The sequence below is a fragment of the Lactobacillus sp. W8093 genome (genome assembly GCF_016100925.1).
GTDB lineage: Bacteria > Bacillota > Bacilli > Lactobacillales > Lactobacillaceae > Lactobacillus > Lactobacillus helsingborgensis.
Genome location: NZ_JACFRL010000003.1, coordinates 115,344 through 173,014 on the forward strand (window position 1 = coordinate 115,344; position 57,671 = coordinate 173,014).

General features: G+C 36.7%; 57 protein-coding genes and 1 pseudogene (2 of these 58 cut by a window edge). 51 read left to right on the forward strand and 7 right to left on the reverse strand.

The window, feature by feature from the left end; all coding sequences use genetic code 11:
- The 19 genes and pseudogenes from ftsA to H3T47_RS02950 form a co-directional block, all read left to right on the forward strand.
- Positions 1–527, forward strand: the final stretch of a protein-coding gene (gene ftsA, locus H3T47_RS02860; protein WP_038522337.1) for a cell division protein FtsA. The gene continues 832 nt to the left of window position 1, outside the view; 527 of the gene's 1,359 nt are visible here — the last part of the coding sequence; the start codon falls outside the window, past its left edge; its stop codon occupies positions 525–527.
- Between the two features lie 14 nt (positions 528–541).
- On the forward strand, positions 542–1,879 hold the full coding sequence (gene ftsZ, locus H3T47_RS02865) for a cell division protein FtsZ (protein WP_109918308.1): 1,338 nt from the start codon (positions 542–544) through the stop codon (positions 1,877–1,879).
- A gap of 15 nt (positions 1,880–1,894) precedes the next feature.
- Positions 1,895–2,335 carry a cell division protein SepF gene (locus tag H3T47_RS02870; RefSeq protein WP_038522343.1) on the forward strand — a complete coding sequence of 147 codons (441 nt, stop codon included), beginning with the start codon at positions 1,895–1,897 and terminating at the stop codon, positions 2,333–2,335.
- Entirely contained in the window at positions 2,335–2,640 is a 306-nt protein-coding gene (locus H3T47_RS02875; protein WP_046327050.1) for a YggT family protein, read from the forward strand. Before H3T47_RS02870 ends, H3T47_RS02875 begins: the two co-directional genes overlap by 1 nt.
- 171 nt (positions 2,641–2,811) lie before the next feature.
- On the forward strand, positions 2,812–3,642 hold the full coding sequence (locus H3T47_RS02880) for an RNA-binding protein (RefSeq protein WP_370567562.1): 831 nt from the start codon (positions 2,812–2,814) through the stop codon (positions 3,640–3,642).
- A gap of 5 nt (positions 3,643–3,647) precedes the next feature.
- Positions 3,648–4,403: a DivIVA domain-containing protein gene (locus H3T47_RS02885; RefSeq protein ID WP_199282556.1), complete on the forward strand. Its 756-nt coding sequence runs from the start codon at positions 3,648–3,650 to the stop codon at positions 4,401–4,403.
- Positions 4,404–4,623: 220 nt separating this feature from the next.
- Positions 4,624–7,413, forward strand: coding sequence for an isoleucine--tRNA ligase (ileS, locus tag H3T47_RS02890; RefSeq protein ID WP_199282479.1), 2,790 nt, complete (start codon positions 4,624–4,626; stop codon positions 7,411–7,413).
- Complete coding sequence (locus H3T47_RS02895) at positions 7,413–7,619, forward strand: cold-shock protein (RefSeq protein WP_038522352.1); 207 nt, start codon at positions 7,413–7,415, stop codon at positions 7,617–7,619. The genes ileS and H3T47_RS02895 overlap by 1 nt, the downstream gene beginning before the upstream one ends.
- Positions 7,620–7,633: 14 nt before the next feature.
- Positions 7,634–8,206: an NUDIX hydrolase gene (locus H3T47_RS02900; protein WP_199282480.1), complete on the forward strand. Its 573-nt coding sequence runs from the start codon at positions 7,634–7,636 to the stop codon at positions 8,204–8,206.
- A complete protein-coding gene (locus H3T47_RS02905) occupies positions 8,199–8,531 on the forward strand; it encodes a hypothetical protein (protein ID WP_199282481.1) in 333 nt (110 codons plus the stop codon). Before H3T47_RS02900 ends, H3T47_RS02905 begins: the two co-directional genes overlap by 8 nt.
- Before the next feature lie 18 nt (positions 8,532–8,549).
- Positions 8,550–9,245, forward strand: coding sequence for a 5'-methylthioadenosine/adenosylhomocysteine nucleosidase (locus tag H3T47_RS02910; RefSeq protein ID WP_199282482.1), 696 nt, complete (start codon positions 8,550–8,552; stop codon positions 9,243–9,245).
- 4 nt (positions 9,246–9,249) lie between these two features.
- A complete protein-coding gene (locus tag H3T47_RS02915) occupies positions 9,250–10,407 on the forward strand; it encodes a cysteine desulfurase family protein (protein WP_199282483.1) in 1,158 nt (385 codons plus the stop codon).
- Between the two features lie 48 nt (positions 10,408–10,455).
- A complete protein-coding gene (locus tag H3T47_RS02920) occupies positions 10,456–10,797 on the forward strand; it encodes a DUF1831 domain-containing protein (protein ID WP_038522367.1) in 342 nt (113 codons plus the stop codon).
- Positions 10,798–10,802: 5 nt separating this feature from the next.
- Positions 10,803–11,927 carry a tRNA 2-thiouridine(34) synthase MnmA gene (mnmA, locus tag H3T47_RS02925; protein WP_199282484.1) on the forward strand — a complete coding sequence of 375 codons (1,125 nt, stop codon included), beginning with the start codon at positions 10,803–10,805 and terminating at the stop codon, positions 11,925–11,927.
- Positions 11,928–12,048: 121 nt separating this feature from the next.
- Entirely contained in the window at positions 12,049–12,705 is a 657-nt protein-coding gene (locus H3T47_RS02930) for a histidine phosphatase family protein (protein WP_199282485.1), read from the forward strand.
- The gene (locus H3T47_RS02935) at positions 12,702–13,349 is read left to right on the forward strand and encodes a tetratricopeptide repeat protein (RefSeq protein WP_199282486.1); all 648 of its coding nucleotides are present in this window, start codon (positions 12,702–12,704) and stop codon (positions 13,347–13,349) included. Before H3T47_RS02930 ends, H3T47_RS02935 begins: the two co-directional genes overlap by 4 nt.
- Positions 13,342–15,720 carry an ATP-dependent RecD-like DNA helicase gene (locus tag H3T47_RS02940; RefSeq protein WP_199282558.1) on the forward strand — a complete coding sequence of 793 codons (2,379 nt, stop codon included), beginning with the start codon at positions 13,342–13,344 and terminating at the stop codon, positions 15,718–15,720. Before H3T47_RS02935 ends, H3T47_RS02940 begins: the two co-directional genes overlap by 8 nt.
- A gap of 11 nt (positions 15,721–15,731) precedes the next feature.
- Positions 15,732–16,091, forward strand: coding sequence for a DUF1828 domain-containing protein (locus H3T47_RS02945; protein WP_199282487.1), 360 nt, complete (start codon positions 15,732–15,734; stop codon positions 16,089–16,091).
- 254 nt (positions 16,092–16,345) lie between these two features.
- Positions 16,346–16,553: pseudogene (locus H3T47_RS02950) on the forward strand (IS3 family transposase); the annotation flags it as partial.
- On the opposite strand, the gene H3T47_RS02955 reads toward H3T47_RS02950, so the two are convergent.
- The 4 genes from H3T47_RS02955 to def form a co-directional block, all read right to left on the reverse strand.
- On the reverse strand, positions 16,550–17,500 hold the full coding sequence (locus H3T47_RS02955; RefSeq protein ID WP_199282488.1) for a diacylglycerol kinase family protein: 951 nt from the start codon (positions 17,498–17,500) through the stop codon (positions 16,550–16,552). The pseudogene H3T47_RS02950 and the gene H3T47_RS02955 overlap by 4 nt on opposite strands.
- A gap of 47 nt (positions 17,501–17,547) precedes the next feature.
- Positions 17,548–19,227 (reverse strand): ribonuclease J1, encoded by a 1,680-nt coding sequence (gene rnjA, locus H3T47_RS02960; RefSeq protein ID WP_046327058.1) that lies wholly within the window; start codon positions 19,225–19,227, stop codon positions 17,548–17,550.
- A 5-nt stretch (positions 19,228–19,232) separates the two neighbouring features.
- Positions 19,233–19,457: a DNA-dependent RNA polymerase subunit epsilon gene (locus H3T47_RS02965; protein WP_038522392.1), complete on the reverse strand. Its 225-nt coding sequence runs from the start codon at positions 19,455–19,457 to the stop codon at positions 19,233–19,235.
- 174 nt (positions 19,458–19,631) lie between these two features.
- Positions 19,632–20,186, reverse strand: a complete 555-nt coding sequence (gene def / locus H3T47_RS02970; RefSeq protein ID WP_038522395.1) for a peptide deformylase — start codon at positions 20,184–20,186, stop codon at positions 19,632–19,634.
- Positions 20,187–20,441: 255 nt separating this feature from the next.
- Between def and typA the strand changes: the two genes are divergently transcribed.
- The 9 genes from typA to holA all read left to right on the forward strand — a co-directional run bounded on the left by typA (position 20,442) and on the right by holA (position 30,005).
- Positions 20,442–22,286: a translational GTPase TypA gene (gene typA / locus H3T47_RS02975; protein ID WP_199282489.1), complete on the forward strand. Its 1,845-nt coding sequence runs from the start codon at positions 20,442–20,444 to the stop codon at positions 22,284–22,286.
- Between the two features lie 97 nt (positions 22,287–22,383).
- On the forward strand, positions 22,384–23,565 hold the full coding sequence (locus tag H3T47_RS02980; protein ID WP_046327060.1) for an FtsW/RodA/SpoVE family cell cycle protein: 1,182 nt from the start codon (positions 22,384–22,386) through the stop codon (positions 23,563–23,565).
- Positions 23,562–23,903, forward strand: a complete 342-nt coding sequence (locus H3T47_RS02985; RefSeq protein WP_038522403.1) for a YlbG family protein — start codon at positions 23,562–23,564, stop codon at positions 23,901–23,903. Before H3T47_RS02980 ends, H3T47_RS02985 begins: the two co-directional genes overlap by 4 nt.
- On the forward strand, positions 23,900–24,451 hold the full coding sequence (gene rsmD / locus H3T47_RS02990) for a 16S rRNA (guanine(966)-N(2))-methyltransferase RsmD (protein WP_199282490.1): 552 nt from the start codon (positions 23,900–23,902) through the stop codon (positions 24,449–24,451). The genes H3T47_RS02985 and rsmD overlap by 4 nt, the downstream gene beginning before the upstream one ends.
- Positions 24,451–24,945, forward strand: coding sequence for a pantetheine-phosphate adenylyltransferase (gene coaD / locus H3T47_RS02995; RefSeq protein WP_109918324.1), 495 nt, complete (start codon positions 24,451–24,453; stop codon positions 24,943–24,945). Before rsmD ends, coaD begins: the two co-directional genes overlap by 1 nt.
- Entirely contained in the window at positions 24,938–25,987 is a 1,050-nt protein-coding gene (locus tag H3T47_RS03000) for a SepM family pheromone-processing serine protease (RefSeq protein ID WP_199282491.1), read from the forward strand. The genes coaD and H3T47_RS03000 overlap by 8 nt, the downstream gene beginning before the upstream one ends.
- A gap of 61 nt (positions 25,988–26,048) precedes the next feature.
- A complete protein-coding gene (locus H3T47_RS03005) occupies positions 26,049–26,765 on the forward strand; it encodes a helix-hairpin-helix domain-containing protein (RefSeq protein ID WP_199282492.1) in 717 nt (238 codons plus the stop codon).
- Positions 26,734–29,022, forward strand: coding sequence for a DNA internalization-related competence protein ComEC/Rec2 (locus tag H3T47_RS03010; RefSeq protein WP_199282493.1), 2,289 nt, complete (start codon positions 26,734–26,736; stop codon positions 29,020–29,022). Before H3T47_RS03005 ends, H3T47_RS03010 begins: the two co-directional genes overlap by 32 nt.
- The gene (holA, locus tag H3T47_RS03015) at positions 29,019–30,005 is read left to right on the forward strand and encodes a DNA polymerase III subunit delta (protein ID WP_199282494.1); all 987 of its coding nucleotides are present in this window, start codon (positions 29,019–29,021) and stop codon (positions 30,003–30,005) included. The genes H3T47_RS03010 and holA overlap by 4 nt, the downstream gene beginning before the upstream one ends.
- Before the next feature lie 69 nt (positions 30,006–30,074).
- Here the strand turns inward: holA and rpsT are convergent, their stop codons facing one another.
- Entirely contained in the window at positions 30,075–30,326 is a 252-nt protein-coding gene (gene rpsT, locus H3T47_RS03020) for a 30S ribosomal protein S20 (RefSeq protein WP_038522422.1), read from the reverse strand.
- A gap of 200 nt (positions 30,327–30,526) precedes the next feature.
- Between rpsT and rpsO the strand changes: the two genes are divergently transcribed.
- From rpsO to yihA, 7 genes are all read left to right on the forward strand, one after another.
- Complete coding sequence (gene rpsO / locus H3T47_RS03025; RefSeq protein WP_038522425.1) at positions 30,527–30,796, forward strand: 30S ribosomal protein S15; 270 nt, start codon at positions 30,527–30,529, stop codon at positions 30,794–30,796.
- Between the two features lie 162 nt (positions 30,797–30,958).
- Positions 30,959–32,743 carry a ribonuclease J gene (locus tag H3T47_RS03030; protein ID WP_046327068.1) on the forward strand — a complete coding sequence of 595 codons (1,785 nt, stop codon included), beginning with the start codon at positions 30,959–30,961 and terminating at the stop codon, positions 32,741–32,743.
- Positions 32,743–33,576, forward strand: coding sequence for a tetratricopeptide repeat protein (locus tag H3T47_RS03035; RefSeq protein WP_199282495.1), 834 nt, complete (start codon positions 32,743–32,745; stop codon positions 33,574–33,576). Before H3T47_RS03030 ends, H3T47_RS03035 begins: the two co-directional genes overlap by 1 nt.
- 184 nt (positions 33,577–33,760) lie before the next feature.
- A complete protein-coding gene (gene tuf, locus H3T47_RS03040) occupies positions 33,761–34,951 on the forward strand; it encodes an elongation factor Tu (RefSeq protein ID WP_038522433.1) in 1,191 nt (396 codons plus the stop codon).
- Between the two features lie 144 nt (positions 34,952–35,095).
- Complete coding sequence (gene tig, locus H3T47_RS03045) at positions 35,096–36,421, forward strand: trigger factor (protein WP_038522436.1); 1,326 nt, start codon at positions 35,096–35,098, stop codon at positions 36,419–36,421.
- Positions 36,422–36,544: 123 nt separating this feature from the next.
- The gene (clpX, locus tag H3T47_RS03050) at positions 36,545–37,825 is read left to right on the forward strand and encodes an ATP-dependent Clp protease ATP-binding subunit ClpX (RefSeq protein WP_199282496.1); all 1,281 of its coding nucleotides are present in this window, start codon (positions 36,545–36,547) and stop codon (positions 37,823–37,825) included.
- Positions 37,815–38,399: a ribosome biogenesis GTP-binding protein YihA/YsxC gene (yihA, locus tag H3T47_RS03055; protein ID WP_199282497.1), complete on the forward strand. Its 585-nt coding sequence runs from the start codon at positions 37,815–37,817 to the stop codon at positions 38,397–38,399. The genes clpX and yihA overlap by 11 nt, the downstream gene beginning before the upstream one ends.
- Positions 38,400–38,437: 38 nt before the next feature.
- Here yihA and H3T47_RS09335 read toward each other — a convergent pair whose 3' ends face one another.
- Entirely contained in the window at positions 38,438–38,566 is a 129-nt protein-coding gene (locus H3T47_RS09335) for an SPJ_0845 family protein (RefSeq protein WP_255409528.1), read from the reverse strand.
- 216 nt (positions 38,567–38,782) lie between these two features.
- Between H3T47_RS09335 and uvrC the strand changes: the two genes are divergently transcribed.
- The 8 genes from uvrC to H3T47_RS03095 all read left to right on the forward strand — a co-directional run bounded on the left by uvrC (position 38,783) and on the right by H3T47_RS03095 (position 47,789).
- Positions 38,783–40,585: an excinuclease ABC subunit UvrC gene (gene uvrC, locus H3T47_RS03060; RefSeq protein ID WP_199282498.1), complete on the forward strand. Its 1,803-nt coding sequence runs from the start codon at positions 38,783–38,785 to the stop codon at positions 40,583–40,585.
- 77 nt (positions 40,586–40,662) lie between these two features.
- Entirely contained in the window at positions 40,663–41,967 is a 1,305-nt protein-coding gene (gene obgE / locus H3T47_RS03065; RefSeq protein ID WP_199282499.1) for a GTPase ObgE, read from the forward strand.
- A 24-nt stretch (positions 41,968–41,991) separates the two neighbouring features.
- Positions 41,992–43,911: an acyltransferase family protein gene (locus H3T47_RS03070; RefSeq protein ID WP_199282500.1), complete on the forward strand. Its 1,920-nt coding sequence runs from the start codon at positions 41,992–41,994 to the stop codon at positions 43,909–43,911.
- Between the two features lie 12 nt (positions 43,912–43,923).
- Positions 43,924–44,865, forward strand: coding sequence for a ribonuclease Z (rnz, locus tag H3T47_RS03075; protein WP_199282501.1), 942 nt, complete (start codon positions 43,924–43,926; stop codon positions 44,863–44,865).
- On the forward strand, positions 44,858–45,652 hold the full coding sequence (locus H3T47_RS03080; RefSeq protein WP_109918336.1) for an SDR family oxidoreductase: 795 nt from the start codon (positions 44,858–44,860) through the stop codon (positions 45,650–45,652). The genes rnz and H3T47_RS03080 overlap by 8 nt, the downstream gene beginning before the upstream one ends.
- A gap of 8 nt (positions 45,653–45,660) precedes the next feature.
- Positions 45,661–45,882, forward strand: coding sequence for a lipopolysaccharide assembly protein LapA domain-containing protein (locus tag H3T47_RS03085; protein WP_187159033.1), 222 nt, complete (start codon positions 45,661–45,663; stop codon positions 45,880–45,882).
- 110 nt (positions 45,883–45,992) lie between these two features.
- On the forward strand, positions 45,993–46,184 hold the full coding sequence (gene rpmF / locus H3T47_RS03090; RefSeq protein ID WP_038522462.1) for a 50S ribosomal protein L32: 192 nt from the start codon (positions 45,993–45,995) through the stop codon (positions 46,182–46,184).
- 57 nt (positions 46,185–46,241) lie between these two features.
- On the forward strand, positions 46,242–47,789 hold the full coding sequence (locus H3T47_RS03095; RefSeq protein WP_199282502.1) for a bifunctional UDP-sugar hydrolase/5'-nucleotidase: 1,548 nt from the start codon (positions 46,242–46,244) through the stop codon (positions 47,787–47,789).
- Positions 47,790–47,824: 35 nt separating this feature from the next.
- On the opposite strand, the gene H3T47_RS03100 is transcribed toward H3T47_RS03095, so the two are convergent.
- Positions 47,825–48,031, reverse strand: a complete 207-nt coding sequence (locus H3T47_RS03100; RefSeq protein WP_046327078.1) for a YjzD family protein — start codon at positions 48,029–48,031, stop codon at positions 47,825–47,827.
- Positions 48,032–48,138: 107 nt separating this feature from the next.
- Here H3T47_RS03100 and H3T47_RS03105 point away from each other — a divergent pair, with 107 nt between their 5' ends.
- The 8 genes from H3T47_RS03105 to scpB form a co-directional block, all read left to right on the forward strand.
- The gene (locus H3T47_RS03105) at positions 48,139–51,267 is read left to right on the forward strand and encodes a DNA polymerase III subunit alpha (RefSeq protein WP_046327079.1); all 3,129 of its coding nucleotides are present in this window, start codon (positions 48,139–48,141) and stop codon (positions 51,265–51,267) included.
- Between the two features lie 160 nt (positions 51,268–51,427).
- Positions 51,428–52,387, forward strand: a complete 960-nt coding sequence (gene pfkA, locus H3T47_RS03110) for a 6-phosphofructokinase (RefSeq protein ID WP_046327080.1) — start codon at positions 51,428–51,430, stop codon at positions 52,385–52,387.
- Positions 52,388–52,415: 28 nt separating this feature from the next.
- The gene (gene pyk, locus H3T47_RS03115; RefSeq protein WP_109918341.1) at positions 52,416–54,185 is read left to right on the forward strand and encodes a pyruvate kinase; all 1,770 of its coding nucleotides are present in this window, start codon (positions 52,416–52,418) and stop codon (positions 54,183–54,185) included.
- Between the two features lie 178 nt (positions 54,186–54,363).
- Positions 54,364–55,248, forward strand: a complete 885-nt coding sequence (locus tag H3T47_RS03120; protein WP_199282503.1) for a S1 RNA-binding domain-containing protein — start codon at positions 54,364–54,366, stop codon at positions 55,246–55,248.
- Positions 55,245–56,144 (forward strand): site-specific tyrosine recombinase XerD, encoded by a 900-nt coding sequence (gene xerD, locus H3T47_RS03125; protein WP_046327083.1) that lies wholly within the window; start codon positions 55,245–55,247, stop codon positions 56,142–56,144. The genes H3T47_RS03120 and xerD overlap by 4 nt, the downstream gene beginning before the upstream one ends.
- 8 nt (positions 56,145–56,152) lie before the next feature.
- Positions 56,153–56,509, forward strand: a complete 357-nt coding sequence (locus tag H3T47_RS03130; protein WP_199282504.1) for a reductase — start codon at positions 56,153–56,155, stop codon at positions 56,507–56,509.
- Complete coding sequence (locus tag H3T47_RS03135) at positions 56,506–57,246, forward strand: segregation/condensation protein A (RefSeq protein ID WP_143435074.1); 741 nt, start codon at positions 56,506–56,508, stop codon at positions 57,244–57,246. The genes H3T47_RS03130 and H3T47_RS03135 overlap by 4 nt, the downstream gene beginning before the upstream one ends.
- A protein-coding gene (gene scpB, locus H3T47_RS03140; RefSeq protein ID WP_199282505.1) for an SMC-Scp complex subunit ScpB crosses the window boundary here: on the forward strand, positions 57,236–57,671 show its 5' portion. Its footprint extends 173 nt past the window's final position; 436 of the gene's 609 nt are visible here — the first part of the coding sequence; the start codon lies at positions 57,236–57,238; its stop codon lies off the right edge, out of view. The genes H3T47_RS03135 and scpB overlap by 11 nt, the downstream gene beginning before the upstream one ends.

Here is a 57,671-nt window from a genome sequence, read left to right on the forward strand (position 1 = left end):
GCCAACAAATGATTGATGAGGAATATTTAAGTGAAATAATCAACGCTCGGGTTATGCAAACCATTGATAGAATTGAAAAAGGTTTAATTAAGCATGATGCCTTGAAATTACCGGGCGGCATTGTGATTACAGGTGGAAGCAGCCTTCTACAAGGTTTTGATAGCATAATTGCCAACACTTTAAACGTCAAAGCCAGAATTTATCAACCAGATCAGATTGGAATGCGCAACCCAATTTACTCAGCTGCTTTCGGTGTTGTGAACTATGCATATAAAATGTCGGATATTGATTTTTTAGTAATTAATGCTATATACGGTAGTAACTCGTTAGGACAAGAAGAAAATTCAGCTCCAAAAAGTACAAAAACTTCTAAAAGAGCGGCTGCTGTTAATGAAACAAAAAGAAAAGAAGAATATAATAGACATGAGTTACTAAAGCGAGAAAAAAGTTCGCAAAGTAAACCGAAAAATAATACGCAAAATAAAGATAAAAGCTTTAAGAGCTTTTTTAAAAAGTTCTTTGATTAAAGGTGGTTAATTAGATGGATTTCACGTTCGATTCAGACGACAATAAAAATGCTGTCATCAAAGTTATTGGTGTCGGTGGTGCTGGTGGTAATGCTGTTAATCGGATGATCGATGATGGTGTGCAAGGAGTATCTTTCGTTGCTGCTAACACTGATGTGCAAGCATTAAATAGTAATAAGGCTGAAAATAAAATTCAACTTGGGCCTAAATTGACAAGAGGATTAGGTGCGGGTTCTCACCCAGAAGTTGGTCAAAAAGCTGCAGAAGAAAGTGAGCAGACTATTGAGGATGCATTAAAGGGTGCGGACATGATCTTCATTACTGCCGGTATGGGTGGCGGCACTGGTACTGGTGCTGCACCTATTGTAGCTAAAATTGCGCGGGAGACAGGCGCCTTGACTGTCGGTGTTGTCACTCGTCCTTTTACTTTTGAGGGTCCTAAGCGTTCAAAAAATGCTGCTGAGGGAATTGCGCAACTGAAACAATATGTTGATACACTAGTTATTATTGCCAATAACCGTTTGCTGGAAATGGTTGATAAGAAAACTCCAATGATGGATGCCTTTAAAGAAGCCGATAATGTTTTAAAGCAAGGTGTACAAGGTATTTCTGATTTGATTACTTCCACTGATTACGTAAACCTTGATTTTGCGGATGTTAAAACAGTGATGGCTAACCAAGGAGCGGCTTTAATGGGAATTGGTCGTGCAAGTGGTGAAAACAGAACGGTAGAAGCTACTAAGTTGGCTATTTCGTCTCCTTTACTTGAAGTATCAATTGATGGTGCTAAACAAGTTTTGCTTAACATAACGGGTGGTCCTGATTTAACTTTATTTGAAGCACAAGATGCGTCTGAGATAGTTTCTAAGGCTGCTGGAGATGATGTCAATATTATTTTTGGTACTTCCATTAATCCTAATTTAGGAGATGAAGTTGTGGTAACTGTAATTGCGACTGGGATAAATTCACAAGCAGAAGAAGAAGCTTCTAAGCAGTTACCAGGTCACAGCCACCAGATTAAATCTCATCCTGAAAGTGTTAGTTCAAATAGTACTGCTGAAACAGCTAACAGAACAGTTTCTGAACCAAAATCAGGCTTAAGTAGCGCTTCCGGTTCAGTACAGCAAGCTCCTAAGCATAAACCTATGGTCGATCCGACAAGTGTCTGGGGCTTAGACAATGATAATGAAGGGAATCGTCGTACAAATCCAAGTGAGATAAGTTCACAAGAAGAAACTTCAAGTTCATTTGATGACGATGATCAGAGCCGAATTTCACAAATCGAAACTAACGCTTTTGATGACGATGATACTGATGACATTCCATTTTTCAGGCATCGTGGTGAAAACTAATAGGAGGCAAAAGTAATGGCTTTTAGTAAGATAGGCAAGTTCTTCGGTGTTGCCAGCGATGATGACGAAATGCTGGAAGATGAATACGGTGAAGAACAGCAGATAGCTGATGAGGACAATCTTAATAACGGTGCAATTGATCGTGACAAGGTAGTTTCTATCAAGTCGGGTATCAGCGCGAATAAGAGTAAAATAGTTCTTTATGAGCCACGTGTATATTCAGATGCAAAAGATGTTGCCCAAAATTTGCTTAGTAATAAAGCGGTAATCATTAATTTTAGCCGAATGGAAGATGCTTCTGCTAGGAGAATTGTCGATTTTATCACGGGTACTGTTTACGCTTTAAATGGCGAAATTCAACGTATTGGGGATAAAATATTTTTGGCTACACCACCAAAGTTTGTTACTAATGGTAAAATTAGTGATTTAGTTGATAAGAAAGATACTTTGAGTTAATGGCAATCAGAATAATATACTACGGAATTTACATACTAAACTATGCCATTTGGATATATAGTATTGTTATGGTGATTGATGCGATTTTAAGTTGGGTTCCTTCAATGCGTGATTCAGCTGTTGGCAGAATAATTAATCGCATTATTGATCCCTACTTAAATCTCTTTCGTAAAGGTCCAATTGAACGGTTATCACAAACTATCGGAATTGATATTTCTTTTTTAATCGGTTTATTATTGCTTTACTTTGTGCAGGATTATGCTATTAAATGGCTTGCGAATATTCTTTTCCGGATATTTGCTTAATTTCAATTTAAAAATGAATAAAATAGCTGATAAAACTCGTTAAACAAAACTTAGCTTTATCAGCTATTTATTTACAATTTACTTACCTGCCTTTACAAGTTTGTTCATGCTATAATTAATCAAAAAAGAAGTTTCATTCTCAAGTGGTTGAGTGTTTTTAGGAGGAATTTTGTGAAAATAGAAAACGTTTATAAGCGTAGCCATTATGCTAAAAACGTTTTATTTAAGAATGATGTTGCTGCAGAAAAAACAGTAGATAAAATGGCTGGTTTTATCAACGACGTTCTTTATAAGCACAACATGGTATTGACAGATTTTTTAAATCCTGGAGAAAGGGATATTCTCAAAAGTGTAGCTGGTGACGATGTTAGCTTGCTCGAATTTGGCGGCTATAATTCTGCCGAAAAAAAGCGGGTATTGTTAGATAATAGTAATTTAGAGTTCTCACCAGCAGCATTTCAAATCACTGTTTTTGCCATTGAATATTCCCAGAAATTTGCCACCTTGACTCATAGTGCAATCTTGGGTTCTTTAGCTAATTCTGGTGTTGAAACATCAACTTTTGGCGATATTATTACCGATGGTGCTGGTCACTGGCAATTTTTTGCTAAAAGTGAATTGAGCGATTTTTTTACCAGTGAAATAAATTATATTGGTCACACGAAGGTGAGATTAAGACCTACCACTAAGCAAAAAGTTCTTACTGTAGAAGATGATAGCGCACAAGCGTCTGCCATTGCTTCTTCTTTAAGACTAGATGCGTTAGTAGCTGCTATAACGAAAAAAAGCAGACAACAAAGCAAAAATGATATAGCAAATAATTTGGTTAAATTGAATTGGCATAGTGCAACCAATTTTAATATAATGATTAAAGAAGATGATGTCCTAAGCATAAGACACTTTGGCAGAATAAAGATTTTAGACATTAAAACAACTAGGAAAGGTAAATTTAAGGTGGTGTATAAACTGTGGCAGACGAAAAGGAAAAAGAGCAAAGACTAACTCCGATGGAAATTCACAATAAAGAATTTAAAAAGCGGGGCTTCAGTGGATACGATAGACGTGAAGTAGATAGTTTTTTAGATCAAATTATTAACGATTATGGCGATGCTCTTGATCAAACTGTTGATTTAAAAAATAAGGTTGTCAATTTACAAAATCAAGTTTCTGAATTACAGAAACAAGTTGACCAGTATCAACAAAATGAAAATGCAACTAAAGAAGCAGTAGGTAACGCTAAAATTAAAGCGGAAAGAATCATCAACGATGCAACTGTTCAGGCAAATAATGAGGCTGAACAGGCCAAGATTGATACTGATTATCAGCGTCAGCAGCTTGAATCAGTTAAATCCGATTATGATCGTGTTAAAAAAGAGGTTGCTGGTTACCGTAGTTATATTCAAGAGCTTTTACAAAAAGCTATTGGAAATCTTAATGATGAAAAATGGCAAAAAGCTCTTGATAAATACTTTGGTACAGAGCGTTTTTATCCTCCAGATGGTGCAGAACCAATCATGTTAACTGATGAAGAAGAAGAAGTTGACGTTGACGACGATGATGACGATGATGGCATCGAGGTTGACAACGATAGTGTCGATGAAGTAAACTTTGAACAAGACATTGACGAAGATAATGATAGTCCTCAGCCAATGACGGGTGATAGTCCCAGCATTGAAACTGTCAATAATCAAAGCAGTTCTTCCAATACCAATAGTTCAGGTCCTACTGTTATCTTTCCGAATGACTATAAAAATCATAAATAACAAACTGGCAGTAAAACCTAAGAGCAATTCAGCGAATTAGCGCCGGTGTGAGGCTAGTATCAGAGCTCAAAGGTTGATCAGCTGTTAATAATGGTTTGTTACGTAAGTTGTACGATACACAATCAATAAGTGGAGCTTAAAAGCTCAATTTAGGTGGTACCACGATAATTAACCTCGCCCTAATTTTAGGACGAGGCTTTTTTTACAGAAAGGAATAAAAATGCGAGTGAAAGATACTCTTAATTTGGGTAAGACCAAATTCAAAATGAGAGGAAATTTGCCTGTAAGAGAAGCGCAATGGCAAAAAGAATGGGAAGAAAACAAATTATATGAACAGAGATTAAAGTTAAACAAGGGTAAGCCTCGTTTTGATTTGCATGATGGTCCGCCATTTGCTAATGGCAATATCCATATCGGTCATGCTATGAACAAGATCTCTAAGGATATTATTGTTCGTTTTAAAAATATGAACGGCTACTATGCTCCTTACGTTCCTGGCTGGGATACTCACGGCTTACCAATTGAACAGCAACTGACTAAGCAGGGTGTTGACCGCAAGAAGATGAATCTGGCAGATTATCGTCAACTTTGTCAAGATTTTGCTCAAGAAGAAGTCAAAAAGCAAATGGCTGACTTCAAGCGCTTAGGTGTTATGGGTGATTGGGATCATCCATACATTACTTTTCAGCCTGAATACGAAGCAGAGGAAATTCGCGTTTTCGGTAAAATGTTCGAAAAGGGCTATATCTATAAAGGTAAAAAACCTGTATATTGGTCACCTTCAAGTGAGTCAACTCTAGCTGAAGCCGAAGTTGAATACCATGATATCAAGTCACCATCAATTTATGTTTCTTTCCCGGTTAAAGATGGCAAAGGTCTTTTAGACACCCAAAACACTTATTTCTTGATTTGGACAACTACACCCTGGACTATTCCTACTAACCAAGGAATTACTGTAAATCCGGGCTTTGATTATTCAGTAGTTCAAGTTGACGATAAGCGGTACGTTGTTGGTACTGAGCGATTAGAAGCAGTTGCTGCAGAATTGGGCTGGAATGACTATAAAGTTACCCAACACCTAAAGGGTAAAGATATGGATCGTATGGTAGCTAAACACCCACTATATGATCGTGATTCTTTAGTAATGATTGCTTTGCATGTCACTGCCAGTGATGGTACTGGTCTAGTTCATACAGCTTCCGGCTTTGGTGAAGATGACTATAATGTAGCGCAAAAATATGGCATTCCCGTTTATAGTCCAATGGACAATAAGGGTTGCTTTACAGCAGAAATTGAAGATCCTGATTTAGTAGGATTATTTTATAATGATGCAAATAAAGTTGTCAGCGAAAAATTAAAGAAGTCAGGCAATTTACTGAAACTAAGTTTCTTTACCCACTCATATCCACATGATTGGCGCACAAAAAAGCCTGTGATTTATCGTGCTACTACCCAATGGTTTGCATCAATTGATAAGTGTCGCCAGCAAATTCTTGACCAAATTGATCAAGTTAATTTCACTCCTTCTTGGGGCAAATTACGTTTGCATAACATGATTAAGGACCGTGGCGATTGGGTAATTTCAAGACAGCGGGCATGGGGTGTTCCTTTGCCAATCTTTTACGCAGAAGATGGTACTCCAATTGTTACGCCAGAAACTATTGAGCATATTGCCCAGATTTTTGATAAAGAGGGCTCTAATGCCTGGTATAAGAAGACTGCTAAGGAATTATTGCCTGAAGGCTTCACTTCTGAGCATTCTCCAAATGGTAAATTTACCAAAGAAACAGATATTTTAGACGTATGGTTTGATTCAGGGTCTTCTCATCAAGCCGTATTAGCTAAAAGACCTGATTTGCGCTTCCCATGTGATCTTTACCTTGAAGGCAGTGACCAATATCGGGGTTGGTTTAACTCCAGTTTGATTACTTCTGTAGCAGCAAAAGGAATTGCTCCATATCGCGGGATTTTATCTCAAGGATTTGTTCTGGATGAAAAAGGACATAAAATGTCCAAATCTTTAGGTAATGTAATTTCACCAAATGATGTCATCAAGCAAATGGGTGCAGAAATTATTCGTTTGTGGGTCGCATCTGTTGATACTACTTCTGATGTTGCAGTTTCACAAGATATATTGCGTCAGACTTCAGAGAGTTACCGTAAGATTAGAAATACATTCCGCTATATGTTGGCCAATACTTCAGATTTTGACCCACAAGTCAATCGTGTAGAATACCAAGATCTCAACTCAATTGACCAATACATGGAGGTACGTCTTAATGATTTGGTTAAAACTTGTCTTGACAGTTATGAACGTTATGACTTTAATAATGTTTATAAAAAGGTATTCGCATTTATTTCAAATGAACTGTCTGCCTTTTACTTAGACTTTGCTAAAGACGTGCTTTACATTGAAAACCAGGATAGTCATGCAAGAAGATCAATGCAAACCGTTATCTATGATGCTGCCGTTAAATTGGCCAAAATTTTGACACCAATTTTGCCACACACAATGGAAGAAGTTTGGTCTTTCCTTAAAGAAAAAGAAGATTACGTTCAACTTGCAGAAATGCCTCAGGTTGAGACATATTCAAACCATGATGAATTGACTGAAAATTGGCATAAATTCATGAACTTACGTGATGATGTCTTAAAAGTTCTTGAAGAAGCTCGTGATCAAAAATTAATTGGTAAATCATTTGAAGCTGCGGTTACAATTTATCCAACTGCTGAAATGCAAACAGTTTTAACTAAACTGAACGCAAACTTTAGACAAATTTTAATTGTTTCTAAATTAACTATTGCCTCAGGTGCAGCACCTGAAAATGCGCAAAAATTGCCAAATGGTGCTTTTATAGTTGAACATGCTGAAGGTGAAGTTTGTCCACGTTGCCGCATGATCAGAACAGACATTGGTACAGATAATAAAATACCTATGTTATGCGGAAGATGTGCTAAGATAGTTGAAAAAGATTATCCCGAAGCAGTTCAAGAAGGCTTGGAAGAATAATGCGTTACGGTAAAGTAAAACAGTTTGACCGAAACAGCAGTTTTGGTTTTATCACTGATGATGAAAATCAGAAATCATATTTTGTTTTTTATACAGCTATTAAAGAAGAAGGTTATCGCCGCTTGCAAGTTGGTCAAAAAGTTAAATACCAACTCGCTCAAGGTAAAAATGGCTTACAATGTGTCAACGTATATTTAGCTGATTAACAGGAAAGTGAATAATGGATTTAACAGAAACTGAAATCTCTTCAAAACAAATTTTTACGGGTCGTATTGTCGATCTTTCTGTAAGAACGATTAAATTGCCCAATGGTGAAACTGCCTCGCGGGAAGTGGTAAAACATCAACCTGCTTCAGCTGCTATCGCAGTAAATGACAAGCAGGAAATGTTGCTGGTCGAACAATGGCGTGAACCGATTAAAGAACTGACTTTAGAAATTCCTGCTGGTTTAATTGATGATACTGATGCTAGTCCACTGGATGCGATGAAACGAGAGCTGAATGAAGAGGGCGGCTATCATGCAGATTACTGGGAGAAAATTACTGAATTTTATTCTTCACCAGGTTTCACTGACGAAAAGCTCTATTTATTTTATTGCGATACATTAACAAAACTGACTGATAAAAAGGCGCTTGACCCAGACGAGTTTCTTACTAGTCATTGGTTTAATTTAGAAGAGTTGAAACGTCTTTCAGCAGAAGGTAAAATTGTTGATGCCAAAACTTTATATGCAATGAGCGTATGGGAAAATATGCTGCTGACAAGCGCTGATACTAAGGAACAAAATGACTGAAAAACGATCTGATTACCGTAAAAAATTAAAACGGCAAAGGGGTAAAAAGGTTCTAAACTCCATCAAGTCTGCTTTTGATGATAGTGATGAAGAAGTTGATGTTAATCCTGAATTTACCCGTGATGCGAATGAAGTTGTGCACACAAACGAGCAGGTTAATGCAGAAACTGGCGAAAAGAAACGAAACTCTCCCAATAGAGAAGCTAAGTCACAGTCACCTACAAGTCAGGAAAAAGCTTTAAAATTAAAAGGCAAACTCAATCGTGCCATTTTAATTGTGGCTGTTTTAATAATTTTGGTATTATTTGCGTTATTTCACTTATAAAATTGAACGAGGGTAAAAATGAAGATAGCAATTATTGTCCCAATGGAAATTGAGGCTGAATATTATTGTAAGTATTTTCACTCTGGTCACAAAGAAATGTTCGGATCTACTACATTCGAGCATTTTTGCGTTAATCAGAATGATGTATATATAGGTTTGAGCGGAATAGGCAAAGTGCAAGCAGCTATGAATTTAGCTAGTTTACTAAGTCTAGTTGATATTGATTTAATTTTTATGACCGGTACTGCTGGGTCTTTACAAGATAGTGTTCATAAAGAGGATTTAATTTTGGCAAGTGCTTTTGCGTATCATGATGCCCATAACACTTTGGCTGGTGATTATGTTGAAGGACAAATACCGGGCGAGCCGGCGTTATTCAACTTAGATTCAACTGCTAGAAGTAATTTTGCTCAATTTTTACAGAAAGAAAAGATTGATTATCAAGAAGGATTAATTGTTACAGGCGATTCCTTTATTGGTTCTCAAGTACAAAAAGATGAAATCAAGCAGAATTTTTCTACTGCTTTAGGAGTAGAGATGGAAGGAGCTGCTTTTGCTCAAGTAGCTTATCATTTTGAAAAGCCCTTGATTGGCTTACGTGCCATTTCAGATAATGGTAACCAAGATGCTAACGGCGATTTTGACCATTTTGCTCAAAAAGTTGGTGCAACAGCCGCTAAAATAATTTGTTCATACATAGAGAAGATGGCTTAAACTAATGACAGAAGTTTATTTAGATAATGCTGCTACAACACCAATGTCAGATAATGTAATTAATGTTATTACGGCAGAAATGAAAAATGACTTTGGTAATGCTTCAAGTACATATGAACTAGGACGAAAGGCTCGTCATGTTGTCGACTTAGCCAGACGAAAAGCGGCACATGCGATAAATGCTTCAGAAAGTGAAATTATTTTTACCTCCGGAGGCTCAGAAAGTAATAATACTGCAATTTTTGGTACAGCACATAGTCGCCAAAATATCGGCAAGCGTATCATCACAACGAAAATTGAGCACCCGTCCGTTTTAAAACCAATGCAGCAGTTGCAACTGGAAGGCTATGATGTCGTTTATCTGGATGTTGACGAAAATGGGCGTATTTCTTTAGCAGATTTAAAAGAGGCACTTATTCCTCAAACTATTTTGGTTTCAATTATGGCTGTCAATAATGAAATGGGTACAATCAACCCTTTGGCGGAAATTGGAGCTATTGTAAAGCCCAGCAATGCTTATTTTCATGTTGACGCAGTCCAAGGCTTAGGTAACATAGACTTGGACGTAGAGAAAATGAATATTGACTTATTGTCAACTTCTGCTCATAAAATAAACGGACCCAAGTTTTTAGGCTTTTTGTATGAAAGAAATGCAATTAACTTGCCGCCGTTAGTTTATGGTGGTGAACAGGAAACTAAACGCAGAGCAGGCACTGAGAATGTTCCTGGAATTGCGGGCTTTGGTGAGGCCATCAGTGAAATTGCTGCCATAGATAAGGCGCAACTGCAAAAGAAATATCAAAAGCTGCAAGGTATAATTTTAAATCAACTTGAAGAAGCTCACTTAGACTTTCAAGTAAATGGCGGCATTAAAGAATATGATTCACATCATATCTTAAATTTGTTTTTTAATGATGTTTCTACCACTCTTTTGCAGACAAATTTGGATTTAGCAGGTTTTGCGGTTTCCGGTGGCTCTGCCTGTACCGCAGGCTCAATTGAACCTTCGCATGTACTAGTTGCATGTTTTGGTAAAAAATCGCCAAGAATTAATGAATCCATTCGGGTCTCTTTTGGACGCTTCACTACGGAGAAAGAGGTGCGCGCTTTTGCAAATCAGTTGGTTAAAGTTGTGAGCAAGCTCCAAAACAAAATAAAATAATTGCTTTTTAAAGCAGATATGCTTATTATTAGTAAGTGAGGTAAAATTATGGCAAATACAGTTATTATTAATGGTGATACACGCAAGTTTACTCTTAGCCCAGATTTAAAACTCTATGCGTTAATCGATGCGGGCTTTGTTAAAACCGTTAAAGGTAATTTTAGTTATGAACATCCGCTTTATAATGAATCGCCATACGATGCCCCAACTAAGTTAAAAATGACCATTAATAAAGAAATGTCTCATTTAACAATGGTTGTGACTGATAAAAATGGTCTGCAAAAGGTTAATATTTTTAAGAATAAGCAATTAGCTCCTACAGTTGAACTTTTAGACTATATTTTGAAAGATTTAGAGGAGCGAAATATTATTGTTGCAGTGAAGGATTGATTAATTTGGCAAAAAGCAAAACAAGAGTTGTTGTTGGTATGAGTGGAGGAGTTGACTCCTCAGTTTCTGCCCTCCTTTTAAAAGAGCAAGGCTATGATGTTATCGGCGTATTCATGAAAAATTGGGATGACACCGATGATTCAGGTGTTTGCACTGCGACTGACGATTATGAAGATGTTAAAAGGGTGGCCGATCAGATTGGCATTCCTTATTATTCTATCAACTTTGAAAAAGAATATTGGCATCGCGTTTTTGAATATTTTTTAAACGAATATAAAAAAGGGCGCACACCAAACCCTGATGTTATGTGTAATAGCCAAATTAAATTTAAATCATTCTTGGAATTCGCACTCAATCTTGACGCTGATTATATTGCAATGGGTCATTATGCCAAAACCTTTAAGGACAAGAATGGCGTTACCCATATGATGCGTCCTAAAGATGGTAATAAAGACCAAACTTACTTTTTAAGTCAGCTGAGCCAAGAACAAATTAGTCGTGTGCTATTTCCATTAGCTAACCTGACTAAGCCGCAGGTGCGTGAGATTGCACTTAAAAGTGGTTTAGCTACTGCTAAGAAGAAAGACTCAACTGGAATTTGCTTTATTGGTGAAAGAAACTTCCGTAAGTTTTTGAGTGAGTTTTTACCTGCCCAGGCTGGAGATATGATTACACCAGATGGCAACGTTGTTGGTCATCATGCCGGTTTAATGTATTATACTATTGGTCAAAGATCAGGTTTGGGGCTTGGTTCAACTAAAGAATCAACAGCACCTTGGTTTGTAGTTGGTAAAGACTTGCAAAAGAATCAACTGATTGTTCAGCAGGGCTATGACAGCAAATTGCTCTATGCGACGGAGCTAGAAGCTAGTGATATGTCATTCTTTACTGGCCAACCCGAGCATGATTTTGAGATCCATTGCACTGCTAAATTCCGTTACCGTCAGCCTGATGTTGGTGTGACTGTATCGTATGATGCAGCAAACAATAAGGCAAAAGTCTACTTTGATGAGCCTGCTCGTGCTGTTACTCCGGGACAAGCATTGGTTCTTTATCAAGGCGAAGAATGCTTGGGTGGCGGCAATATTGATTGTGCTTACCAGAATGAGCAACAATTACAATTAGTTTAATTTTAGCTATCAAAGGGAATGTCTTCGGCATTTCCTTTTTTGCTTGCTCCTACTCTTTTTCTTTTAAACAAATTAAATGATAAACTAGAAACTAATAGCAACAGAAAAGGATAATTATTTAATGCAGATTTATTTTGTCAGACATGGTAAAACAGAATGGAATTTACAAAAACGTTTTCAGGGGGCACACGGTGATTCACCACTTTTAACTCAAAGTCTAATTGATATCGGCAAACTGGCTGATTATTTACGAGGAACAAATTTTGCCGGCATTTATACTAGTCCCTTAAAAAGAGCAAAAACTACGGCAGAAAATTTTGCTGAAATTTCTGGTTATAAAGCCCAAATAAATGTAGATGAGCGTTTGCGCGAGTTTGATCTGGGAGCGATGGAAGGGCTCACTTTTTCCGAAGCCGAAAGTAAATATCCCCAACAAGTTGATGATATCTGGAATCAACCTGCAAAATATGATGGTCACAGTATTGGTGGAGAAAATTATCCTGAAGTAATTGCTCGGGGATTAAGTTTTGGCCAAGAAGTAGCTCACAAGTATCAAGATGATGATAAAGTGTTAGCAGTAAGCCATGGAGCAGCTCTAGGAGCAATTATGGGTGGTTTATTAGGTTACCCGCTAGCTGATATTAGGAAAAATGGCGGTTTAAGCAATACAAGCCTTACAATATTGGAAACAAAAGACAAAGGGCAGACCTTCAAAGTTTTGACTTGGAATAAAACAGACTTTTTAGACAGAAAAATGGTGGATTCTGATTCGTTATGACAACAGACAAAAAAGCTGCAGGAGACTCAACTCCTGTTAAAAAGAGGGTACATGAATTAATCAAGAAAATTGATGCTCACCCGCATGATAGTGAAAACTACTTAAAACTTGCTACCTATTTAATTGAACAGGGCAGTAGCGATCAAGCAGCACAGCTGCTTGAAAAAGCTAAGAACTTAGTTGCTCACCCCCAGGATTTAGATTATGATCTGGCAGTATGTTATTATATGCAGGGTAAATTTGACCAAGCACTCAGTTTACTCAAGCAAATTCCTAATGATGATTTGGTCTTATATCAAAAAGCACTGGTATTTTTTAAAATTGGGCAGAACCAAAAAGCACTGGCCTATGCACTAACTATTAAAAATGTTGATGCCAAAGTTTTAGAGTTAATTGGCGATATTTGGTTAAGTTTGGGAAATTTGAAAGAAGCAGAAATGAGCTATAGCAAAATTCCTGCCACAAAAAGAACAGCCAAAAGCAATTTTATGTTGGGCATCACCATTTTAACTAGAAGTCGCAAAGAAGCTGAAAAATACTTTGCTAGGTCAAAAGAGCAAGACCCCAAATTTTTTAGTAAAGAGCAAAAGCAATATGCTTCAATCTTAAAATTAGTAAATGAAGCGAGAAAGAAAAATGACTGAATTTATTGGCAAAATTAATCGAATTGTTTTCGAAAACGACCAAGATCTTTATAAAATTCTTGACGTTTCGATTATAGATCAATTGGAAAATTATGACCGGGATGACATTAAAGTCACCGGTAATTTTGGCGATGTTCAAATAGGAGCAACTTATAGTTTTACTGGTAAGCTGACAGTACATAATAAATTCGGTTTACAATTTCACTGCGAAAATTATAAATTGGCTTTGCCACATGAAAAGGGTAGTTTAATTAATTATTTAAGTTCAAATAAGTTTCCCGGAATAGGCAAAAAAGCAGCTGACACCATCGTATCTGATTTAGGGATGGACGCACTGAATGTATTAAAAGAAAAACCGGGGAAAATTGCTACTCTGTCTTTAACTAAAAAGCAAAAGGACAGTTTGCTCAGCGGAATTAACTCAATGGATTCTTATTCAGAAACAGTTTTGCAACTAGCTCAATTTGGCTTAAATAAAAAAGTGGCGGGAAGACTTTATCAACTTTATCATGGCGAAACTTTAACCAAACTGGAAGAAGATCCATACGCCTCAATTGCCGAAGTGACAGGTTATGCTTTCAAAAGTGCCGACCGTATTGGGCAAAAGTTAGGAATTGCTGCTGCAGATCCCAAAAGAGTTAACGGTGCAATTTTTCAAATTTTACTTGATGAAGTAGGAAAAGAAGGCAATACCTACGTTAAGTTGGAAAAGCTTCTGACCGATGCTAAAAAACTACTACAGATTAACCAGTTTAATGTCATTGTTGACTGCGTCAATAACTTGCAGCATCAGGGTAAAGTAGTTGTGTTGGGCAATCATGCAGCTCTGCAAGAAATATTTGAAACTGAAACAGATATTGCCAATACAATGAAAAACTTGGTTGAAAAGAGTAAAGCGACTACAAAATATAGTGACAAGGAACTTAAGCAGGCGATAACTAAGGCCGAAACCAAATTAAAAATTAAATATGATGCAACACAAAAAGCTGCTATTAAAAATGCTCTGACCCATCCTATTTCAATATTAACAGGTGGTCCCGGAACTGGGAAAACAACTATTATCAATGGAATTCTATTGGCATTGCGTGATTTGGCTGAAATACCATCCTCAGCTTTATATAGCTCGGACCCACCGTTTTTACTAGCTGCGCCCACTGGTCGTGCCTCAAAAAGAATGGAAGAGATAACTGGTATTACAGCTAAAACTATTCACCGGTTATTAGGTTTAGGAATTGGTGAAAATGATGCCACCGATCTGAACGAACTCAATGGTGAAATTTTAATTATTGATGAAATGTCAATGGTAGATATGTTTTTATTTAAACAACTTGTATCCAGTATTAATGAGACTAAACATATTGTTTTTGTTGGGGATAAAGACCAGTTGCCATCTGTGGGAGCGGGAAATGTCTTTAGTGATTTAATTAAGTCGCAAGCTTTTCCGACTACTGTCCTCAAACAAATTCATCGGCAAGGAGACGATTCAAGCATTATTACTCTTGCCCATGATATAAATCTTGGACAGAATAGTGCGGCCTTGTTTAAGAAAACCAAAAACTATTCTTTTATTTCCTGCCCGCCTCATGAAGTTTCTCATGTTGTCAGCCAAATAGTTGAGCGCGCCCTAGCAAAAGGGTTTAATCCGGATGATATTCAAGTTTTAGGAGCAATGTACCAAGGCGATGGCGGGGTAACTAATTTAAATAATGTAATTCAGGCAATAATTAACCCTGCAAAACCTACTAGCAAAATACTTGAAATTCATGATGAAAAGTTTCGCATTGGCGACCGCATTTTACAATTACAAAATAATCCTGAAAAAGATATCTATAATGGTCAAATAGGTAAAATTTTAGCAATTGATAATGATAATGCCCAAAAGTGTATGGTTGCTGATTTTGATGGTAGAGAAATTACTTTTAGCAAAAAAGATCTTTTTGATGTAACTAGAGCTTATGCAATTACAATACATAAGGCACAAGGCTCGGAATTTCCGCTAGTAATTCTGAGCTTGACTATGCAAAATTACGTCATGCTGAAACGTAATTTATTATATACAGCAGTAACTCGTGCTGAAAAAAACTTGGTTTTGATTGGTGATCCGCGTGCTTATGAGATGGCCTTGAATAACTCAGGTAATGACCGCCAAACTGGTTTAACTGCTAAATTGCAAACGGCGCTGAATGTAAAAGTTGACCCTAGCGCAAAGGAAAAGTCCGATAAAAATAGAGATGAGCAAGATCTAGCAGAAACTGACACACTTGCAACTCCAAAACAAGATTATATTTTAACCCCGGAACTGATATATTCAGGTCAAATAGACCCGATGATTGGGATGCAAAATATTAAATTAGAAACTAAAACGAGATAGGAATTTAAAAAATGGTGCATGAAAACGCTGATTATTCTAGTTTGACCCTGCAAAAAGATATTACTAAATGGATAGCACAACATACTAAAGTCTTAGAATTTGGGCCAGATACCCTTGAAATCGAAACAATTTTAAAAGATTCATTTGGTGAGACTGTCTACTGCTTTGTCGAAAAGAATCAAAACGGTAGTTTCAATATTAACGATGATGGACGTGCATTATTTAAGTTGGATCCCTGTGCCAGTGATGCCGAACTAATAGATGCAGCGGCAGATTTGGTCTTTAATGCAGGATTTTCTTTTAACGCTGAAAATGGTGTAATCAGTTGTGAAAGTGACCCGGAAGACTTAGTAAAAAATATCATCAGTTAGCCCAAATAGAAGTAAATGTATCATATTTAAATTAATAAAATGAATTTAAATAGTATTTTTTATTGCCATTTTAAAAAAATAATGATTAAATTATTTTTACATTTTTAATTATAGTCTAATCATCAAGGAGCAATAATTTTTGAGCGGGTGAAGAAAAACTACGGCAAAAAGCCGGTCTTTTATGATCTTAACTTTAAAATTCCCTTGGAGCCCACAGTGATTGGTCTGGTAGGACCTAATGGGGTGGGAAAGTCAACCAAATTGATGATGGTTCTGAGGAAGGCTTTTTAGGGATACTCAAACGAGAAATGTTTTACGGTCTTGAAAAGCAATATAAAAATCTCACTGAATTAGAAGATGCAATCAGAGACTACATTGAACATTAGAATCATATTCAAATTAAAAGGACTAACTCCGATTGAATATCGGAGATTAGTCCTTTTTTTAAATGTATTAAATTAGCGCAATAAATTAAAACTAGATACGGAAAATTCAACATTAAATGTATTGCGTTTAATTTCCTCACCATCTACTTGAGCATATTCTTTTTGCCTAGTTTTAACGGTAATTTTTTTAGCTTCAAAATAATGGAATTGGGGATCATAAACATGGGAACCATCTTTAAGCAGATTAATAAATAATTTGACTAATTTTCTCAAACCAAATTTTTCTACTACTACAGTGTCAATTTTGTGGCTGTCAATTTTTGCGCTAGGTAAAAGAGGCAAGCCACCACCTAAATAAGGGTGGTTGGTTGTTGTGACCAAGAAGGCGTCATCAAAATGGACCTTACGTTTATTAGTTTCAATATCGACACTAAAAGTATCCTGTCTAGTAACACTTGCCAGAACGTTATAGCCATAAATTAGTTTTCCTTCATTAAATCTGTTCAGTAATTTTTTTAATTTGGAAATATTGCTATTGTGATTAACAAAAGCATCAAAACCAACACCAAAACTATTGGCAAAGTAGTATTTTTTATCTTCATTAATATCAGGAAAAACAAATGAACCACAATCAATTTGATCGGGCTTAACTCCGCCTTTTAAGCGATCAAGTAAAATTTTAGGATCAGCAGTTAAATTGGCTGCACGCCCGAAATCGTTTCCTGTACCAGCGGGCAAATAAGCGATAGGTGTGGCAGGATTACTTGAACGCTTAATGCCATTAAGCACTTCATTGAGTGAACCATCTCCACCAATTACTAATAAAATTTCATTTGAAGAATGTGGTCGATTACCATAGTCTTGAGCGATGCGAATTGCCTCACCAGCGTAATCGCTTTTTCTAGTATCAAAATTAATATTATCATTTATGAGTAATGCAGTAGTTTGCTCAAATACAGACTTAGCGTGACCATTGCCTGCAGTTTCATTTACTAAAAGGTGTATCTTTAATTTATTGTTCATATAATTTCATTCATTATACAAAAAAGCCCGTACAAAACAGGCTTTTTTTATTTTTTCTCAACTAACATAGGTAAGATCATTGGCCGTCTTTTTGTTTTCGAATACAGAAAGTCTGACAGGTTAGCGATTATCGCATTGCGGATTACACTGTCTTTTGGGTGTTCCATTTTGTCCATCTCAGATTTTAGCACATGATAAATATGCTTTTGTGCTTGATTAATTAATTCTGTAGATTCTCTCATGTAGACAAAACCGCGACTTAAAACGTCGGGACCAGCCAGTACACGTTTATGCTTATAATCAACAGTTGCTACCACAACCACTAAACCATCTTCTGATAATACTTGTCTGTCATGGACAACAACATTGCCCACATCAGCAGTACCTGAAGTGTCAACATAAACATCGCCCGCAGGAATGTGACCGGCTATTCTTGATCCTTCAGGACCAAAACAAACTACTTCGCCGTTTTCAAGGACAAAAGTATTTTCTGCGGGGACACCGGCTGCCTGTGCTAATTCAGTATGAATGACTTGCATCCGGTATTCGCCGTGAACAGGAATCATGTACTTGGGCTTGGTCAAACGAACCATCATTTTAAGTTCTTCCTGACCACCATGTCCAGATGTATGGACGTTATTTATTCGGCCATGAACGACATTGGCGCCGCCCTCCATTAATTTATTAATCAAATGGTTGACGCTTAGTGTATTTCCTGGAATTGGGTTAGAGGAGAAAATTACTGTATCTCCTGGTTGCAGACTTATTTGCCTGTGAGTGCCGTTAGCTATCCGAGATAAAGCTGCCAACGGTTCACCCTGAGAACCAGTACATAAAATCATGACTTCTTCTGCCGGGGTATGGTTGATTTCGTTAGCATCAACGATCAAACCATCAGGAACATTTAAGTAACCTAAGTCAATCCCATTTTGCACGCCATTTTCCATACTCCGTCCAAAAATGGCAACTTTACGTCCGGTATCTTTGGCCGCCTGAATAGCGGTTGAAACACGGTAAAGATTAGAAGCAAACGTGGCGAATATTATTCGACCATGAATTCCTGTAATAATATCGTGTAGCGATTTGGCTACAAAACGTTCGGACTTGGTAAATTGCGTTACCTCAGCATTAGTCGAATCAGATAACAAAGCTAGAACACCTTCGTTACCTAATTTAGCCATTTTTTGAAAATCAGGGGCTGGCTGATTCATGACGGGTGTTAAGTCAAATTTGAAGTCACCAGTAAACACGACTGCACCCAGCGGAGTATGAACGGCTATACCCAGAGTATCAGGAATAGAGTGGGTAGTTCTAAAGAAAGTCACTGTTAATTTTTTGAATTTAAGGACAGTGTCTTCATGCTCCTCGTGCAATTCTGTTGTCCGCAGAATGCCGTGTTCTTCGAGTTTTCCTTTAATAAGAGCCAAAGCAAAAGGAGTGGCATAAACCGGAATTTCTGGAATTTTTTCCAGTAAAAACGGAATACCGCCAATATGGTCTTCGTGACCGTGACTCACAACAAGTGCCTTAATTTTTTTCCGGTTTTTAATTAAATACGAATAATCAGAAATTACATAATTAATACCAAGAAGATCATCTTCAGGAAACTTAATACCACAATCCATGATAATAATTTCATCTTGGTATTGAACACAATACATATTTTTGCCTATTTCGTGCAACCCCCCGATTGCAACGACGGCAACTTCATTATTTTTAATGCGCACGAAAACTACTTCTTACTCTCAAAAGAGGTCAATTTAAAGTCGGCATGTTCTTTTTCGTAAGTTAGCGAATTTCCGGCTAATTCTTGGATGAGTTCAATATTATAGGGGGTATTCTCCTCAACCATAGTCCTTGCTGCCACCATATTATCGGCTTCAAGGTAAAGAGTCTGGGTTGTCTCTCGTCTAGGGTTGACAACCTTGTCTTTTTGATACAAAACTTTGTAGATCATATTTGTATTCTCCTTATTCAGTTTATAAAACGTTCATATTTTGGATAACAAAAAGTACCCAATAGCTAATAAAATTCTACCATACATAATAAATCAAGTATAGAATCAAGTTCTAGTAGCTTTATTAAAAAAACCGTCAAATCAAAAAAGACGGCTTAAATATTTTTAAAATAATTAATAAATTATAACAGTATCATCATCCAGTTTGAATGGATCTTCCTTATTAATGCGATCATAAAATAGATGTCCCCGTAGATGTTCGATTTCATGGGATGCTACAATTGCAGGGTAATCTTTTAAGCGTACGGTTTTTTCTTCTCCGGAGACAGTGTAGTAGTGGACCTTTAGCTTGTCAGGTCTAGGGACATACCCGTCAATTACCTTATCAACACTTAAGCAGCCTTCACCTTCACTGAGACATGCTTGCCTAACAGATTCAGACAATATTTCGGGATTAACAAAAGTTTCCTTAAAAATTATATCACCCTTATCGTTAGGAACTAATAGTGAAGCCATTTGGACACTTTCACCTACCTGCGGAGCTGCTAAGCCTACACCCGCTCTTAGTTGGTGTTTTGCGGCAATTTTGGGATCTTGAGAATTAACAAGATACTCCATCATTTCTTTAGCTAAGTTTTGGTAGTGTTCACTTAAAGGAAAAGTTAATGGTTTAGCGACTTTACGTAACACAGGATTACCATCACGGGTAATATCTTTCATTAATATCAATTAAATTCACTCTTTCATAAAAGTTTATAGTTATATTTGTAACATAAAGTAAACTAATTTGTCTGCTTTTTATTCTATACTAAATTTTTAATTTGAAAAAGAGGGATAAACGTTGACCAGTATATAGTTAGGTGGTAAAATCAATGAGCGTAAATATACAGATATGAAACACTTCGATTAGCATGTTTTTGACGTGCCGCCGAAACTGTGACATGGTCACAGTTTTTTTATTGAGGAGTGGAGGAGGAATTACTTTTGTCAGAAAAAAGAAGAAACGATATTAGGAATATAGCTATCATAGCTCACGTTGACCATGGTAAAACTACTTTGGTTAACCAATTATTGAAGCAATCCGACACTCTCCCTGAACATATGGCTCTGGAAGATCGGGCAATGGACTCAAACGATATTGAGCGTGAACGTGGTATTACTATTTTATCCAAAAACACTGCGGTTAAATATGGCGATACTACAATCAATATCTTGGATACTCCGGGACATGCCGATTTTGGTGGCGAAGTTGAACGTATTATGCATATGGTTGATGGTGCCTTGCTTCTAGTAGATGCCTATGAAGGAACTATGCCGCAAACTCGTTTCGTACTTAAAAAGGCATTAGAAGCTGGGGTTAAGCCTATTGTAGTTATTAATAAAATTGACCGTCCAGGTGCTCGTCCAAAAGAAGTTCTTGATGAAGTTTTGGAATTATTCATTGAGTTAGGGGCAAACGATGAACAATTAGATTTCCCAGTTGTTTATGCTTCTGCATTAAATGGTACGTCCTCATACGATCCAGATCCAGCCAAGCAGAAAGAGACTATGAACCCTATATTTGATACGATTATCAAATCTATTCCTGCACCAATTGATAATTCTGATGAGCCTCTGCAATTCCAAATTACAATGCTTGACTGGGACGATTATGTTGGCCGAATTGGCGTTGGCCGAGTTTACCGTGGTCGGGTCAAAGTCGGTGACAATATCACAGTTATGAAACGTGACGGTTCTACCCAAAACTTTAGAGTTACCAAATTATTTGGTTTCTTCGGCTTGAAGCGTAATGAAATCACTGAGGCAAAGGCCGGCGATATAATTGCTATCAGTGGTATTAACGATATTTTTGTTGGTGAAACTATTGCATCAGCAGAGAATCCTGAAGCATTGCCAATTCTGAAAATTGATCCACCAACCTTGCAAATGGATTTTGTTGCCAATGATTCTCCTTTCTCTGGACGTGAAGGTGACAAGGTTACGCCTAAGAAACTGGAAGACCGTTTAATCAAGCAAACTCGGACTGATGTCTCATTAAGAGTTGAGCCTACTGATCAATTAAACGCCTGGACTGTTTCTGGTCGTGGTGAACTGCACCTTTCGATTTTAGTCGAAGAAATGCGTCGTGAAGGTTTTGAATTGCAACTGTCAAGACCAAAGGTTATTTACCGCGAAATTGACGGCAAAATGTGTGAACCATTTGAAGCAGTGCAAGTTGATACACCTGACGAGTATGTTGGTTCCGTAATTGATTCACTTTCTCAAAGAAAAGGTGAAATGAAAAATATGGCTTCAACGGGCAATAATCAAACTCGCTTAGACTTTTTGGTTCCTTCCCGAGGCTTAATTGGTTATAACAATGAATTTATGTCCCAAACAGGTGGTTACGGCATTATGAACCACAGCTTTGATTCATATAAACCAGTTGTGAAAAACTGGGAGCCTGGCCGTCAAAACGGTGCACTTGTGTCAATTAGCCAAGGCAAATCAACTACTTACTCTTTACAGACAGTTGAGCAACGTGGAGAACTATTCATTGGTGCCGGTGTTGAAGTATATGAAGGAATGATTGTCGGCCAATCATCACGTGATCGTGATATTGCTGTTAATGTCATTAAGGGTAAAAACTTGACTAATACTCGTGCTGCGGGTAAGGACCATGCCGCTGCAATTAGAACCCCAAAGACTTTAACTCTAGAAGAAGCTATCGAATTTTTAAATGATGATGAATACTGTGAGGTAACACCAGAATCCGTCAGATTAAGAAAGAAAATCCTGAACACTTCTGAGCGACAAAAAGCTGATAAGAGACGCAATAAAAATAAATAAATTATTTAAGAAGGGCACTCACTGATGAAGTGGTGCCCTTTTTGTTTTATAATGCTTTATAATGAACGTGTATTAATCACAGGGAAGAGGTCAACTTGTGCGACAAAAACTTCACCATTTAAATTATAATATTTTACTGCCTTATATATTGTTGGTTGTTTTTGGCATAGTGATGGTTTATTCGGCCAGTTCTGATATTTTATTGGTAAATGGCTTCAATCCAGCTATCTATGGTATTCGACAAGCAATATACGCGTTTTGCGCAATTTTTTTGGTTGGTGCTCTGTGCTTTTTTTTAAAATTAGGCATTTTCAAAAGTCGTAGATTTGTTGCCGGCTTTTTAGTGATTTGTCTTTTAATGTTGTTTTATCTGATCTGTTTAAAACTTTTCAAAGGATCTGCAGCTGCTGTTAACGGCTCAGTTGGCTGGATTGATTTGAAAATTATCAAAATACAACCTCTTGAAATAGCCAAGTTGGCTCTCGTAATCTATCTAGCTTATTTTTTAGACCGCCATGATGGGTCCTTTAAGAAGGGGCACATTATTCAAAACCTCTCTAGACCGGCCATCTTAGCAGCATTTATGATGTTTTTAGTTATTATTGAACCAGACTTTGGCGGTACTGCAGTACTAGCAATGATAGTGATTGTGATGTTTTCTGTTTCAGGTGTCCCTGCTAAAAACGCGGTGCTTTGTCTGATTGGAATCGGCATCAGTGTCTTTTTGTTAGTATTTTTGATAATCAAGTGGAATCCAGAATTTTTGCAGGAAAGTTACCAGTACCGGCGTTTTCTCTCCTTTCTCCATCCATTTGAATTAGAGCAAAAGGGCGGAGCACAATTAGTTAATTCATATTATGCTATTCATAATGGTGGTCTACTTGGCGTTGGGTTAGGAAACAGTATGCAAAAAAGGGGCTATCTTCCTGAACCATATACTGATTTTATTCTGGCTATTATTGCCGAAGAAATTGGGGTAATAGGAGCTTTACTGGTTTTGGGACTGATATTTTACCTGATATTTAGCATAATGGAAGTTGGCAACAAGGCATCTTCTCAATTCAACGCACTGGTTTGTTTTGGCATTGCCACAATTATTTTTACCCAAACATTTTTTAACGTGGGAGCTGTTTTAGGCTTATTGCCCATCACGGGTGTTACTCTACCTTTTATTTCTTATGGTGGCTCATCTTTGCTCGTCCTTTCAGCTGCAATTGGTATTGTGTTAAATATTTCTGCTAATGAACGAATTAAAAAAGAGAAAGAAGAACTTGAATGAGTATTGAAAAAGATTTGGAGCATAAAAATATTAATCAAAGACAGAGTTTGATTGTTTATTTAAAGTCTGTTAACAATCAATACAAATTACGACGTTATGGGGATATAGTCTATTTCTCCAAAAAATGTGCTTACTGCATTTTATATGTTAATCAAAAGGATGCTGATGAAATTAGGGAGGAACTAAACGCGCTTGATTTTGTCGACCAAGTTACGAAATCAAGTTGGGATCAGATTGATCTTTCAAGTGATCATATTGAAAAACAAATAAGTGATTTGGCTGTCCAAGCTGAAAAGAAGTTACAAGAAACACAGGAAGATATGGAACAATTGTTATGAGAATTATTTCTGGTAAATACGCCAAGCGCAATTTATACACTCTTAAGAGTCAAAAAACCAGACCAACAAGTGATAAAGTTAAAGAATCACTTTTTAACGCTTTAGGTCAGTTTTTTTCAGGAGGCAAGGTCTTAGACCTTTACGGTGGAAGCGGAGCCTTAGGAATTGAAGCAGTTTCAAGGGGATGTCACCATGCTGTAATAGTTGATATTAATTATCAAGCCGTAGAAATAATTCGTAAAAATGTTGCTCTTACTAAAGAACCTGATCGCTTTTCTATCTATAAAATGCCGAGTAATGTTGCTCTAAATAAGCTAGCAGGTGACGGACAAGAATTCGATTTAGTTTTTTTAGATCCGCCTTATGCCAAGCAACACATTGTGTCTGACATGAAAAAAATGCTTAAATTAGCTTTATTAGGCCAAGATGCTATTGTGGTGGCTGAAACTGATGATGAAACTGAATTAGGTCAGGTTGAAGGCTTTAAGTTAATGCAGGAAAAACATTTAGGTAAGACAATTGTGCGCTTTTATCGAAAGGAAAATTAATGAGTACCGCTATTTTTCCAGGAAGTTTTGATCCGTTGACAAATGGTCATGTTGATATTATTCAGCAAGCTGCCAAGATTTTTGATCAAATTTATGTTGTAATAATGACTAATACGGCCAAGAAATATCTTTTTACTGAAAAGGAGAGACAATCCTTGGCACAGGATGCCGTCAAAGAGGAAAAAAATGTGACGGTTCTGTTAAGGCCGAATAGTTTAACGGTTGATGTTGCTCATGATCTTCAGGCTAATGTTATTATTCGGGGCGTCAGAAACAACGCTGATTTTTTATATGAACAACAAATCGCGGAAATGAATAAAGAAATAGCACCGGACGTAACTACTGTTCTATTTTTTACCAAACCAGAGAATAGTTTTGTTGCGTCCAGCATTGTGAAAGAAATTGCTAATTTTAATGGTGATACCAAATCATTTTTACCTGCTAAAGCAGCTGCAGCAATTAGGAAAAAAATAGGTAAAGAAAAAGATGAATGAACCAAAAAAATCGACAAAAAAAAGGAGTAGACTAAATAAGTTCCTCCTGTTAATTCTAACAGTCGCTGTAATATTTATTGGCTTAAATTGGCCAACCAATTATTATATTGAAATGCCCGGTAACGCAGTGTCTACAGGACAATTTATGCGTAGCAACTCAAAGGCACCTAATAACTTTTATTTGGTTACAGTAAGTGAAACTAGTCAGCCAGCTTCAGTATGGCAATACCTTTTTAGTTTTACCCAAAAACATGTTAGCCGGGTTCCCAAAGAAGAACTGTTAGGCAGCGCCACAAATAGCCAGTATCAAGAACTGCAAAATTGGTATATGGAAACCAGTCAGCAAAATGCTATTTATTGTGCTGCTAAGAAAGCTGGACTTAAGCCTAAGTTGCATTATCAAGGCGTTTATGTAATGCAAGTACAAAAAGGTTCGAGTTTTAGAAAAAAATTGCAAATTGGTGATACTGTTTTAGGCGCTAACGGTCATAGATTCCGTTCTACTGCAGAAATGATCAATTACCTGCAAAAGAGAAAAATCGGCTCAAAAGTACAGATAACAGTTCTCAGAGAGCAGAAAAAAATTGCTTTTACCGGTAAAATCGTTAAAGTCAAGGGAACAGGGAAGCCAGGTATTGGTATTCAATTAGTTGAGCATACTAAAGTTGAAACCAAGCCCAAGTTAACTATTAATGCAGGCGATATTGGTGGACCGTCTGCAGGTTTGATGTTTACGCTGACTAGTTATGAAATCTTCTCGGGTGAACATTTAGCAAAGGGTCATAAAATTGCCGGCACAGGCACTATTACTCCTTCTGGAAAAGTCGGCATCATTGGTGGAGTAGATAAAAAAGTGGTTGCTGCAGATAAGGCAGGTGCCGAGGTATTCTTTGCCCCTACTGATACTGGTGGATTGAAAAAAACGGCCAACAATTATGTCGTCGCCAAAAAGACAGCTAAACAGATCGGAACAAAAATGAAAATTGTTCCTGTTCGTACTTTTGATGATGCTCTCAATTATTTACGTAAAAATTTCCATTAAAATCTAAAAAGCTCAAAATTTTTTGAGCTTTTTTCGTACTTAAAAGTGGGAGTTGAAAACAATGGATTGGGAAAAAGTTAAGAATTTTATTGCGCAATACAAACTCTATTTTGCCGTGGGACTTGTTTTGCTAGTTTTAATTTTTGTCATGTGGACAAGAAAAGAGACGCAAAAAGATGAACTGATCGATTTTAATGAGAATAAAAGTGCTGCCTTTGCGAATAAAGAAAGCCTTGATAATGACGAGAATGATAAAGAACAGGTAAAAGCTGCCGCAAAAAAACAAGTAATTGCTAAACCGCAAAATGTTACGTGTGATATTTCTGGTGCAGTCAAAAATCAAGGTGTTTATACGTTAAAAAAAGGAGCTCGCTTAAATGAGCTAATCACTGCTGCAGGCGGATTAAAAACCAATGCCCAAATCAAAAATGTTAATCGGGCACTAATTTTGAATGATCAGGATAAAATTCGTATTCCCTATAAAGGTGAAAAGATCACTAAAAAGGCGATTGTTGAATCTTATTCTTCGGACAGTGTTGAACCAAATTCAGCTGAAGTGGCGAGCGATACAAGTGTAGCTGAAAATAATAAAGTCAATATTAACACAGCGGACGCAGCTCAATTACAAAAACTGAATGGCATAGGTGAAAAAAAGGCTCAGCAAATTATTAGTTACCGGCAAGAAAATGGCCAGTTTAAAGCAATTGACGAACTTAAACATGTTTCTGGAATAGGGGACAAAACTTTTGCAGGACTTAAGGATCAACTGGAAATTTAGCATTCTCAGACCAGGCTTTTTCTTATTATTAGGACTTTTATTAATTGGTTTAAGTTTTATTATTTTTCAAAAACAAACTGTAACGCAAAAATTGGTCAGTTATGCTTTGATTAGCTTTTTAACATTATTATTAATTTATAAATTTAGCAACTTAAAATGGGTTATTTTACTGTCAGTACTTCTGATGGCGATTATTTTCCATGTCGATAACAAAGAAACGAAATTTATGCTGACGCCTCATACCACTGTCGACGTTTATCCTGATCAGGTTAAAATTTCGGATGATTGGTTTTCCGCTGAGGCAAAAGCACCGGGCGGCAGAATTTTAATTTCGGGAAAATTAACTCCTAATCAGCTTAGAAAAATTGCTCAGGGTTATCAAATTACTTTTTCTCATTTGGCTGGTGAGGTAAGTCAAATTGAGCCTGCTTCTAATTACGGCCAATTTGATTTACGCTCTTTTTATCGCAGCAAGAACATTACTCAACAAGTAAAATTGACTAGTTGCAATCTTACAGTAGAAAAAAGAGGGTTTTGGAATTATTTACATTATTTACGCTATCGTTTAAAGACTTACTTGCATAAAATGCCACCTATACTTTCTTTCTTCAGTTATGAACTGCTCTTAGGGGAAAACCCCAGTCAAGATTTTCAACCGATCTTAAACAATTATCGCGATCTTGGTGTCATTCATATTTTGAGTATTTCAGGCTTACATGTTGGTATTTATACCCTCGTAATTAGTACGATTTGTTATTTTTTCAAGTTGACTGAAAATGAAGCCTTTTGTTTTTGTTTACTCATTTTGCTGTTAGGGATATTTCTTTGTAATGGTCAAGCAGGTTTTGTGAGAGCAAGTTTGACTTATATTATTGGCAAGATTTTAACTTTAAATAAACTACAAATAAATAAACCAGATTTGTTAGGGCTGACGGCGATAATTCATTTGCTTATCAATCCGCGTTTAATGCTCGGTACTGGTGCATTATTAAGTTACATCTTGGCACTAGGATTAGAATTAACAAATAAAATGACGAACTTTAAGCAATCTGTTGCTTTAAACTTGCTCCTCTTACCTTTATTATTGTTTTATTTCTTCCAGTTTAATTTTCTAACGGTTATCTTTAATCTGATTATCGTGCCTTATTTTAATTGGGTTGTGCTGCCAGCGACATTTTTAAATTTAATCGTATTTAAAATGATGCCACATTTGAGTTGGCTGTTTGAAGGAATATTAGAAAAGAGTGAGCAATTAATTGCGCTGCTTTCTAGAACCCAGATCGGATTATTTACTTTTGGTAAAATCAATTGGTGGCAGTGCTTATTTTTGCTCTTACTAACTTCTGCAATATTAGTGGCTATTAATGAACAAACTTCTAGCATTAAATTTAAAAAATATCTTTTGAAAGGCACCTTGTTCTTTTATTTAATAGTCTTTCTCAGCATCCATTTTCCGTTGCAAGGACAGGTAACATTTATTGATGTCGGTCAAGGGGACAGCATATTAATATCTACTCCCTTATTTAGACGCGTTTTTCTGATTGATGTTGGTGGAAAATTAAACTTTAACGGTAAAAAAGTAACTCCGCAAGTTAATAAAATTACAATTCCATTTTTAAAAGCACAGGGAATAAGCAAGATTGATGGTATATTTTTAAGTCATCAAGATGCAGATCATGTGGGAGACTTGGGACCATTGCTGGATCAAGTTAAGGTAAAAAAATTATACATGGCTCAAGGACTTCTAGACAATCCTTCCTTTCGTAAACGAATTGCCTCGCGCATTGGTAAAAAGCAGGTTGTGCAATTATTAGCTGGGCAAAATGTTAAATATCCACATATTTCTTTTGCAATTGTTTACCCGTTTAAGCCGGGTATTGGCAAAAATGAAGATTCTTTGTCATTAACATTTAAATTAGCCCGTAAGCAGTGGTTGTTTACTGGCGATCTAGGTCAAGCAGGGGAAGCAGAAATCATGGCTAAGTACCATTTACACGCAGATTACTTTAAATTAGGTCATCATGGCAGTCGGACAGCCTCCAATTCGGATTTTTTAAAAGCTTTACAGCCGGAAAGAGTTTTTGTATCTGCCGGACGTCATAATAGGTTTGGCCATCCACATGAAGAAACAATTGGAACGCTGCAAAACCAACATATCTCATGGGCTTCCACTCAGGACTGTGGTATGATAACTTGGAACTATGGCGGATTAATGAAACCAAAATTTAAACAATTTTTACCGGTGGCAAAAAAATGACGTTACTTTCTTTATTTAAGAATTCCCAGCAAAACACTCTAAATACGCTCATTAGTGGGTCTGATACTTTTTTAAACGACTATCTTGCTAAGTCCTATCTGCAGGAAGAACAATTCTCAGACTATGAAAGGGTAATGGTTGATTGTGAAACAGATGGATTAGATAAATTAATTGCAGCTCTCACTGAATCGAGCCTTTTTAGTCAAAAAAAAGTGCTGACCGTTAAGAACCCTTTTTTTCTGACCGCTAAAGTACCACAAAAATATCATAAACAAGTTGAGCAATTACAAAATATTTTTGAAAATAGTTCCCAACTGGATGATGTGATAATAATGGTAGCGTCATATGAAAAACTGGATCGGCGCAAGAAAATAACTAAAATTATTACGCAAAATTTTAACGTCGTTGAAGCCCAAGCAAAGCCCTATGAACTGAAAAAAGTAGTCAGAGGGCTGATTACAAGTGAAAAATACCAAATAACAGACGATGCCCTTAAATTGCTTTTGGAGCGTAGCGATCAAGTGCTGGATACGGTTTTGAGTAACTACAATAAACTGAAAATGACGGCAATCGATCAGAAAATCACAACTGCATTAGTTGAAAAGAACACTGATTTGTCACTAGCACAAAATATATTCGCTATTTTAGAAGTTGCTTTAAGGAAAAATTATCAAGAAGCACTAACACGTTTAGATAATCAACTACATAATGGTAACAGTCCAGTGCAGCTTTTAGCTGTTTTTGAAAACCAAATAGAGTTTATTTTGGTGGTAAAGGTGTTGCAATCCAGAGGGAGAAGTGAGGCAGAAATTGTGCGTGAGTTAGGTGTACACCCATTTCGAGTTAAGGTGGCTCTCAGGAATAACATAGGTTTACAAAAATTAGAAAAATTATTACAAGAAGCCATTAAACTTGATTTTAATTATAAAAACGGACAATATCGCAGTGAGAATTTTTTAAGACTTTTTATCCTGAGTGTTTGATATTTACAGCAAAAAAAGACAGAAATGATATTCATTTCTGTCTTTTTTGATTATCAATAATCAAGATCATTATTTTGCAAGTTTTGCTAAACGACTCTTATCACGGTTAGCTTTATTTTTGTGAATAAGACCTTTGGAAGCGGCCTTATCTAATGCACGAGCTGCTTCTACATGTAATTCGGAGGCGTTCTCAGCACCAGCTGCTTGAGCAGTCTTGAACTTCTTAATAGCAGTTCTTAATTTGTTCATTTGAGCGGCATTGCGCTTTCTAGTAGCATCTTGAGTCTTAACACGCTTAATAGCTGATTTAATTTGTGGCATAAAAATTCACCTCCATCAATCGTAATTCTACTTTATAGATTATACTGAAAGATAAATGCAGATGCAAGATAAATTATACTTGCTTTTTAAAAAAATTGTCTGTATTATACTATTGTTGTGAACCGTTAACGCTGTTTGCGCGCTCACACCTGACGGTTAACGTTGTTAACGGCAATTATTCTAGTGAAAGGTGAAAAATAATGGCAATTTCAAAAGCAGAAAAAGATGAAATAATTAAAAATTTTGCGACTCACGAAGGTGACACTGGTTCAACTGAAGTTCAAGTTGCAATCTTGACTACTGATATTAACAATCTGACTGAGCATATGAGAAATCACTCACATGATCACCACTCTTATGTTGGTTTGTTAAAGAAAATTGGTCACCGTCGTAACTTGCTTCGTTATTTACAGAATAAGGATATTAATCGTTATCGTGAATTAATTAAGAAATTAGGTTTACGTCGTTAATTTCATTTGCAATGTCAAAAAGCTGGTTCAAAGTTTTGAACTGGCTTTTTTATTTTTGTCAAACTGCTATTTTATGCTAGAATAAAAAAAGATACTTTTTACGTTGTGATCACACGATCCCTAAATAACAACTGAATAGAAAATTAAAGAAAAGGAAATATAATGACTGATCAAGTTAAAATTATGATTCTGAGCGGTGTTCGTGAACAAGGAAAAGACATGTTCGCCGTTCAAGTTAATGATGAAATTTTTGTTCTTGATGCCGGTCTTAAATATCCTGATAGTACGTTGTTTGGAATTGATTTGGTTATTCCAGATCTGGACTTTTTTGAACAATACGGCGATCAGGTTGTCGGCATCTTTTTAACACACGGACATGCTGATTCTATCGGCGCTTTGCCTTATATCTTACGCCAGTACGACATACCCGTTTTTGGTTCACAACTAACAATTGAACTAGCCAAGATTACTGTTAAACGCGAAAACAAACGTTGCAAAAATAGTCTTTTTCATGTGATCGATGCAGATACTGAGATTGAATTTAAGAATGCTAATATCTCATTTTTCCCTACAACACACTCTATTCCTGACTCTTTGGGAATTGATGTGCATACCCCTGCAGGTGAAGTTGTTTACACAGGAGATTTCAAATTTGATCCTTCAGCAGCACCCAAATACCGCACGGATCTGGATCGTTTAGCAGAAATAGCACATAAAAAGGTATTGGCACTGTTAAGTGATTCTTCCAATGCTGAAGCATCACTTCCTAACGTTGCAGAACAAGATATTGGGGATTATGTAACGAATGTTTTTCGTAATGCCAAGGGCAGAGTAATTGTAGCGGCTAAAGCCTCCAATTTAATCAGAATTCAAGAAGTATTAAATGCCGCCCATAAAACTGGTAGACGTGTTTTATTGACTGGCAGAGACTTAGCTAAAATAGTGCGAACAGCTATGAGCTTGGGTTATCTAACAGTTCCTAAAGGTCTGTTAATGCGGGTTAAAAATTTAAAAGAAACTCCTGATGAAAAAACCGTCATTCTTGAAACGGGTCAAATGGGAGAACCTTTAAATTCCTTGCAAAAAATGGCTAAAAAGCGCCATAGCATGATCACAATTCATAAAGGCGATTTGGTTTTTATTGCTACAACACCATCCCATTCTGTTGAAACGATTGTGGCGCAAACTAGTGATCTGGTTTATCGTGCTGGAGGCACTGTTATCCAGCTTGGTAAAGCTAAGCATACTAGTGGTCACGCTACCGGCAGGGATCTCCAACTTCTAATTGGTATCTTAAAGCCCCAATTCTTAATTCCTGTAATTGGTGAATACAGACTGCTTGAGGTTCATAAAGATTTAGCTATCAGAGCCGGACTAAAAAGAGAAAATATTTTTATCACGAAAAATGGTGATTGCTTAAGCTACGATTTTAACCAAGAACGACTTTACCTGACTGATCCGGTTCCAGGAGAAGATACAATGATTGACGGCTCTGGTATTGGCGATGTTGGCAACATCGTACTGCGCGATCGTGAAGTATTGTCAGATGATGGTATTTTTATTGCTGTAGTTACGATTGACCGGCGTAAGAAAAAAATTATAGCTCAACCACAGGTAACAAGTCGGGGTTTTGTTTATATTAAGGCCAACCAGCAGTTAATGCGTGACAGCATTGAACTGATTAAAAAGACCATTAACAACAATTTTGAACATAAAAAATTTGATTGGACTGAAATTAAACAAGATGTCCGTAACGATTTGGAAAAGTTTTTATATCGTAAAACAAATCGCAGACCAGTGGTTTTACCAGTAGTAATGGAAGTTAATCAGAATCGCCACCGTGCTATGCAAAAAAGAAATAGCAAAAATGAGCAGACGAAGGAAGAAACCCATCATCCAGTTGATGTTAATAAGACTGGTCAAAGGATTGTCAAGAAAGATAAATAATGACGTCGTTAAGTCAAAAAAATTTGCTTAATTTGGCAAATAAAGTTGCAGCAAATGGTGACTTTCCCCAAGCAGTTCAATATTTGGAAGAAGCTTTAAGAGATGGCTACAGTGATACAATTGTTCTCAATCTTTGTCAGATGTACATTAAGAATGGGCAGAATTATTCAGCCTATGAACTAATTAAAGAAGAAAAAGATTTATTTACTGATGCCCAAGTTTTCTCTGTTTATAGTAAAGTTTTACAGGCGAATAACTTTTTGATTGAAGCACTTGAAGTGAAAAATATTACCGGTTATGATTTGCCGGATAAAATCCAGCCTGTTCCTTTAAAAGAGCAGCAGCAAATAATGCTCAATTTTAAAGGAAAAAGCAAACCGACAAAATTTGACTATGAGCAACTTTTTAAACTTGATTTAATTAACTTCCAAAATTATGCTCAAAGCTTACTAATTGATCCTAGCTTGAATTTTGCTAGCCGCATAGTTTTATGTGAGGATTTATTTCGCTTAGGCATTAAGGAAAAGCTAAAAGTATTAGTGTTAGGGCAGACTGAGGAGTTTATCCCGCAAAAAATTAACTTGCTTGAAAAAGAGCCGATTTATCGTGAAGTTGTTTCTGGTATTGGATCGAGATATTATCATAAACCGAGCCAACTTCCAGCCGTTTTAGGCGAAGTAAATTTGATTTTAGGCAGTCTTTATCCTAAACTAAGTAAGTATGTTGATGATCCAGATAGTTTTGCCAGTGATATTGCTTCATATATTGAAAACCAAGATGGTAGGAGCAATCAAAAACTGTTTGAGAGAATCGATCATAATATATCCGAATAAAATTGGACAAATACCTTTACTTTTTCAAAGTATTTAGTATAATAGCAAAGGACGTTTTCATTAGGCATGGCTCTATGCATTAAAATACTAGGCATTTGCCAATGAAAGTAGTACAATATTCAACAGAGAACTATCCGTTACTTACTCAACGGACTTCTTGCAAATTTACAGGAGGGTCATTTTAATGGCAGAAAAAGAACATTACGTTAGAACAAAGCCACACGTAAACATTGGTACTATCGGTCACGTTGACCATGGTAAAACCACTTTAACAGCGGCTATTACTAAAGTTTTATCAGAAAAGGGCTTGGCTAAGGCTGAAGATTACTCAGAAATCGATGCTGCGCCAGAAGAAAAAGAACGTGGTATTACTATCAATACCGCTCACGTAGAGTACGAAACTGAAAATCGTCACTACGCCCACATGGATGCCCCAGGTCACGCTGACTACATCAAGAACATGATTACTGGTGCTGCTCAAATGGATGGAGCTATCTTAGTTGTTGCGGCAACTGATGGTCCTATGCCTCAAACTCGTGAACACATTTTGCTTGCTCGTCAAGTTGGTGTTAACTACATCGTTGTTTTCTTAAACAAGACTGACTTAGTTGACGACCCAGAATTGATCGACTTAGTTGAAATGGAAGTTCGTGACTTATTAACTGAATACGATTACCCTGGTGATGATATTCCAGTTATCCGTGGCTCAGCTTTGAAGGCATTACAAGGCGACAAGGAACAAGAAGAAGTTATTTTGAAGTTGATGGATACAGTTGATGAATATATCCCAACTCCAGAACGTCAAACTGACAAGCCTTTCTTAATGCCAGTTGAAGATGTCTTCACTATTACTGGTCGTGGTACTGTTGCTTCTGGTCGTATTGACCGTGGTACAGTTAAGATCGGTGATGAAGTTGAAATTGTTGGTTTAGTTGATAAAGTTCTTAAATCAGTTGTTACTGGTTTGGAAATGTTCCACAAGACTTTGGACTTAGGTGAAGCCGGAGATAATGTCGGTGTATTGCTTCGTGGTATTGACCGTGACCAAGTTGTTCGTGGACAAGTTCTAGCTGCACCTGGCTCAATTCAAACTCACCACGAGTTTAAGGGTCAAGTTTACGTACTGAAGAAGGAAGAAGGAGGACGTCATACTCCATTCTTCTCAGACTACCGTCCACAATTCTATTTCCACACTACTGATATTACAGGTGAAATTGAATTACCAGAAGGTACTGAAATGGTTATGCCTGGTGATAACACAGAGTTTACTGTTAACTTAATTAAACCAGCAGCCATTGAAAAGGGTACTAAGTTCACTATCCGTGAAGGTGGTCGTACTGTTGGTGCTGGTCAAGTTACTGAAATTCTTGACTAGTTCGTTAAAAGACAGTTTAAAAAGATGTACTTCTTCATAGAAGTACATCTTTTTTTGCCTAAATTTGTTTTTTACGAGCGTTTAATGTAAGATAATTTAGTATGTAACGATGCAATTTAACTTGACATTGGAGGTATTTAATTAATGTCTGTAAAATGGAATAAAACCGATAAAACTACCGGTGAACTTACTTTTGATATTCCCCAAGCTGAAGTAAAGCGTGGGCTAGATCAAGCATTTAAGAGAGTGAAAAATAGTCTGCGTGTCCCGGGCTTTAGAAAAGGACACGTTTCCCGTGTTATTTTTGATCAATATTACGGTGAAGAATCATTATATGAAGACGCATTAAACATCGTTTTACCAGCAGCATATTCTGCTGCTATCAAAGAAGCTGATGTTGCTGCTGTTGGTCAACCTCAAATTTTGCCTGTTTCAATGGAAAAGGGCAAGGATTGGCAAATGAAAGCCACAGTTACTGTTGAACCAGAAGTTAAATTAGGTGAATACAAGGGAATTGAAGTTCCTAAGCAAAATACTCGCGTTTATGCCAAAGATATCGATGCCAAGCTGAAGGAAGAACGCGAAAAGAATGCTGAATTAGTCTTGAAAAAGAGTGCTGCAGCTAAGGGCGATACCGTAACTATTGACTACAAGGGTACAATTGACGGCAAAGCTTTTGATGGTGGCTCTGCAGACGATTACTCGCTTGAACTAGGTTCTAACACATTTATTCCTGGCTTTGAAGACCAATTGATCGGCCATAAAGCTGGAGATGATGTTGATGTTGTTGTAACTTTCCCTGAAGATTATGGTGCAAAAGATTTAGCTGGAAAAGAAGCTCACTTTGCAACTAAGATTCATGAAGTAAAATCAAAGCAATTACCTAAATTAGATGATGAATTTGCTAAAGATGTAGATGACTCGGTAGATACTCTTGATGACCTCAAAGAAAAGATCAAGAAGGACTTGAAAGCTCAAAAAGAAGATTCTGCAAAAGAAGAAATTGAGCAAGCAGCTATCGAAGGTGCTGTTAATAACGCTACCATTGATAAAATTCCAGATGCAATGATTCAAGAAGATATTAATACCCAAATGAATCAATATCTAGGAAATATGCAACGCCAAGGTATTAGTCCAGAAACTTACTACAAGATAACTAATACTACTGAAGCACAATTACGCTCACAATTTGCTAAGGATGCTGAAGAAAGAGTAAAAACTAACTTGGTTCTTGAAGCTATTGTCAAAAAAGAAGAAATTAAAGCTTCAAAAGAAGAAATTGACAAGGAAATTAAGAACTTAGCCAGTGAATACAACATGGACGAAAAGACTGTCCGTAATACTCTGACTGATGATATGCTTTCTCATGACATTAATGTGCGTAAAGCAATTGACATTGTTGCTGACAGCGCAAAGCAAGTTGCAAAATCCAAAATAAAAGAAGACGAAAAAAAGTCTGATAAAAAATAGGATTTATCTCTGAAATACTGAGGCAGTGTCATACTGCCTCTTTATTTTATCTCCGAGCAAAAAATTCATGTATAGCCTCTATTTTATGCTAACCTTAAAGTTGAAGATATGAGGAGGAATATGATGGCATCACAATTTACTGATCAACAAGAGGAAATTAAATGTTCCTTTTGTGATAAAACACAAGATCAAGTTAAAAAGATGATTGCTGGTAATGGTGTTTATATTTGTAATGAGTGTGTGGATTTATCAAAAAGAATTATTGATGATGAATTGAAATCTGACTCATTAAAAAAGGCACGTGATTTACCTAAGCCAATGGAAATAAAAAAGCAGCTTGATCAATATGTTATTGGGCAAGAACGTGCTAAAAAAATTCTTTCGGTTGCTGTATATAACCACTATAAACGTGTCACCCAAATGGACGTAGATTCTTCAACCGAATTACAAAAATCTAATATTGCTTTGATCGGACCAACTGGGTCAGGGAAAACTTATTTAGCCCAAACATTGGCTAAAATATTAGATGTGCCTTTTGCTATTGCAGATGCAACTACTTTAACTGAGGCTGGTTATGTCGGTGAAGACGTTGAAAACATTTTGCTTAAGTTATTGCAAAATGCCGATTATGATATTGAGCGTGCAGAACGCGGCATTGTTTATATAGATGAAATCGATAAAATTTCTAAAAAGTCTGAAAATGTCTCAATTACGCGTGACGTTTCTGGCGAAGGTGTACAACAATCTTTACTGAAAATTTTGGAAGGTACAATTGCTTCTGTGCCACCTCAAGGTGGTCGTAAGCATCCACAGCAAGAATTAATTCAGATTGACACTACGAATATCTTATTTATTGTCGGTGGTGCTTTTGACGGTATTGAGCAGATCGTTAAAAGTCGTCTGGGCAAAAAAATAATAGGTTTTAGTGCCGAAAATGAATTGAATAAAGTTCAGGATGATTCCTGGACAGAACATCTGACGACAGGTGACTTGGTTAAATTTGGCTTAATTCCGGAATTTATCGGAAGAATACCTATAATTGCTACTTTGGATAAACTTGACAGTGCTGATTTAGTAAGAATTTTGACTGAGCCAAAGAATGCTCTAGTCAAACAATATAAGAAACTATTGTCACTTGATCAAGTCAACTTAGAGTTCTCTGAGGAAGCTTTAAATGCGATAGCTGATTTGGCAATCGAACGTAATATGGGTGCTCGTGGTTTACGTACTATAATTGAAAATGCGATGATGGGCATCATGTATAAAACGCCAAGTGAACCGGACATTGAAAAAGTAAAAGTTACTAAAGATGTAATTGAGAGTAACGCTGAACCTGAAGTAACTCGCCGTAAAGATGATAATCCAGAAGATAATTTGGAAATAAAGGCTGCTAATGATCATTAAAAATAGTTCATACGCTATTAGTGCAGTCCGAGAGGAACAATATCCAACTGATAATTTACCGGAAATTGCGCTTTCAGGACGCTCAAATGTGGGTAAATCAAGCTTAATTAACACATTGTTAGGTCGCAAAAATTTAGCGCGGACGTCGGGTCAACCGGGTAAGACGCAAACACTAAATTTTTATCTAGTTAATGATGATTTTTACTTAGTTGATGTTCCTGGATATGGTTATGCCAGAGTTTCGCAAAAGAAAAGACAACAGTTCGGCGAAATGATCCAAGATTATCTGGAAACCAGAGCAAACTTGCAAGGTTTAATCATTTTAATTGATGGTCGCCACGATCCTACAAAAGATGATATAGCCATGTATAATTATGCGCTTTATTTAAATCTACCGATTTTGGTGGTTTACACAAAAATTGACAAGATTAAGAAAAATCAGCGAAATCAGGTCATCAGTGCATTAAGTCATAAGCTTGATCTAAAGCACGATAACGTGGAAGTCCTTACTTTTAGTTCAGTTCAAAAATTACATGTCAAAGAAGTATGGCAATGGATTGAACAAAATCTGTAAATTTGTAAGAAAAAATGGTTCTCTTAGGAGAACCATTTTTATTTATCCTTTTGCTTGTCTTTTTCGTCTTTGTCTTTGGTGAATTTTTTCTTTTTATCTTTTGGCACTGTCGCAAATTTATCGAATAGTTTTTCTAGTTCATCTTGTTTTTTGAATGTTAAACCCATAATTAAATTCCTTCCTGATTTCATTATAATAAAAATAATATTAAGTAGCTAGCTAGATTTTTGATCTTAGTTTAAATAATATAATTTATGTAAAGTAAATAGAGAATGATTATAAAAATTTAAGTAATAGCATAAAGTGTTTAATGAGCAAAAGCAAATTTCAAACGGTAAATTATATGTTAAAATAATATAGCTGATTTTGGAGGGAGTGATTTTTTGGCATCGCAATTAATTGAAAATAAATTAAAACTATTACCGGCTAAACCAGGCTGTTACTTGATGAAGGATGTTAACGGTAAAGTAATTTATGTCGGCAAGTCAAAAAATCTGAAAAGTCGTGTACGTTCTTATTTTAAAAGTACTCAGGTTGGGAGACGTGCTGAATTAGTTGAAAATATTAGTGACTACGATATCATCACGGTTTCGACAGATAAGGAAGCATTTTTACTTGAAGTAACATTAATTAAGAAGTATCAGCCATATTATAATGTACAATTAAAGCAAGGTACAGGTTACCCTTATATTGAAATTACTAACGAGCGGGATCCTCAAACAAAATTAACTAGTATTATTAGAAAAGATGGGGGCTATTATTTTGGCCCTTACCCGAATGTTTACGCTGCTCAGGCTACACTCAAATTTATCCAGAAAGTTTTTCCGTTAAGGCGCTGTCATGGTAAACAAGGTAGGCCTTGCTTATATTATCATATGGGTCAATGCCTTGGCGCCTGCTTTAAAAATGTACCCAAAGCAGTTTATGCTGCTCAAATTAAAAAGATCAAGAGCTTTCTGAACGGTGATATTGGTTGGGTCAAAAAAGACCTTAATCAAAGGATGAAAACTGCATCTCAAAACCTGGAATTTGAGCGCGCAGCTGAAATTCGCGATCAACTTAATTACATTGAAGAAACCGTTGAAAAGCAAAAAATAATTTCTAATGACAATACACAACGTGACATTTTTAACTTTTACGTTGATAAATCTTGGATTGCCATTCAAATTTTCTTTTTAAGACAAGCTAAGCTGCTCAGAAGCGAAACTAGGATGTATCCGTTAACTGATACTAATGATCCTGAAGATACATTCTCCTCGTTTATTGTGCAATTTTACGGTCAAAGAAATAGAATACTGCCTAAAGAAGTTCTTGTGCCTGCCAAAATTGATAATGAAGCTCTAAGCGAGGTTTTACACGTACCGGTGAGAACGCCAAAAAGAGGGCAAAAGCGTTCCTTATTAAATATGGCAAAAGACAATGCCAAACTCAAACTGGACGAAAAATTTCGCTTGCTGGAATTAGGCAATAGAAAAACTAAGGGAGCACAGAAAGAAATTTTTGATTCCTTGGGGTTGCCTTATGGTCATGTCATTGAGAGTTTCGACCATTCACATATTCAAGGAGCTGACCCAGTTTCGGCTTTGGTAGTTTTTAGAGACGGCGAACCGGACAAAAATTCATACCGGAAATATAAATTAAAGGGCGAAGTCGAACATCAAAATGGTGGTGATGAAGTGCGCAATACCCGTGAGGTTGTCCGCAGGCGATACAGCAGATTACTTAAAGAGCATAAACCAATGCCGGATTTAATTCTAATGGACGGTGGTCAAATTCAGGTTGATGCGTGTGAAGATATTTTAAGAAATGAGTTAAACCTTAACATTCCGGTAGCTGGCATGGTTAAAGATAATAAGCACCGCACAAACCATCTTTTGTATGGTGATCCTATTAATGGTGTGCCCTTGAAGTTAATTCCGTTAGATCCTAAATCACAAGGCTTTTATTTGATGACTAGAATTCAGGATGAAGTACACCGCTTTGCTATTACCTTTCATAGAAAAACACATGCCAAAAATGCACTGTCAAGTAAACTTGATTCTATTAAAGGAATTGGTCCTAAAAGCAGGAATAAGCTATTAAGACATTTTGGCTCTTTGAGAAAAATCAAGGAAGCTTCAATTGATGAATTGCGCTCTGTTGGTTTGACGTTACCGCAGGCTCAAACTGTTAAATTAACGTTGTAATTATTGATTTAAACCCAAATTCCACTAAGCATTTGTGGTATAGTAATAAGGTTAAGAAAGACGGAAGGAGAATCTTTATGCCAACATTTGTCGACCAAACTAAGATAGAAGTCCAAGCAGGAAAAGGTGGCGACGGTATGGTTGCTTTCCGCCATGAAAAATATGTCCCTAATGGCGGACCAGCTGGTGGCGACGGAGGTCGTGGCGGCAGCATTATTTTTGTTGCTGACAGCGGTTTAAGAACATTAATGGACTTTCGTTATCGCCGTAAGTTTAAAGCAGAAAATGGCGAAAACGGTCGCATTAAATCACAATATGGTCGAGGAGCAAGCGACTTATATTTAAAAGTACCTGTTGGTACAACTGTTTATGATTTTGAGACTAACGAAGAAATTGGTGACCTTACTAAAAATAAACAAGAATTAGTGGTTGCACGCGGGGGCCGCGGAGGTCGCGGCAATATTCATTTCGCCACCAGTGTTAATACCGCTCCTGAAATTGCTGAAAATGGGGAACCAGGAGAAGACCGGGTTTTACGTTTAGAACTAAAGGTTTTGGCAGATGTTGGTCTTGTGGGCTTTCCTTCTGTAGGCAAATCAACTTTATTATCTATTGTAACTAAAGCTAAACCTAAAATTGCTGCTTATTCTTTTACGACTTTGACTCCCAATTTGGGCATGGTAATTTTACCTGATGGACGTGATTTTTCTATGGCAGACTTGCCCGGCTTAATTGAAGGGGCAAGTAATGGTGTAGGATTGGGAATCCAATTTTTACGTCATATTGAAAGAACTAAAGTAATTTTGCATTTAGTGGCAATGGATCCTGCTAATGGGCGTGAAGCAATCAAAGACTATCAGACTATTCGTCATGAACTGCTGCAATATGATCAGAGTCTTGAAAATAGACGTGAAATTATTGTTGCAACTCAAATGGATATCCCGGGTGCAGCAGAAAAATTAAGTCAATTTAAAAAGGACTTAAAGTCTCAGCAAATTAACAAACCAGTTTATGCTATTTCTAGTGTCACTCACAAGGGTATTGACCAATTGATGCAGGATACGGCTAGTTTGATAGAACAAGCTGAAAAAGAACAAGTTGCCAAGACCACTGAAAACGTTCAAAATGTTAAAGAATACAAATATGAACAAAAGCAAAAACAAGAATTCGAAATTATTAGATTAGAAGAACATGTTTTTGAAATCAAAGGTGAAGGTATTGAGAGGTTGGTTGAACGGACTAATCTTGACTACCATGACGGAGTTATGAGACTCGCACGCAAGCTGAAAAACTTAGGTGTTGATGATGCATTACGTAAAAAAGGAGCCGTTGACGGCGATGATGTAATCATTGGTTCATTCAATTTTGAATTTGTCCAATAAAATAATAGAAAAGTTTTGAAAGATATGACAAAAAATCGGTTTATTACAGGATATTCTGGACTTAGAGCTTTGGCGGTAATCGGAGTGATTTTATATCACTTTGACCCTAATACTTTTGTGGGCGGGTATCTTGGTGTACCGATTTTCTTTGTTTTGTCTGGATATCTTGTTACGTGTCAGATACTAAAGTCTTATGAAGAAAAAGGCTTTTATGATAGTAAAAAGTTTTATTTAAGCAGGCTGAAAAAAATTTATCCGCCACTGATTGCGGTACTATGGTTTTCAGCTGCTTATATTATTTTATTTCAACGCAATTTACTGGCTAAACTAAGTCAGATTGTGGTGGCTAATCTGCTTAACGTTTATAATTTCTGGCAAATTCTCAACGGGCAAAGCTACTTTGAGCGCTTTGCAGTCAATGAATCGCCATTTGTCCACCTATGGACTATGTCAATTAACGGTCAATTTTACCTGTTGTGGCCAGTAGTTATTTTCTTACTGGTAAAGTATGGTAAAAAAAGAAAATATATTTTTAGTATTATTTGCACTTTGTCCATTCTTTCAGCTTGTGAAATGGCACTTATGTATAAATCGGGTGTTGATATTAATCGAATATATTATGGTACAGATACCAGGTTCTTTGCACTGGGCTTGGGAGCAGCTTTAGCGGTAATTTGGCCACTAAACAAACTAAAAAGCAACATTAAAACTAGTGATACTATTACTTTAGACCTGATAGGCTTAACTAGTATCATTGGTATTTTAATTTTGTTTTTCAATCCAGCCATGAATCCGGAAAGTGCTTTTCCTTATTACGGCGGGATGCTGTTATTTACCATATTTGTTACTCTGCTTGTCGGTGTAACAGCTCATCCTGGCTGCCACTGGGATAGCTGGTTGACTAATCCCATATTCAATTGGCTTGGCTCACGCAGCTATGAAATTTATCTCTACCAATTTCCAGTGATGATTTTCTTTGAAGATAAAGTTTCTAACATGGCAGATCATGTTCAACTTTATCATTTGCTAGAGTTACTTTTAATTCTTATTTTCAGTGAATTATCATACAGGTTGGTAGAAAAACCTCTGGGCAAAATTTCTTGGCTAAAATTGAAACAATTTTGGCGGCAGGTTTTTGCTAAAAATACCCGTAATTATCTGCTTCGGGCCCAAGCTATTTTGGCAAGCTTAATTTTTCTAATTGGAAGTATCGCAATTCTTGTTTCCCCAACAGTTAAAGCCCAAAATTTCAATCAGACGCAACTTGCGCGGAGAATTAGAGCTAATTGCAAAGAGCAAGAGAAAAATAATAAGGCACTAATTGCTAAGCGCCAAAATGTTAGCCCCAAAGAACAAAAAAAGGCTAAACTATTGAAGGAAGCTGAACGTGCTGCTAAAAAGCATCCTGTTAATAAATCATTCATGAAATATGGCATCTCACAAACTGAGCTGCAATTGGCGCGTAAAGTTGAACTCACAGCAATTGGTGATTCAGTTATGGCGGGGTCCAGCGATGATTTAAACCGTTTAATGCCTAAGGCCGTGATAGATGCGGCAATTTCGCGGCAGCTAAGTGTTTCTTTTAGCTTGCTTAAGCATTATAGAAGTAAAAATGCACTGGGTAAAAATATTTTGATTGGTTTAGGCACTAACGGTCCTTTTAAAATGGCAGATCTAAATGAGCTCATGAAGCAAATAGGAAAAAAGAAACAAGTATTTTGGATTAATACTTATGTACCAAATAAACCGTGGCAAAATGAAGTTAATAGTTTATTAAATGAAGCAGCAAAAAAATACCCTAATTTTACTGTTATTGATTGGTATTCGAATGCCAGACAGCATCCAAATTGGCTTTATGAAGATAAAACGCACCCAACGCCACTGGGATCAAAGCACTATAGTGCTCTAATTGTTAAACAAATTGTTGAAAAAGCTAAGTATTAGAATGGGAAGAGTATGGAGTTACAATTTTTAGGAACTGGAGCAGGACAACCGTCTAAAAAACGCAACGTATCAAGTATTGCGTTAAAAATGCTCGATGAAATTAATGAGATTTGGTTATTTGATGTTGGTGAAGCTACCCAACATCAAATTTTGCGTACGAATATTAGACTACGCAAAGTAACCAAAATATTTATTTCTCATAATCATGGTGATCATATTTTCGGATTGCCGGGATTACTTGCGACCAGGTCTTTTCAAGGGGATGTTGGTCCAATCACAATTTACGGTCCAGCCGGATTAGAAGAGTTTGTCAGAACAGCCTTAAAAGTTTCGCGCACAAAAATTAGTTATCCGATCAAATTTGTGGTTTTAGAAGAAGGGGGACTCATTTTTCAAGGCAATGGTTTTAAGGTATATGCGGAAAAGTTAGCTCACCGCGTTCCTAGTTTTGGTTATCGAGTTGTCGAAGATAATCGACCGGGTGAACTTTTAATGGATAAATTAGCGCAATATAATGTACCTAACGGACCATTACTTGGTAAACTAAAGAATAGTGAAAAAATTACCCTAGATAATGGTACTATATTAGATGGTAAGGACTTTTTAGGACCTAATAAGGCGGGTAGAGTAGTGACAATTATTTATGATACTCGTGCTACACCGGCAATTGCCCAGTTGGCGCAAAATGCTGATGTGCTGGTTCACGAATCAACTTTCGCTGGCAATGAAGCAAATTTAGCTCATTCATATTATCACTCCACTGCTGTTGAAGCAGCAAAAATTGCGCGTGATAATGGGGTTAAACGTTTGTTTTTAAACCACATCTCTGCCAGATATTTAGGTGCTAAAGCCAAAAAATTAGAAAACCAAGCCCAGAAGATTTTTCCAAACACTAGGTTGGCTAATGATTTTGATCGAATTGTAATTCCGATGAAAGGTGAGAAAAATGAGTGATTCTCTGAGAAATAAGGTAGTTGTAATAACTGGTGCATCTAGTGGAATAGGACACTCTATTGCTTTAGAAAGTGCTGGTAGAGGAGCTACAGTGATTTTAATTGCCAGAAATGAGGCAAAATTAGCAAAGGTAGCTTCAGAAACACACGAATTGTCCGGCGCTCCAGCTTATACAATTGTTGCTGATATGAATCATAGTGATCAAATTGATGCTGCGTTTAAACAAATAGTAAAGTTAACCAAACACGTTGACTATTTAGTTAATTGTGCTGGCTTTGGCAAATTTGAGAATTTTTTAGAATCAAATCGTCACGAAGTGACAGCAATGTTTCAAGTCAATGTTTTGGGCTTAATGTATTTTACCCGTCTAGTTGGTCGTTTAATGATAGATCAAAAAGCTGGTCAAATTGTTAATATTGGTTCGATTGCCGGCAAAGTCCCTACAGTGAAATCGGCAGCATACAGTGCATCCAAAGCGGCTGTCATTCAATTTTCTAATGTCCTGCGGTTAGAACTAAAACCTTTTGGAGTCAAAGTGATGACTGTGAACCCGGGCCCTGTTTATACTAATTTCTTTAATATTGCTGATAAGAGTGGACATTATGCTGAAAACGTTCAAAGATTTATGCTTGACCCAGATGATGTTGCTTGGCAAGTAGTTCATTTCTTTGGCAGTAACAAGCGTGAACTTAACTTACCGGTTAGTTTGGGAATATTGGCCAAATTATATAATCTATTTCCCACCATTGGTGATAAATTATCACTTAAGTTTGCTTCAAGAAAGTAGTGCAAATTATGAAAAACACAGGCAGGCAGATTAAACTCATTTTTACTTTAATTTTGACATTATTAGCAGTAATATTTGTGGTTTTAAATACCGATAATGTTGCTATTAATTTTGGCTTGTTCAAATTCAAGCTACCCTTAATCATTATTTTAGTATTAATGCTTATTATTGGAGTTCTAATTGGTTATTTTTGGGGATCTTACGGACATGATCAAAACAAGAATAACTAATATAGCTTGATTTATTCGGGATACAATAGTATCATTAACAAACGTGAAGTATTTTGGGTACTTTTTAAGTAACTAAAATCGTAATTCTACAAAAAAGGAGATCAATTTAAATGGCTGTTCCTAAAAGACATACTTCTAAGCAAAAGAAACGTTCACGTCGTGGTCATATTAAGTTAACTGTGCCAGCAATGCATTATGATGCAACTACTGGAGAATATCGTTTGAGCCACCGCGTTTCACCTAAAGGATATTACAAAGGTCGCCAAGTAGTTAACCAAACTAACTCAAGCGACAACCAATAATTAAAAGACACCAAAAATTAGGTGTCTTTTTTTATTTAGAAAGATGAACATGCTGAAATGAAACTGGTTTTCTTGCACACAAGTGATATTCATGGCTACATTATGCCTACCGATTATCAGAATAAAAATGACTATTCTGCTGCTTTTGGTCTCAGCCTAGTAAGCAGTCTAATTGAAAAAGAACGTCAAAAATATGGCCCAGACAATGTGATTGTGACCGATGCCGGAGATTTTCTTCAAGGCTCACCGCTTGCTGCCTATGTTCATGAAGCTAATAATAGCTCTGTGTTAAAAAAATTTGCAGATTTTTATAATGAGATTGGTTATGATGCAAGGTGTCTCGGCAATCATGACTTTAATTTTGGTCAAGATTATTTAAAAAGCTATCTGAAGTTTAGTCAGTCACCATTTTTAAATAGCAATATTTTATCTCGTAAAACGGGTCGGTCAGCTTTTGGTCAGAGTTATGTTATTCTGCATAAAAATGGCTTAAAAATTGGTCTTATCGGTATTACGACCCAGAGAATACCATTTTGGGAGCCTGCAGACCATATTACAGGCTTACAGTTTGAATCTGCCTTTACTCAGGTTCAAAAAATAGCCAGAATTTTACGTCCGCAAGTTGATGTGTTAGGGGTTTTGTACCACGGCGGGTTTGAAGCCGATCTAAAAACTGGTAAGAGAACCGAACCAAAAACAGGTGAAAATGAGGGCTACCGTATCTTACAGAATATTCCAGAAATTGATGTAATGCTAACAGGTCACCAGCACCGCAAGTTAAAGCTCATTTCAAATAATACTGCTATTGTTCAACCGGGCTACAAGGGAGAATGTGTTGCCAAAGTAGTAATGGATATTGCTGATAAGAGTAACAAAATTCAACACATGTCTGTGGAATTATTGGATAGCAAAAATCATGTTCCCGACAATAAAATTATTAATTTAGGCGCTAGTTTGGATAAAAAAACACAATTGTGGCTGGATCAGCCAATTGCTCACTTAGAAAAACCAGCCTTAGTAATGAACGCTGAACAGGCCAGAATTAATGGGTCTGACTTCATCAATTTAATTCAAAATATGCAACTTTATTTTACCAAAGCTGATATTTCTGCAACAGCACTAATGAGTGAAACGGCTCAGGGATTTAACGAAGATGTAACTATGCGTGATATTTTACTAAATTATCCGTTTGCCAACCAATTGTGCAAGGTTAGGTTGACAGGCAAAGAATTGCGTAATATTGTTGAATACTCCTTAAAATTTTTGACAAAAGATCAGACTGGAAAAGTAGTTTTCAAGCCTAAGTATAAAAACCTGCTTTTTAATTTTGATGTGTTTTATCCGTTGACTTATGATGCAGATATTTCTAAGAGTCAGGGCAGTCGCCTAACTAAATTGGAATTAAACGGAGTACCAATTGTAGCTGAAAAAATATATCATCTTGCCGTAAATAATTATCGGGCAATGGGCGGTGGTTTTTATCCGGAATATTCACCAAATAAAATTGAAACTATTTTGGATAAAGATTATGTAGAGATGTTTCAAGAGTATTTGCAAAAGAAAAATATTAAGCTGGATTCAACGCGAAATTATTATTTTAAGTAAACAAAAAAGCCATTAGTTTTAGACTAATGACTTTTTTATTTGAGTTTAGAATATTTACTTTTATCTTTATGAGAGTGAGCTGTGATCGTAGGAATGATTGCCGCAAAAAGCAATCCGAAAATCAAACCAACAATGGCAGCTTCTTTGAAATTAAAAACATTTTGCGTTAATGGAGCAGCGATGAAACCTACAATTAGCATGTAAACCACGCTCCAGCAAATAGTCACGATATAACGACCCATAGTGGTTCCTTCTTTCATACACATGAATTTTAACAAAAATTATGCACGTTTTCAATCCAGAAGATAGCTTTTTGGTATACTAATTTATAGGGAAGGTGGCTGCAAAAATGAAATATGCTGCTCTGCAAAATCTTAGTGCTTTCACGCTTTTAGAAAGTCCTATAAAGATCAAAAATTTATTGAATACCGCTAAAAATTTAGGCTATGATGCCGTAGGGCTAACGGATATTAATGTCACATACGGTCTAGTTAACTTTTACGAAGTAGCACAAGAGGTTGGTATTAAGCCCCTTTTAGGGATGCAGTTGAGACTTAATGGTCTAATTGATAGTGCGCATAAATATGATTTAATAGCATTTGCTAAAACAGATGAAGGCTACCGCAATATTTTACGATTATCAAGTAGGATCAATCTGCTAACTGATAATGGTACTAATGACAAAATCCTGACTCTAGAAAACTTAACTAAAGATTTAAATGAACTGATTTTTATCACACCTGCAAATACACATAGTGAGTTACTTAATTTGCAGCTACAGAATGAAAACTTGGGCACTAATTTCATCCGGCATTTAATTAGTTTGGTGCCAAAGACCAGTTCATTATATTTAGGCGTTTACGGCAGCAATTCACAAGAAAATTATATTCAATACGTCACGCAGATTGCTAAGCAGTTTGACTTGCCCCTTGTTAGTGTTGAAGACACATGCTACTTGAAACCGCAGGATCAATTTTTGCGCAAGACTTTACAAGCTATTAAAAAAGGCGCTGTAATGCAGGATATTTCTGAGTTGGCAAAACAAAAAGGCTCACATTACTTGCCTTCAGTTCAGGAAATAAGTGAGCGTTATCATGAGCTTAATTTGGATGATGCTCTAAATAATACGGGCAAAATCGCTGATGCTTGTGCTGCCAAAGTTGTTTTTCAAACACCTGTTTTGCCTAAATACAAACAGGACCAGTTTGCTAACTCAAAGGATTATCTTAATTCTTTAGCTCAACAAGGTCTACAGGACCGTTTTCATGGGCATAAAATACCGCTAAACTATCAAAAACAACTGGACTACGAGTTGCAGGTTATTGACCAAATGGGCTTTAACGATTACTTTTTGATAGTTTGGGATGTCGTAAATTATTGCCACCGCTCTGATATAGCTATGGGGCCGGGACGCGGCTCTGCCTGTGGCTCCTTAGTTTCGTATTCACTGCGCATCACGGAAGTTGACCCTATACAATATAAATTACTGTTTGAACGGTTTTTAAATCCGGCAAGACACGAAATGCCAGATATTGATTTAGACATACCTGATAATCGCAGAGACGATGTCATCAAATACATGTTCACTAAATACGGTATGGACCATGCGGCTCAAATTCTTACCTTCGGTACTCTGTCCGCTAAACAAGTTTTGCGGGATACGGGACGCGTTTTTGGCTTGCAAGAAATGCAAATGAGCAAATGGTCAAACAGCGTACCTTTTTCTAAAGGTAAAATCACTTTGCAAGAAGCATATCAGGGCTCAAAGAAAATGCAAATGCTAGTGAATGCCAGTGCGCAAAATAAGCTGCTCTTTGAAACGGCAAATGGTTTGGAAGGATTACCGCGGCACTATTCTATTCACGCAGCCGGTCTAGTCCTTAGTGATAATTCTATTGCCGCGATTGCTGGTTTACAATCTGGTCAGTTGGGCATACCTATCACTCAGCAAACAAAGAAATATGTCGAATCACTGGGATTATTAAAAATAGACTTTTTAGGTCTCAGAAATCTTACAATTTTAGGGGATACGGAAAAATTAATACGAACACAAGGTAAAAAAATCGATTTTAATAAAATACCTTTGAATGATCCTCAAACTTTAGCAATTTTCCAAAAAGGAGAAACCGAGCTGGTTTTTCAGTTTGAATCAAGCGGGATCAGAAATGTATTGCGTGAATTACATCCTGACGACTTTGAAGATTTAGTTGCTGTTAACGCTCTTTACAGGCCAGGCCCAATGCAAAATATCAAGACTTTTATAGCCAGAAAAAAGGGCAAGCAGAAAGTAGCGTATCCAGATCCAAGTTTAAAACCAATTTTGGCTTCTACCTATGGCGTTTTAGTGTACCAGGAACAAGTAATGCAAACGGCTCAAGTTTTAGCAGGTTTCTCTTTAGGTGAAGCCGATATCTTGAGACGAGCAATGTCAAAAAAGGACCAGAGCGTTATTGAGAAAGAAAAATCGCGCTTTATTTCCGGTGCTGTCAAAAAAGGCAAAACTAAACAAGTAGCGGCCAAGGTTTATAACTATATTGAACAATTTGCAAATTATGGCTTTAACCGCTCCCATGCTGTGGCCTACACAATGATTGCTTTTTGGTTAGCATATTTGCAAGTTCATTATCCTGCTGAATTTTATGCAGCTATGCTTAATTCAAATACTGGTAACCAAAATAAGTTAATTGAATATGTGATGAAAGCACAAGGTGACGGGGTAAAAATTCTGTCTCCTGATATTAACAAAAGTACCTTAAATTATCAGGTGATTGACGGCAAAATTTTAGTCAGCTTGCGGGCAATTAAGGGTATCAGGATTGATTTTCTGAAGGAAATAATCAAGAAAAGACAGAATGGCAATTTTAAGTCTTTAAGTGATTTTTTGCGAAAAATTGATCCTAAGTTTATTCAAACCAAAGTAATACAATCAATGATTAAAGCTGGCTGTTTTGATCAACTTAACTCTAATAGAAATGAGTTATTACAAAATAGTACTGAAATAGTTGAAAACGTTAAATTAACGCAGGGAAATCTTGCACTTGCTGAAAGCTTAGGCGGAGCACCTATTGAGCCGGCTAAAGCACCAACTAAACAGGAAAAGGCCCGCATGGAAGAAGAAGCCTTGGGTTTTTCCACTTTAACTTCGCCATTATTAGCAGTTCAAAAATATGCTCAAAAATTTAATGCCAGACCTTTAAGTGATTTTGAAATCCATGAGTCAGGCATAACAGTGGGGAAGCTGTTAAATTTAAAATTAATTAGAACCAAAAATGGGCAAACAATGGCGTTTGGCAGCTTTGCGGATTCAAGCAGCAAGCAGGATATTGTTATTTTTCCTAATGTTTATGATAAAATTCAATCGAATTTAAAGGAAGGTGGAATTTACTTATTAGGTATTAAAATACAGAATGACCGTATTGATTCCAGTAAAAAACAGTATGTATTGACAAATTTAAAGGTTGTCAACTTCAAAGAGTGATTTTTGCGTAAACTTGAGCAAGTAGCTGTTGTTAACGCTAACATCGAAAAAGACTGTTAAATCAAGAATTTAAATCATTTTTTGTGAGATTTTTTCCTGAAAGAATGTTAAAATTTAGGTGATGTGAGAAATTACACAATAATCTTGATGAGGTGAATTCATGAAACGAATTGGAATTTTAACGAGCGGTGGCGACGCTCCAGGTATGAATGCAGCCGTAAGGGCTGTTACAAAAACCGCTATTCATCACGGTCTTGGTGTTGTTGGTATTCGTTATGGTTTTGCCGGCCTTGTAGCAGGTGACTTTGTTACATTAACTGCTGAAAACATTGACCATATGATTAATTCTGGTGGTACTTTTCTTTACAGTGCCCGCTATCCTGAATTTGCACAAGAAGAAGTGCAAAAGAAGGGTGTTGAACAATTAAAAAAGCATGATATTGATACTATTATTGTAATCGGTGGTGACGGATCATATCACGGTGCTTTGGCATTAACACGTTTGGGTATTAATTCAATTGGGTTACCAGGTACTATTGATAATGATATTCCGTATACTGAATATACAATTGGTCTTGACACTGCCTGCAATACTGCAATGGAAGCTATTGACAAAATCAGAGACACTGCCAGCAGCCATCACCGCGTTTTCGTAGTTAACGTTATGGGACGAGATTGCGGCGATATTGCTATGCGTGTAGGTCTGGCTTCCGGTGCTGATGCAATTGTTGTTCCGGAAAGAAAATACGATATTAAGGCAATTGCCGAAAGATTAAAGCGCGGCTTTAAAGATGGCAAAGATAATGGTATTATCGTGTTAGCTGAAGGTGTCATGAATGCTGCTGATTTTAGAACAGAGCTTTTAAAATACGGTGACTTTGATTGTAGAGCAAATATTCTAGGTCACATGCAACGCGGTGGTTCACCAACCCTTTTGGACAGAATTAATGCCACAAAAATGGGTAACTATGCGGTTAAATTACTTCTCGATGGTAAAGGCGGTTTAGCTGTCGGCATGGAGAATGGTCAATTAGAAACCCACGATATTCTGGACCTGTTTGATGAACAGCACGCCAGTGAACAGTCTTTACTTGACATTAATGAAGAAATGACTAAATAATAGTCGATTTTGGGGAGATTTTTAAATAATGAAGAAAACTAAAATTGTTAGTACCTTAGGGCCAGCTTCAAATGATATTGAAACTATTACAGCTCTGGCTAAGTCAGGCGTAAATGTATTTCGTTTCAACTTTTCACATGGTGACCATGCTGAACATCTTTCACGGATGAAAATGGTTCGTCAAGTTGAAAAAGAAACTGGTTTAGTACTTGGTATTGCTTTAGATACCAAAGGTGCTGAGATTAGAACCACTGATCAAGAAGGTGGCAAGTTTACCATTAATACTGGAGACCAAATTCGTGTATCAATGGACGATTCTAAACCGGGTAACAAGGACATGATTCATGTTACTTACGAAGGTCTTTATGGTGATACCCACGTTGGTGGTCACGTTTTAATTGACGATGGTTTAGTTGACTTATTAATTAAAGAAAAAGACGAAGAAAAGAAAGAATTAGTTTGTGAAGCTCAAAATACTGGTGTTATCGGTTCTAAGAAGGGTGTTAATGCACCTGGCGTTGAAATTCGCCTCCCAGGAATTACTGAAAAAGATGCTGATGACATTAAGTTTGGTTTAGCTCATGGCATTAACTTTATCTTTGCTTCGTTTGCACGTAAGGCGCAAGATATCCTTGATATTCGTAAGTTGTGTGAAGATGCTGGTTGTGACTACGTTAAGATTTATCCTAAGATTGAATCACAAGAAGGTATTGATAACGCAGACGAAATCTTGCAAGTTTCAGATGGTTTAATGGTTGCTCGTGGTGACATGGGTGTAGAAATTCCATTTATTGATGTGCCATTTGTTCAAAAAGATTTAATCAAGAGAGCAAACGCACTTGGTAAGCCTGTTATTACTGCCACCCAAATGCTTGATTCAATGCAAGAAAATCCTCGTCCAACTCGTGCTGAAGTTTCAGATGTTGCCAATGCAGTTCTTGATGGTACTGATGCCACTATGCTTTCTGGTGAATCAGCAAATGGTTTGTACCCAGTTAAAGCTGTTTCAGCAATGGCAGAAATTGATGAAAGAACTGAACGAGAACTTCTTAAGCGTAACACTCTAGCTCTGCAAAGATTTGAAGAATACAAGGGTTCAAACGTTACGGAAGCTATTGGTGAATCAGTTGTGCGGACTGCACAAGAATTAGGTGTCAAAACCATTATTACTGCAACTAATTCTGGTTATACTGCAAGAATGATTTCCAAGTACCGTCCAAATGCTAACATTTTAGCTTTAACTTTTGACGAGAAGATCCAACACTCACTTGGCATTTCTTGGGGTGTTCAACCTTTGCTTACTGAAAAACCTGCTTCTACTGATGACATGTTCGAAGTAGCAGCTAAAGTTGCTAAAGAACAAGGTTATGTTCAAGATGGTGATTTAGTAATCATTGTTGCTGGTGTTCCTGTTGGTGACTCAGGTACAACCAACTTGATGAAACTCCAAATTATTGGTAGCAAATTAGCTCAAGGATTAGGAGTAGGCAACGGTTCAGTTGTTGGTAAAACAGTTGTAGTTAACAGTGCCGAAGAAGCAATTAGCAAGACTAGAGAAGGAGACATCCTTGTTGCCAAGACTACTGACCCTGATTACATGCCAGCGATCAAGAAGGCTTCCGGTTTAGTTGTTGAAGCTTCCGGCTTGACTTCACATGCTGCTGTGGTTGGTTTATCATTAGGTATTCCAGTTGTTGTTGGTGTTAGTGATGCAACTGAAAAGATTGGTAGTGGAATTACTATTACTGTTGATGCTCGTCGTGGTGCTATTTACCAAGGTGAAGTTTCAAATCTTTAATTAAGTTCATTTGTCAAAATAGCCAGTGGTTGTCACTGGCTATTTTGTTTTGAGTTAAATACACTAGGCAATGATACAATAGATATTACTAGTAAAGTCAAATGACTATTAGAGCTAAATACTTTGAAAATGATATACTTGTTTAAAGATCCCAATTTTAGATTTAGGAGAGAAAATTATGCTTGGCACCATCGCAGCTGGTAAAATTATTGATCAAAATGAAAATTCTTTTTTCGTGCAAATTGATGGTATTACTTATGAATTAAAAAGAAAAGAAATCACGCAGGAAGAAAAGCCTAAACTGGGGGAAGAAATCAAGGGCTTTTTATACGACGATAAACAACATAATCGTGAAATGACCCAATTCCTGCCGTTTGCTCAAAAAGACCAATATGGTTGGAGTAAGGTCACAGCAGTTAAATATGACCTCGGAGTTTTCGTGGATATTGGTTTGCCGGATAAAGATGTTGTAATATCTCTTGATGATTTACCTTTTAATAAAGATCGGTGGCCTCGCCCAGATGACCAGCTTTTAGTTCATTTAGAAACAGATGAAAAAGATCGTATTTGGGCAAAGCTGGCTGATGAGAATATCTTTGAACAGCTTGCTGCTCATTTTCCAGATGACATGAAAAACAAAGATGTTTTTGGAACGGTCTATTCTGCACGTGAAGTAGGAGCTTTTGTGATTACAAAAGAATACTATCTTGGTTTTGTCCATCCTACACAAATGGCTCGTCCTCTGCGCTTAGGTGAACAGTTCAAAGGCCGAGTAGTTGGTATCAGTCAGTATGGCAGGCTAAACTTAAGCAGTTTACCTCGTGCTTTTGAAGAAATTGATGATGATGCCCAAATGGTTTTAATGAGTTTGCGGCGTAAAAGCGACAAAATGTTGCCTTTTTACGATAAATCAGATGCTCAAGATATTAAAAATTATTTTGGCATTTCCAAATCTGCTTTTAAGCGTGCATTGGGACATTTGCTCAAAAATAATTATATTGTTGAAGACAAGGACGCAGGTACAATTACTTTAATTAATGATCCTGAAGATGTAGCAAAATGAACAATTTAACAGAACAAGTTGAAGATTATTTAAGATACAGCCAAATTGAGCGCGGTTTAAGCGCGAACACCATTACATCTTACAGGCAAGACTTAACTGCTTTTATCAATTTTTTAAAAAAAGAGCATTTAAAGACTTGGCCAACTAAAGCTCTTGACATTGATGCCTTTTTGGCTCAACAGCGTGATTTAAATAAAGCCACCAGTTCAATTAGTCGGTTAATTTCCAGTCTGCGTAAATTTTATCAGTGGCTGGTAAGGCAAAACATCCAAAAAATCAATCCCATGCTGGAAATAGATTCTCCCAAAAAAAGGCGCTCTTTACCTGTAGCTCTCACAGTAGATGAAATCAATCATTTGCTTGATCAACCTAATACCAATAAGAAATTGGGTTTGCGTGATCGGGCGTTGCTTGAAACTTTATATGCAACTGGAATTAGGGTGAGTGAATTAATCAACCTCAAGTTTAACGATCTACATGAAGAACTAAAGTTGATCAAAGTTTTCGGTAAGGGATCAAAGGAACGGTTAATTCCAATAAGCGAAGTAGCTTTGTCCTGGATAGATAGTTATAAGGAAAAAGTACGGGATCCGTTAATATTAAAAGTAGGCCAAAACTGTGACTTTATTTTTCTTAATAGTCGCGGTACCGCTTTAACAAGGCAGGCAGTCTGGCAAATTATTAAAAAATATTGTAATATGGCTGGTATTCAAAAAAATGTTACCCCTCATACTTTAAGGCATACTTTTGCTACGCATTTGCTAGAAAATGGTGCGGACTTGCGTGTAGTTCAAGAAATTTTAGGTCATTCAGATATTAGTACCACCCAAATTTACACCAATTTGTCGCAGAAGCATATTTTACAGGTGTACGCAAAAACTCATCCGCGGACATAGGTGATTAAATGTTAATTGAATGTAAAAATGATAAAGAAAAAGTAGCAATGGGCTTGTTGTCATATTTAACTGATTTTAAAAACCTTGCTAACCTTAAAGATGAAATTCATTTAAACAAGAATAGCAATGAATTTCATCTATACCTTTATCGTGCTCAGGATCCCAATTTTGTGGGCGTAATCGGAACCCAAGCGAATAAGCAATTTGTAGTTATCCGCTATCTTTCGCTTGCTCCTGATTATCGTAAGGAAAAGTATGTGGCACAAGCAGTCAATGAATTGGCCCAGGCTAATCCGCAAAAAATTATTACTGCTGTTCCTGAATATATTGAACTGATTAAATATCTTAAAAAGGACACGAGATAATGAGTGAAAACCTAACTTTGGAATTACCTAATTTTGAAGGTCCTTTGGACTTATTGCTGCACCTAATCAAAGTCCAAAAAATTGATATTTACGATATTCCGATTGCTCAAATTACCAGTCAATATTTGGCCTATTTGCAAGAAATGCAACAATTAAATCTCAAAATAGCAGGAGAATACTTTGTGATGTCTTCAATGCTTTTGCGCATTAAATCTCAATCATTATTACCGCATAATGATTTTGCAGATGAAAACGAAGAACAGGAAGATCCGCGGGATGAATTAGTGCAGCAACTAGTAACCTACTCAGTATTTAAAAAGGTTTCAGCTTATTTTAAAAAAAGAAACGAAGAAGTTCCAATTACTGCTGCTAAGGAAGAAAGTGTTCCCCAAAATAAAAAGATTCAGCCTTTACCAAAAGGGCAGATCACAGCTACGGAATTAACCAATACTTTTATAGTAATTTTGCAACGAATGAAAATTAGGCAGCCTGATATCGTTTCGGTTAATGTAAACGAAACCTCTGTAGCAGAAATGGCTCATTTTTTACAAAAAAAGTTAGCTAAACATCAGACCGTCAGTTTTTTTTCGTGTTGTAAGGAAATGAGAACCTTATCCGATGTGATTGGCTTATTTTTAGCATTACTTGAACTATGTAAGAAACAACAAGTAAAAGTGCTACAAAAAAGGACTTTTGGCGATCTTTGTTTAGAAAGAATTGATTGTGATGACAAGTAAAATAGCGCAGTTAGAAGCACTATTATATGTAGCTGGTGATGCTGGTATTACAGATGTAAATTTATGTGAACTTTTGCAAATTACCAAGCCTGCTTTGCGTGAACTGACCAAAGAATTACAAAAAAAGCTGCTGGAAAATGCTGATTCAGGTCTTCAAGTACAGCATATTAATGACAACTATAAATTAACTACTCGTCCCGAAATGAGTGCGATCATTGAGCACTTTTTTCAAAAAGATTTAACAAAAAGCTTGAGTCAATCTGCACTTGAAATATTGTCGATTATTGCTTACAAGCAGCCTATAACCAGAATAGAAATTGATGAAATTAGAGGCGTTAATTCCTCTGGTGCGCTGCAAACATTAATCTGGCGCGGGTTAGTTAAAATAGATGGTAAAAAAGAAGCTCCCGGTCACCCAAACTTAT

What these genes read in the sequence shown, in the direction of transcription:
- ftsZ (WP_109918308.1), top strand. Translation starts at nt 542, where the DNA reads ATGGATTTCACGTTCGATTCAGACGACAATAAAAATGCTGTCATCAAA.
- H3T47_RS02870 (WP_038522343.1), top strand. Translation starts at nt 1,895, where the DNA reads ATGGCTTTTAGTAAGATAGGCAAGTTCTTCGGTGTTGCCAGCGATGAT.
- H3T47_RS02875 (WP_046327050.1), top strand. Translation starts at nt 2,335, where the DNA reads ATGGCAATCAGAATAATATACTACGGAATTTACATACTAAACTATGCC.
- H3T47_RS02885 (WP_199282556.1), top strand. Translation starts at nt 3,648, where the DNA reads ATGGAAATTCACAATAAAGAATTTAAAAAGCGGGGCTTCAGTGGATAC.
- ileS (WP_199282479.1), top strand. Translation starts at nt 4,624, where the DNA reads ATGCGAGTGAAAGATACTCTTAATTTGGGTAAGACCAAATTCAAAATG.
- H3T47_RS02895 (WP_038522352.1), top strand. Translation starts at nt 7,413, where the DNA reads ATGCGTTACGGTAAAGTAAAACAGTTTGACCGAAACAGCAGTTTTGGT.
- H3T47_RS02900 (WP_199282480.1), top strand. Translation starts at nt 7,634, where the DNA reads ATGGATTTAACAGAAACTGAAATCTCTTCAAAACAAATTTTTACGGGT.
- H3T47_RS02905 (WP_199282481.1), top strand. Translation starts at nt 8,199, where the DNA reads ATGACTGAAAAACGATCTGATTACCGTAAAAAATTAAAACGGCAAAGG.
- H3T47_RS02910 (WP_199282482.1), top strand. Translation starts at nt 8,550, where the DNA reads ATGAAGATAGCAATTATTGTCCCAATGGAAATTGAGGCTGAATATTAT.
- H3T47_RS02915 (WP_199282483.1), top strand. Translation starts at nt 9,250, where the DNA reads ATGACAGAAGTTTATTTAGATAATGCTGCTACAACACCAATGTCAGAT.
- H3T47_RS02920 (WP_038522367.1), top strand. Translation starts at nt 10,456, where the DNA reads ATGGCAAATACAGTTATTATTAATGGTGATACACGCAAGTTTACTCTT.
- H3T47_RS02930 (WP_199282485.1), top strand. Translation starts at nt 12,049, where the DNA reads ATGCAGATTTATTTTGTCAGACATGGTAAAACAGAATGGAATTTACAA.
- H3T47_RS02935 (WP_199282486.1), top strand. Translation starts at nt 12,702, where the DNA reads ATGACAACAGACAAAAAAGCTGCAGGAGACTCAACTCCTGTTAAAAAG.
- H3T47_RS02940 (WP_199282558.1), top strand. Translation starts at nt 13,342, where the DNA reads ATGACTGAATTTATTGGCAAAATTAATCGAATTGTTTTCGAAAACGAC.
- H3T47_RS02945 (WP_199282487.1), top strand. Translation starts at nt 15,732, where the DNA reads ATGGTGCATGAAAACGCTGATTATTCTAGTTTGACCCTGCAAAAAGAT.
- H3T47_RS02955 (WP_199282488.1), bottom strand. Translation starts at nt 17,500, where the DNA reads ATGAACAATAAATTAAAGATACACCTTTTAGTAAATGAAACTGCAGGC.
- H3T47_RS02965 (WP_038522392.1), bottom strand. Translation starts at nt 19,457, where the DNA reads ATGATCTACAAAGTTTTGTATCAAAAAGACAAGGTTGTCAACCCTAGA.
- H3T47_RS02985 (WP_038522403.1), top strand. Translation starts at nt 23,562, where the DNA reads ATGAGTATTGAAAAAGATTTGGAGCATAAAAATATTAATCAAAGACAG.
- rsmD (WP_199282490.1), top strand. Translation starts at nt 23,900, where the DNA reads ATGAGAATTATTTCTGGTAAATACGCCAAGCGCAATTTATACACTCTT.
- coaD (WP_109918324.1), top strand. Translation starts at nt 24,451, where the DNA reads ATGAGTACCGCTATTTTTCCAGGAAGTTTTGATCCGTTGACAAATGGT.
- H3T47_RS03000 (WP_199282491.1), top strand. Translation starts at nt 24,938, where the DNA reads ATGAATGAACCAAAAAAATCGACAAAAAAAAGGAGTAGACTAAATAAG.
- H3T47_RS03005 (WP_199282492.1), top strand. Translation starts at nt 26,049, where the DNA reads ATGGATTGGGAAAAAGTTAAGAATTTTATTGCGCAATACAAACTCTAT.
- holA (WP_199282494.1), top strand. Translation starts at nt 29,019, where the DNA reads ATGACGTTACTTTCTTTATTTAAGAATTCCCAGCAAAACACTCTAAAT.
- rpsT (WP_038522422.1), bottom strand. Translation starts at nt 30,326, where the DNA reads ATGCCACAAATTAAATCAGCTATTAAGCGTGTTAAGACTCAAGATGCT.
- rpsO (WP_038522425.1), top strand. Translation starts at nt 30,527, where the DNA reads ATGGCAATTTCAAAAGCAGAAAAAGATGAAATAATTAAAAATTTTGCG.
- H3T47_RS03030 (WP_046327068.1), top strand. Translation starts at nt 30,959, where the DNA reads ATGACTGATCAAGTTAAAATTATGATTCTGAGCGGTGTTCGTGAACAA.
- H3T47_RS03035 (WP_199282495.1), top strand. Translation starts at nt 32,743, where the DNA reads ATGACGTCGTTAAGTCAAAAAAATTTGCTTAATTTGGCAAATAAAGTT.
- tuf (WP_038522433.1), top strand. Translation starts at nt 33,761, where the DNA reads ATGGCAGAAAAAGAACATTACGTTAGAACAAAGCCACACGTAAACATT.
- tig (WP_038522436.1), top strand. Translation starts at nt 35,096, where the DNA reads ATGTCTGTAAAATGGAATAAAACCGATAAAACTACCGGTGAACTTACT.
- clpX (WP_199282496.1), top strand. Translation starts at nt 36,545, where the DNA reads ATGGCATCACAATTTACTGATCAACAAGAGGAAATTAAATGTTCCTTT.
- yihA (WP_199282497.1), top strand. Translation starts at nt 37,815, where the DNA reads ATGATCATTAAAAATAGTTCATACGCTATTAGTGCAGTCCGAGAGGAA.
- H3T47_RS09335 (WP_255409528.1), bottom strand. Translation starts at nt 38,566, where the DNA reads ATGGGTTTAACATTCAAAAAACAAGATGAACTAGAAAAACTATTCGAT.
- obgE (WP_199282499.1), top strand. Translation starts at nt 40,663, where the DNA reads ATGCCAACATTTGTCGACCAAACTAAGATAGAAGTCCAAGCAGGAAAA.
- H3T47_RS03070 (WP_199282500.1), top strand. Translation starts at nt 41,992, where the DNA reads ATGACAAAAAATCGGTTTATTACAGGATATTCTGGACTTAGAGCTTTG.
- rnz (WP_199282501.1), top strand. Translation starts at nt 43,924, where the DNA reads ATGGAGTTACAATTTTTAGGAACTGGAGCAGGACAACCGTCTAAAAAA.
- H3T47_RS03080 (WP_109918336.1), top strand. Translation starts at nt 44,858, where the DNA reads ATGAGTGATTCTCTGAGAAATAAGGTAGTTGTAATAACTGGTGCATCT.
- H3T47_RS03085 (WP_187159033.1), top strand. Translation starts at nt 45,661, where the DNA reads ATGAAAAACACAGGCAGGCAGATTAAACTCATTTTTACTTTAATTTTG.
- rpmF (WP_038522462.1), top strand. Translation starts at nt 45,993, where the DNA reads ATGGCTGTTCCTAAAAGACATACTTCTAAGCAAAAGAAACGTTCACGT.
- H3T47_RS03095 (WP_199282502.1), top strand. Translation starts at nt 46,242, where the DNA reads ATGAAACTGGTTTTCTTGCACACAAGTGATATTCATGGCTACATTATG.
- H3T47_RS03100 (WP_046327078.1), bottom strand. Translation starts at nt 48,031, where the DNA reads ATGGGTCGTTATATCGTGACTATTTGCTGGAGCGTGGTTTACATGCTA.
- H3T47_RS03105 (WP_046327079.1), top strand. Translation starts at nt 48,139, where the DNA reads ATGAAATATGCTGCTCTGCAAAATCTTAGTGCTTTCACGCTTTTAGAA.
- pfkA (WP_046327080.1), top strand. Translation starts at nt 51,428, where the DNA reads ATGAAACGAATTGGAATTTTAACGAGCGGTGGCGACGCTCCAGGTATG.
- pyk (WP_109918341.1), top strand. Translation starts at nt 52,416, where the DNA reads ATGAAGAAAACTAAAATTGTTAGTACCTTAGGGCCAGCTTCAAATGAT.
- H3T47_RS03120 (WP_199282503.1), top strand. Translation starts at nt 54,364, where the DNA reads ATGCTTGGCACCATCGCAGCTGGTAAAATTATTGATCAAAATGAAAAT.
- xerD (WP_046327083.1), top strand. Translation starts at nt 55,245, where the DNA reads ATGAACAATTTAACAGAACAAGTTGAAGATTATTTAAGATACAGCCAA.
- H3T47_RS03130 (WP_199282504.1), top strand. Translation starts at nt 56,153, where the DNA reads ATGTTAATTGAATGTAAAAATGATAAAGAAAAAGTAGCAATGGGCTTG.